This is a genomic window from Aliivibrio sifiae (genome assembly GCF_002954715.1).
Taxonomy (GTDB): Bacteria; Pseudomonadota; Gammaproteobacteria; order Enterobacterales; family Vibrionaceae; genus Aliivibrio; species Aliivibrio sifiae.
The window spans coordinates 80,966-128,022 of sequence record NZ_MSCP01000001.1 but is presented as its reverse complement, the minus strand read 5'-3'; the positions used below and the strand labels follow the sequence as shown (position 1 = coordinate 128,022).

Here is a 47,057-nt window from a genome sequence, read left to right as displayed (position 1 = left end):
TTTTTTGGTTGCTCTGGCTTTTCCGTAAAGAGAAGCAGAAACAAAACCGGCTCAATGATTAATACTGATTGTTACATAAAAGTAATTTTGTGTAGTCACTCAGTTCATTGATTATTTTGTTTGTCTTACTTCGAGAAGTAAAAGCAAACTAGTGATTATCAACTCACAAGTGCCCACACAGATTAATAGGTTTCAAATTTTTAAAGAGCAAACTAACAAGGCAAACTGTGATTTGAATCACTCGCTCCGTGTCAGTGGATGCGCAGTATAGGCAATTCAGATTTTCGTGCAAGGCTTTTTATTAAAAAAAATATCGTTCGAATGATAATTAAACAATACGGGGGAATATCAAACTAAAAATACCTTTTTATACGTGATTAACCTAATTACTCTTAGCTCCTCACTCTTTAATAGCTATGTTACAATCATTTTCTATTCAAACTTTTATCGAGATACACACATGAAAATCGGCATTATCGGTGCAATGGAACAAGAAGTTGCCATCCTTAAAGAACAAATTGAAGGATTAACAACAACTATAAAGGCAGGTTGTACGTTTCATACTGGTACACTTTCAGGAACTGATGTTGTTCTATTGCAATCAGGCATTGGTAAAGTTGCAGCAGCAGTAGGTACTACCTTGTTAATTTCTGATCATAATGTAGATCTTGTATTTAATACTGGTTCTGCGGGTGGTTTCGACTCATCATTAAGCTTAGGTGACGTAGTTATCTCAACAGAAGTTCGTCACCATGATGCAGACGTTACTGCTTTTGGTTACGAAATGGGACAAATGGCACAGCAACCAGCGGCTTTTATTGCAGATGAAAAACTAATGTCTGTGGCAGAGCAAGCATTAACACAAATGGAAAATAAACACGCTGTTCGTGGTTTGATTTGTACTGGTGATGCTTTTGTATGCACTCCTGAACGCCAAGCGTTTATTCGTTCTCATTTCCCTTCTGTTATTGCTGTGGAAATGGAAGCGTCTGCAATTGCTCAAACTTGTCATCAATTTGAAGTACCATTTGTCGTTGTTCGTGCAATTTCTGATGTAGCAGATAAAGAATCACCAATGAGTTTTGAAGAATTTTTACCTCTTGCTGCACAAAGTTCATCAGAAATGGTGATTAAGATGGTTGCATTGTTAAAATAATTGCCCCCTTTATCGAACTAGCTAAGATTAGTTAGTTCGATATTTTTCCTTTTGACTATAGTTATATACATTCATGCTTGATAAATTCTCTTTATTGATTGCAGATTACTCCCTATTAGTTTTATGGGGGGCTTTATTATTTCATTTACTCTTACCTATTCCAGCTCACGCTCACCCAATGACTATTTGGCGTAAATTCGCAGAGTTACTCTCCACAAAGGTAAATACTGCTCGATCTTATCAACAACGTTTAATTTCTGGCTCGCTTGCTTGGGCGTTAATGATTACCCCTACCATTATTGTTTATATTGCTGCATTACCTCTCATCTGGAACCTGCCATTATTTAATCTAGGATTACTTTTAATTTCCTTGGAATGGCGAGGTGTCGAAAAACTTTGTAAAAATACGATACAAGCAATAAACCAAGAAGATAAAAAAGAAGCAAAAACGATTTTAATGCCTTGGTTAAATAGAGATGTTGAACCACTTTCCCTTTTAGGCTTAGGTAAAGCAAGTGCAGAGACAATGGTTTTAGGTTATGCACGAACCGTAATTGGCGTGCTGTTCTGGTATGGTATTGCTGGAGGGATCGGGGCTTTTATTTATCGCTTATCTTTAGAATTAGCTCGTGCTTGGTCACCGTCAAGAGATACATTTAGGCCATTTGGTATTCCTGCATTAACCATTCAAACTATTCTAGATTTTATTCCTTTAAAGATTTTTAGCCTTTTATGCCTTTTAGGGAAACATTTTCAAATTGCTCTTCATGCACTTAAACAACAGAAAAAAAGCTGGTCAAATAAAAATAATGCATGGCTACTTATCATTATCGGCAAAAAATTTGAGCTTTCTATGGGCGGTCCTGTTATTTATCAGGGCAAGAAAATCAGTAGGCCAAAACTTGGAGGAAAAATCGCACCTTCTGCGATTCATTTAGCACAAATACATCGTTTTTTAAGTTGGAGAATAGCTATCTGGCTAATCCTTCAAAGCACTCTGATGGTTATAATCAAACATGGTTTATAACTGTACTCTCAACAACATCATGCAGTAAGTCATAGAGGACAAGATGTTAATCTATATAATTGATATGTTCGGCACCGCCATCTTTGCTATTTCAGGAGTGTTATTAGCAGGACGGTTAAAAATGGACCCTTTTGGCGTCACAGTACTTGCGAGTGTTACCGCTATCGGTGGTGGTACGATTCGAGATATGGCACTTGGTGCTACCCCTGTTTTCTGGATTAATGATACAAACTATTTATTAGTCATTTTTGTTACCTGCATTTTAACCATGTTAATCATCAGAAAACCTAAACGCCTTCCTTGGTATGTTTTACCAGTATCCGATGCTATTGGATTAGCCGTTTTTGTCGGGATCGGTGTTGAAAAAGCACTAAAATACAATGCAGATCCTATGGTGGCTGTAATTATGGGGGTTATTACCGGTTGTGGCGGTGGAATAATTCGAGATGTACTTGCTCGTGAAGTTCCTATGGTATTAAGAAGTGAAGTTTATGCTACTGCTTGTATTTTAGGTGGTATTGTTCACACCTCTGCTCTCGAATTTAATGTTCAGAGTTCAACCGCTATGCTTATGGGGGTTGCGACTACACTAGTCATTCGATTAGCTGCAATTCGCTGGCATCTTTCTTTACCTACATTTGCATTGAATAAATAACAGCGAAACAGGCAGGGGAGCAACTGCCTGTTCACCCACGTTCTTTGAGCTTGTCGATTTATTGAACTTTTATTAGAAAAAAGGTGACCAAGCTTTAACTATAACCTCGTTTCATAGTAGTTAACCGTAAAACAGGCTACACTTCTATGTTGTTATTTGTATTCAATATTTACTACCTAATCGAATGATATTATCTAAATTAACTCGCATTCCTGTAATTCATCGCATTCTTATTGGTATTTGTAGTGCTGGTATAGCGGCAACAATCGCTACAATACCCGATACTGTCGCACCCGACTCTGGGTTTTACAAACTATCAATTGGTCAAAGCTACCCTATAGAGATCCGTCAAGAATCTCTTATTTCGCATGAAACAACCGAAAAGAACAAGCAGCTTTCTTGGGAAACCTACACCGTAAAACCTGGGGAAAGTGCATCAGTCTTATTCAGTCGAGTTGGCTTAACCGCTCGCCAACTTTACGATTTAACAAGCAGTGATAAAGAGATTGAACAACAGCTAACTCGTCTCCGTCCTGGTGATAAATTAAAGTTTGGCTTTAATCAAGAGCAAGAGATCGTTCAGCTTATCCGTCCTATCAGTAAATTTGAGACCTACCGCATTAGTAAGATAGGCGATAGTTATTTTGGCTTATTTGAAAAACAAGAAATAGAAACTCAACTGAATTATACCAAAGCAATCATTACCTCTAACTTTTGGAATGCTTCTATTGGTGCAGGCTTAAACGCAAACCAAATAATGGAGCTAGCGGGCATTTTTGGTTGGGATATCGACTTTGCATTAGATATCCGAGAAGGTGATAACTTTAAAGTTCTTTATGAAGAAAAGTACGTCGAAGGCGAATATGCTGGAAAAGGGAATATCATTGCTGCATCATTTACTAATCGCGGAGATACTTTTACTGCTATTCGTAATGATAAAAACGGCAATTTCTATGAGCCAAATGGTCGTGCAATGAAAAAAGCTTTTTTACGTTCACCAATCAATTTCCGTTATGTAAGCTCTAACTTTAATCCTCGTCGCTTACACCCTGTAACAGGTCAAAGAAAAGCACATAGAGGAACGGATTATGTTGCTCCTGTTGGTACTCCTATTTGGGCTGCTGGTGATGGTGTAGTAGATAAAGCTGGCTATAACCAATTTAATGGTAATTACGTTTTTATTCGCCACAGTAATACTTATATTACTAAATACCTACACATGACTAAACGTTATGTCAAAGCAGGTCAGCGAGTGAAACAAGGTGATACTGTTGGTACACTTGGTGGAACAGGCCGAGTAACAGGTCCACATTTACATTATGAATTTTTAGTAAACGGTGTTCATAAAGATGCACGAACCGTCTCTTTACCTCAATCGAAATCATTAACTGGTAACGATAAAAAAGAGTTTGAAGTTATTGCTAAAGAACGCTTAAAACAATTAGAACAATACAGCGAATTTATTGTAGGAAATCATCCTGTAATTACTCACTAAACAATAAATCATCATAATGCCCTAATGATTACAATATTCATTGGGGCATATCTTTTAGTGGCTTCTTTTTATATATTTATCTCTTCCAAGCATTAATAGACATGGCGTTAATACCAAAGTTAATACAGTAGCAAATGCTAATCCTCCGGCAACAGCTGTTGCTAATTGAGACCACCACTGTGTACTTGGTGCTCCAAACTCAACTTTTTGATTAACTAAATCAATATTCATTTCAAGCACCATAGGCATTAAACCTAATATCGTCGTTACTGTTGTAAGTAATACTGGTCTTAAACGTTGAATCCCTGTACGTAATATGGCATCTACCTTTTCGAGCCCTTCTTTACGTAAAGTATTGTAGGTATCAATAAGTACGATATTATTATTAACAACGATCCCCGCTAAGGATATAACCCCTATCCCTGACATAATTATGCCAAAAGGACGTTGAAATATAAGTAAACCCGCAAACACTCCAACTGTAGAAAATAGAACAGCGCTTAAAATCAAAAACGCTTGATAAAAACTATTGAATTGAGTGACTAGAATTATCGCCATTACCGCTAATGCGACGATAAAAGCATTCTGAAGAAACGCTGCTGAATTATTTTGCTCTTCATTCTGTCCTCTTAATTTAAACTCAACACCTTCAGGTAAACCTAAAGCAGCAAGTGCTGATTCAATTTTAGGTAACTCAATACTTAGGTTATAACCTTCACTCATATCAGCTTTAACCGTTAAAATTCGATGCCCATCAATACGATGAATTGTATCTTGCTTATGAGTAGGAATAACTCTAGCAAAATTAGTAATAGGCACTAAGCCCAATGCTGTTTTTACTCTTAACTCGTCAAAACGGCCAATATCTCGATGTTCTTCAGGAAAACGAACTAAAATATCAACTTGTTCATCATTATCATCTGGCAAGTAGTCACCAATCTTCAGACCATTAGTAACAAATTGAACCGTATTACCTACAAGAGTTGCATCTGCCCCAAAACGAGCGGCATCATCTCTGCGAATATCAATTTTCCAATCAATGCCTTGCTTGTTTGAGGTATCACTGACATTAGTAAAACCTGCGTCACCATCAACCCAAGACCTTACCTGTTTAACTGCTTGGTTCAAATCATTCCCGTTACGAGCACTAAGCTCTATCACTAAATCATGCTCATTTGGGGGGCCAGCATTCGGTGTGCTAAACTCTAATTCGATTCCCGCAATATCCTTTGTCTGTATCCTTAAATCTTCGATAATATCTTTTACTGGTCGACGGTATTGCCAATCTACAGGGGTGATCTGTATTTGCCCAATCTCATCATCTCCGCCCGTTCGAGTATAAACACTATCTAACTCATTCATTCCTAAAATATGATCCTGAACTTCAACCATTAACTTATCTTTTTCATTAATAGAAAGATCACCATGAGATCGAACTTTTATGGTTAAAAAAGGGGGATCAACATCTGGGAAAAAAACCACACCTAAGCCAGCTTTAGCATAAGTAAATCCAATACCAATTGAGAATATAATAGCAAGGGATAAGATCTTAAATGGGTGCTTTAATGCAATAGAGAGAGTATGAAAATAAAGCTTAGTAATCCCTTCTGCCTTACTATAATCGCCTTGGCTCAAGGCATATAGCTTCTCTTTTTTCTTAGGTAGTACTTGCTGAGGTTTACCAAACAAACTTCCTAATACAGGAACAAATAATAGTGCCATAAATAAAGAAGCACTTAATGTCGCTATCAACGTAAGTGGTAGGTATTTCATGAATTCGCCAGTGATATCTGGCCAAAATAATAAAGGAGCAAAAGCAGCTAATGTTGTTGCTGTAGATGCGGTGATTGGCCACGCCATTCGTTGAGCAGCTTCTCGATAGGCTTCTACCCTATGCACGCCTTCTTGCATTCTTCTATCTGCATATTCGGTAACAACAATAGCACCATCAACCAACATTCCAACGGCCATAATAAGAGAAAACAATACGACAATATTGATAGTTAATCCAAACAACGCCAGTACTAATAATCCAGTTAAAAAAGAACCTGGGATAGATATTCCAACAAGCAGGGCAGTTCTTGCTCCCAAAATAGCAATAATAACAATCACGACTAATAAGATGGCAGATAGAATGTTATTTTGCAGATCATTAAGCATTATCTTAACGTCTTTTGATTCGTCCCATGTGTACTTAACTAACAGATTGTTTGGCCAATAATCTAATTCTTGAGCTTCTGCTAAAACGGCTTTTACTATCTCGACCGTCTCTATAATATTCTCACCAGAGCGTTTTTTAATATCGAGAACAATCGCTTTTTCGCCATTTAAACGCGCATAGCTATTTGGGTCTCGAAAAGCTTTACGAACGATCGCAATATCCCCAAATGTGACAACTTGCTTGCCATCAACTTTAATTGGTAACTCTAAGACGTCTTTCAGTGAATCAAAAACTGAAGGAACTTTTACAGAAAATCTGCCATAACCGGTATCAACAAATCCAGCGGCAACTACTCGGTTATTTAATGCAATAAGATTATAAATTGCAGCTTGATCTAATCCATAACTTTCAAGCAAGAGAGGATCAACAATAATTTCAACAACATCTTCTCGGTCACCAGCAATATTCACTTCTAAAATCTGTTTATAACTTTCTAATTTATCTCGTAACTGACGAGCAATTTGAACCGTTGTTCGCTCTGGTACCGTGCCATACAACACCACAGAAAGCACAGCTTGCTCAGCCGCTAAAGTGACTTCATTTACCGTTGGCTCATCACTTTCTTCAGGTAAATCGGGTTTAACCAAATCAACCGCATCCCTTACATCAGTTAATGCCTTATCTAAATCCGTTCCAACATTAAATTCCAGAGTTACCGAACCGTGTCCCTCACCAGCGACTGAAGTCATTTCCTTAATACCTTCAATAGAGCGTAATTCTTGCTCCATAGGACGAACGAGCAAACGTTCTGAATCTTCAGGTGAAATCCCCTGATGACTCATAGAGACGTAAATAATAGGTATAGTAATGTCGGGATTCGATTCTTTTGGGATGACAATATACATCGAGATACCAGCAATAAGCAGTAATACCAGTAGTAGTAGCATGGTTCGAGAACGACTCAATACTGCATTAATAATAGCTAACATATGACTTCCCTATTTTTGTTGAGCGTGAATAAAATCACCATCACGGACAAATCCTTGTCCAACCGTAATGATATCAACATCATCACCAAGGCCTGTTAACCAAATACCATCATCCTCTGCTTTGACTAACTGAATAGGAACAAACTTAACACGTAGATCGCTCTTTGAATTACCTTCACTTTGAATCACCGTTTTTACACCTAAATCTCCACCTTCATTTAACGCAAGCATTGCAGGTGAAACCTTTATTGCAGGTTGAAGTGCAAGATTAATAACGACTTCAGCACTCATTCCAGCAAAAATTTGAGCACCTAGATTAGGAATTTCTATTTCGACAGCGAATGTATTTGTTGATGAAGAAGAAACCCTTGATATATATCGAACATATCCCTCTATAGACGTATCATTAATAAAAATCACTTCTGCTTTTTGATCTTTCACTAATTGCTCAATATGTCTTTCGCTGACATTGACTTCAATAACAAGAGGATCTAGAACGACAACTTTTGCAACAGGATCGCCACGACTAACAAAATCACCAACCTCAACAAAAAGATGCTCAACAACACCATCAAATGGTGCCGTAATCGTGGTGTTCTTTAGAATGAGTTCCGCATTTCTAACTCTCGCTTTAGCTTCAGCTAAAGATGCTTGAGCTTTACTAAAAGCGACATCTCCTTGCAAACCTTTACGACGAAGTTGTTTCGCTGCATTAAATTCTTTTAAACGAACCGAATAAATCGCTTTTACTTGGCTTAGTTGTAAGTCTAGATCTGCCATATCTAGGTGGGCAATAGGTTGATGTTTTTTTACTCGTTCCCCCTTTTTTACTAGAAATGTTTCAATTTGAGCCGCGACTTGAGCACCTAAGGTCGTTTTACGATCAGGAGCGGTTCTACCATAAAGAGAAATGGTTTTATAAGTGGGTATTGACTGAAAGTGCTCAACAATGACTTTAGCCAAAGGAACATTAAGTGTTGGACTCGGTTGTTTTATTTCTGAATCTTCAGCATGAGAAGGGCCGCTCATTATCCATAAAAATAAGCTTAGAAATAAAAAAAATGAAATTATCCATGGTCGATGAATAAGATAGGAAAAAAAAGCAGGTGTGTATTTACCCATAGCAACAATCCTTAGTGCTTTAGAGGTAGATAAACAGTAATACATCCTAATTTACTGTGGAACTAATAAACCTTTATACATAAATTAAATAAAAAAAGGGAAGTGGGAAACTGTCCACTTGCCCTTTAATATCAGCAGTTAAACACTGAATGACGCCCCACAACCACACGTAGTTGTTGCGTTAGGATTATTGATAAAGAAACGAGAGCCTTCCAAGCCTTCCGTATAATCAACAACACCGCCAATTAGATATTGTAAACTCATAGGGTCAACTACCAATGTTACGCCATCATTTACAAGCGTCATATCGCCTTCATTTACGTCTTCATCAAAAGTAAATCCGTATTGGAAACCGCTACAACCACCACCTGTAATATAAACACGTAGTTTTAGATTTGGATTTTCTTCTTCTGCTATTAACGTTTTTACTTTTGCTGCTGCAACATCAGAAAACGTTAACGGCACAGATACATCACTCATTTAAACCTCTCAAGATTGGTTTCCAATTCTATTTTAATTCTGATTATCTAATACCTGACTGTTTCATTCAAGTATTCAATACTTCCATCGTACTAAACAACGCCAGTCATCTCTCATTCAACACGATTATTTACTTATTAGATGGGGATTAATACGATCAACTCAAGCATTCTGATTCAATTTAGGTACAATAACCACCAACTGGTCCAATTGATTACTATGAGGATATAAGTAATGACCAAATCAGCAGAACTATTTGCAAAGGCGCAAGAAAAAATTCCTGGTGGCGTTAATTCACCTGTTCGTGCTTTTGCTGGCGTTGGTGGTTCACCAATTTTTGTTGAGCGTGCCGATGGCCCATTAATTTTTGATGCCGATGGTAAAGCTTATATTGATTATGTTGGCTCTTGGGGTCCAATGATCCTTGGTCATAACCATGCTGCTATTCGTGAAGCAGTTATCTCTGCAGCACAGCGTGGTTTAAGTTTCGGTGCTCCAACAGAGACTGAAATTGACATGGCTGAACTTGTTTCTGAGTTAGTTCCATCAATGGAACAAGTGCGTATGGTAAGTTCTGGCACAGAAGCAACCATGAGCGCCATTCGTCTTGCTCGTGGTTATACTGGCCGTGACAAGATCATGAAATTTGAAGGTTGTTACCACGGCCATGCAGACAGCTTATTAGTAAAAGCTGGCTCTGGTGCACTAACTCTTGGTCAACCAAGCTCACCTGGCGTGCCTGCCGACTTTGCTAAATACACACTAACTGCAACGTTCAATAACTTGGACTCTGTGCGTGAAATGTTTGCCGCTAACAAAGGTGAAATTGCTTGTATTATTGTTGAACCAGTCGCTGGTAACATGAATTGCATTCCACCAGTTGAAGGATTCCATGAAGGTCTTCGTGAAATCTGTGACGCTGAAGGCGCTCTATTAATTTTTGATGAAGTAATGACTGGCTTCCGTGTTGCTGAGAATTGTGCTCAAGGCTATTACAATATTAAGCCGGATCTAACTTGTTTAGGTAAAGTTATCGGTGGCGGTATGCCAGTTGGTGCTTTTGGTGGCCGTAAAGATGTAATGCAATACATCGCACCTACTGGTCCGGTATACCAAGCTGGGACACTTTCAGGAAACCCAGTCGCGATGGCGGCAGGTTTTGCTTGTTTGAAAGTACTTACAGAAGAAGGCAATGAAAAACGCCTTGCAAGTGCAACTAAACAATTAGCACTAGGCTTGAAAGAACTAGCAAATAAACACGGTATCCCAATGGTAGTAAATTACGTTGGCGGCATGTTTGGTTTCTTCTTTACTGATCAAGAAACAGTAACCACTTACGAAGACGTAACTAAATGCGATATCGAACAATTCAAACGTTTCTTCAATCTAATGCTGACGCACGGTGTTTACCTTGCTCCTTCAGCCTTTGAAGCAGGCTTTACCTCTTTAGCTCACGGGCCAAAAGAAATAGAAGCAACGTTAGAAGCAGCAGATCGCAGCTTTGCAAAAATGGCTTCTGAAGCTAAATAAATACAAAGTAATTGACTAAATAATGGCTTCTCTATCTCTTAGAGAGGCCATTTTTATTGCCAAAAATACATCACTAATATCCCCAACCCCACAACAATTATAGACATAATTGGTAATTTTCTTTTTTTATTACTACACGTCTCTTTATCACAACAGCCCATTTTTACTCTCCATTATTCTTGCTAAGCTACCCAAGTACCTATATAACTTAACTTACCATCATTATTTATAAATAGCTTACCGCATCATAAGGGAAGAATGTGTCTCATTTCAATAAACTAAATTCTAGCCATTGGGTTTTAATTGCAGCTTTACTTGCTGCTGGTTATGCGTGTTTTCTATTAATTCAGCCCTATTTAAACCCGATTATTCTCGCCTTTATTATGTCTCTCTTATTTGCACCTTTACATAATAAACTCAGTGAGAAATTACCAAACAGCCCAAACAGTGCTGCCATTTTATCTTGTACAGCACTTACCTTTATTATTGCAATCCCCCTATTTTTTGTCTTTGTTGCAATAGTCCAGCAAGGCGCTACTTTTTCTAAAGACGCTTATCATTGGGTAACAGAAGGTGGCGTTCAAACTCTATTTGAACATCCTGTTGTTTCCCAAATTCTCGCATTCATTAATAAGCACTTACCTTTTGATGCGATTGACCCAAATGAAATAACTCAAAAAGTCGCTCAATTAGCATCTCAGGTCGGCACGAAAGTCGTTGGTGTTAGTGCTCAAATTCTTGGTGACGTAACGAATGTCTTAATGAATTTCTTCTTAATGCTGTTTGTTCTTTTCTTTTTATTACGCGATCAAGATAAAATTATTTCAGCTTTTCGCCATGTTCTTCCTCTGTCAAGAAGTCAAGAAGATCGCTTACTGGACGAAATTGAAGAAGTATCAAAATCCGCTATTCTTGGTTCCTTTTTAACAGCTATTGCGCAAGGCTTAGCTGGTGGTTTTGCGATGTGGTTAGCCGGTTTTCCAGGCTTATTTTGGGGAACCATGATGGGATTTGCTTCCTTTATCCCAGTTGTTGGTACTGCTCTTATTTGGGTTCCTGCAACAATTTATCTATTATTAACGAACCAGTGGGAGTGGGCCATTTTCTTAACCGCTTGGGGAGTATTAGTCGTTGGTTCAATTGATAACATCGTTCGACCGTTATTAATGCAAGGCAACTCTGGTATGAATACGTTACTTATTTTCTTCTCTTTATTAGGTGGTATTCACCTATATGGTTTAATTGGCTTAATTTATGGCCCAATTATCTTTGCATTAACTTTAGTTCTTTTTAATATGTATGAGACTGAATTTAAATCATTTTTAGACCAACAAGATAAGAATTAAAGCTTTAAATTCTATTAAGTAGAGGCTGTATTTATTTACTCATATAAACAGCCTCTTACTTTTCTTTTCCTTCCTCTTCCTTTGTGGGACAATCTCGCCAGTTTTTGTATTCTTTCGAGGCCATTATGTCTTACTCTGCTCCAAGTCAAATCACTCAACGTCAACTTGCCTATTTTGAAGGTAAACATGTTCTCATTGCTGGTGAACTTATCGATGACTTTCCTCTTGAGCTAGATAAGCATTGTGCTTCTACATCTATCTTTACTACCAACTATGCTTACTATCAGCAATTTTCAGAACATCATTCTATCAAATGCTATTTCGGCGCAGAGTTAGTAGAAGAAACCAATGCTGATATGATTTTACTTTATTGGCCCAAAGCAAAAGCTGAGGCTGAGTACTTACTAACAATGCTGCTGGCAAAGCTAGGTAAAGATACTGAGATTGTTGTCGTGGGTGAGAATAGAAGTGGTGTTAAAAGCATTGAAAAAATGTTTGCCGATTTAGGGCCAATGAATAAATTTGATTCAGCTCGCCGATGCAGCTTTTATTGGGGACAATGTACAGAAAATGTTCCTACTTTTACCCTGCAAGATTGGTTTAAAGAATATCAAGTTCAGTTTGAAAACCACACAATAGAAGTAAGAAGCTTACCAGGTGTATTTAGCCATGGTGAATTTGATAAAGGATCTGAATTATTACTGCAAACATTACCTAACTTACGCGGTCATGTTCTAGATTTTGGCTGTGGCGCTGGGGTTTTAGGTTCAGTAATGAAAACACTCAACCCTAAAATCCATTTAGATATGGTTGATATCAGTGCTCTTGCCATTGCTTCCTCTATTGAGACATTAAAAGCAAATGACTTAGAAGGTCATGTATTTGCTAGCGATGTATATTCAAATACAAAAGAAAACTATCAATTTATCGTAAGTAATCCACCGTTTCATGCCGGATTAAAAACACATTATTCTTCAACCGAGGAGTTACTTGAGAAAGCACCACAAAACTTAACCCATCAAGGTCAGTTAATTTTAGTCGCAAATAGCTTTTTACAATACCCCCCAATTATTGAAAAAGCGTTTGGGCATTGTGAAACATTAGCTAAGAATAATAAATTCAAAATCTATTCAGCTCAAAAATAATTATTGCCTACCGCCGCACTTTGGGGCTCTGTTGCTTGATTTTTAACGTAATTTACGTATAAGAGGCAACAGAGTTTCTCGTTAAAATCCACCAACATACGTTTACTGACACGTTAATTGTGTCAATTTCGCTGAATGGATAACAGTGCAGATTAGGCCTTAAAATGGAAAAAAAACAACACTTTAAACGTCTTCAAAATACGTTAATGCTTGCATTCCTCGTGTTAAGTATTACGCCACTTTCAATCATCGCTATTTTCTTTCTACAATCTCATAGCCAAGATCTAGCGACACAAAGTACCGCTCACCTTGTTTCATTGCGAGATAATAAAGAACAACAAGTTAGCAATTACTTTAAGGCCAGAGAGTCTGAAGTATTAGGTTTTGCACGCTCAGAATTAGCTAATGCAAGTGGTGGACGATTCTACGGTTTAATTAGTGCATTCCCTAGTTTGGGAACCTCGATAGAAAACGCAAGAAAAAATGCTCAATTACGATATATAGAAGGTTCGGGAGATAAAATTCGTACCAGTATTTTGCCTGAATCAGACTCATACATTGGTAGTGAACGCTATCGCCTCCTGCATAAACGTTATCATTGGGCCTATCAAGAATTACTCAAACGTTCTGATTTTACAGACATATTACTCGTTGATATTAATGGCAATGTTGTCTATTCAACAAAAAAAGAAGATAACTACGGAACTAATTTACTTACTGGTAAATATAAAGGAACCACATTAGAGAAAACCTACAGCCAGGTACGAACCATGGTTGAAGACTCTAAAAACAAAGACAATATACCCGTAATATTTTCAGACTTCTCTTATGTTAATGGTGAGAGTATTTCATGGTTTGCAGCCCCCATTGTCCAGCAAGGCTATTTACATAGTTTCGTGCTATTCAAATTACCAAATACTGGGCTTACTCACCTTTTAGATAACACGAAAGAAAATACATCAACTAAAACCTATTTTGTTGGTGAAGACTCTTATTCGCGTATTAGTAGTAGCGATACCAATAAAAACTTATCTAAAAATATGGCTGCCGCATTATCCGGAAAAACCGATGTTGGCAGTTTTATGGATAAAAACGGGCAAAAAGTACTGGCCGCTTTTACTGCAATTAATATAGATGGCCATACGTGGGGCTTATCTATAGAGCTACCAGAAAAAGAAGCTTTCGCTCGCATACAGCAATTAGAACAGATTTTTATTATTGCTATGATCATTGCGATTGTAAGTGTTGTTATAGCCTCTCATTTCTTATCAAACTCCATAACTGCTCCCTTATTAAGGTTAACTTGGGCAGCAGAACGAGTATCTGCCGGAGATCTTGATCAAGATATGATCAGTACCGATAGAAAAGATGAAATTGGTCGCCTTGCGGTAAGCTTTGCTCGTATGCAGCGCTCTATTAGAGAGAAAATTCAACTCATTAAAGCTCAAAATGAAGAGCTTGAAGTAAACTTAACGGTTATCCAAAACAAAAATAGCGAATTAGAAGCCGCAGATAAGTTAAAAGATGAATTTCTAGCGACCACATCCCATGAATTAAGAACGCCTTTACATGGTATGGTAGGCATTGCAGAAGCACTTTATACTGGTGCTAATGGGCCGATATCTGCATCTCATAAACACCAATTAGAGATCATTATTAATAGTGGTCAACGATTAACAAACCTTGTTAATGATTTATTGGATTACCATAAGATGCGCCATGGTAATTTAGATATTAATCGTCATGTTGCCGACCTTTCTTCTGCAACAAGCTTAGTTCTTGAATTATCACAGCATTTACTCGGTCATAAATCGATTCGTATTATCAACCAAGTCGATAAATCATTACCTTTCGTTTACGCAGATGAACAACGACTTGAACAGGTATTATATAACTTAATTGGTAATGCGATTAAGTACACTTCAGAAGGTAAGATTGTTATATCAGCAAGCGTTGTTGATCAATTTTTACGTGTTCAAGTCGTAGATACTGGTCATGGGATCCCAGCGGATGAATTAGAACATATATTTGAGCCCTTAATACAAGCAGGCCATGATTCTAACCGTTACCGTCAGGGGTCAGGACTTGGCTTATCTATTAGTCGTCAGTTAATTGAATTGATGGGAGGCTCTTTATATGTAAGCAGCCAACCTATGGTTGGAGCGACATTTAGCTTCACGATCCCTTTAGCTACAAAAGAACAAATCCAACAACACAAGCAATTCTCTAAAGACGATATTGCTCATTATCAAACACCTGAAATATTAGAATATAATTTAGACGAATTAGCAGAAAAATCACCGGAGAATCCTAATGGTCCTTTATTACTTGTTGCTGATGATGAACCGGTGAACCTTCAAGTATTAAGCAGCTTTTTAAGATTAGAAGGGTATCGCATTAAAACAGCAAATGACGGGCCTGAAACCTTACAAGTATTACAAGAAGAGAAACCCGAATTACTTCTTCTTGACGTCATGATGCCAGGAATGAGCGGTTATGAAGTATGTCAGTCATTAAGACAGCAATATGACCATTCACAACTCCCAATCATAATGCTCACCGCACTAAACCAAACTCAAGACCGTATTAGAGGATTTGAGTCAGGAGCAAATGATTATTTAAGTAAACCGTTTAATAAACAAGAATTAGCAGCCCGAATTAAAGCACACCTTCAAGCAAGTCAGGCCGAGGTATTCCTTAACGAAAATGGGCGCTTACAACAAGAGATACGCCACAGAGAGAAAATTGAAGCCAGTTTATTAGAAACTCAAGGTCATATTCTCGAACAGCTTAATCATGCTCATGAAGCGATTATCTGTGCTAAAAATGATGGCTATATCCAATATGTAAATCAATCTGCTGCTAAGTTATTCCAACGAACCGAAGAGCAACTGTCTCGCTATACGATAGATGAACTTATTGCGAAAAGAAGCTTAATTGAAAACAAACAGAATTATAGAGGCAACATCGATGTATACATTGATGGAAGTATTGAGCAAATAAATGCAGATCTTCTGCATTTGCCTGCTGAATCAGGTCTTTCATTAATGCTTATCGTAAGTCATACACATGAAGCCAGCGAGCAACGTATTCATGACTTAGAAAATGCAGTAGAAGCGCTCTCAGCGTTTGCATTTGAAGGCGATAAACAAAAGCTAGATTCTTTATCATTAGTTGGAGGTGACATCGCTCAGCTTGCTAATAAGGCAAATGAAAATAAAGAAGATAAAGGCATAATAATGAGAGAGCTTATTGTTGATGGCATGATATCAGGATTAACATATTGGGAAGAAGGTACTGGGCAAACAAAATATACTCTTGCTGAAGAAAGTGGATTATGGCGAGTTTACTTAGATAGAAGTACCTTACAAACACGTACCCTTGATAAGTATCTACGAGTTGAAACTCTACCAAAGACACCAAGATGGCGCACAGTAATTAGTACTCTGGAGTATATCCTTGATCATTGTGACTCACATAACCCCCAACGAGATAAGTTAATTCGCATAAAAGATAAGCTAAAAATACTTATCTCATCGAATTAATCTTCCATATTTTAACCCCAAAAAAAGCTTACATTTATTGTAGGCTTTTTCTTTTCTCTGCAATTTTACTAATCAAAATAAGATTAAAACAGCGGTCAAAAAAATCATTATTTTCCCTAAAAAACCATCGAATAAGGCCATCTTAATACTTTTGTCATCATAATGAGAAGCCACTCACAACAAATCTAAAGTGATAATTTTAGCAAAAAAATTAACGATACAGATCACAAGTGATCACTATCACTATTCACGAGTAAAATAGAAAAGACATTATATTAAAAGAATATGGGTGTAAGTAATTACTAACACAGAGGTATACAGTTCATCATTCATGGGAGCGGTGTCACACAGACTTTACAGAGCAAAAAACAATCAACAATATCAATAATGACGTTTTTAACGTTAAAAAAAGGGATTTTGCCGTTTTTAACGGGAATCGAAATTGACGTTTTAGTGATAAAACGGTTTCCTATACATGCCCAAGGCCTACAGACCACTCAACAACTGTTTAAGATGTTCTGGAAAAAACTGAATTTGAGGTAGGCCTCAATGTGTATTTATCAAATTGTTAAATACGTATATATAGTGAAACATAAAGCAAAGAGTAAGGAACAGCTATGCTTGCCAATATTAAAAAAACTACACTAGCTGCTGCAGTACTTGCAGCAACAACGGGTTTTGCAGCTACGGATGCAGCAGCACGAAGTGAGCTAACAGTAGTACCTGATTTCTACCCTACAATGATTCAAAACTTTAACCCATACCTTGCAACTAACCTTCGTACAACAACAGATTTTGTTTACGAGCCATTAGTTATCTTTAATGAAATGCATGGTAATGAGCCAGTAATGCGTCTTGCAGAAGACTTCCGCATGTCTGATGACCTGATGAGTGTTACTTTTGACATTCGTAAAGGCGTTAAATGGTCTGACGGCGAAAAATTTACTGCTGACGATGTTATCTATTCTTATCAGTTACTGAAAGACAAGCCAGAGCTTGATCAACGTGGTATCAATAAGTGGGTTACAAAAGTTGAACGTCTAAATGAATACCAAGTAAAATTCAGCCTATCAGAAGCGAATTCAAACGTACCTTATGAAATTTCTCTAGTGCCAATCGTCGCAGAACACGTTTGGTCTAAAGTAGAAAACCCAACAACGTTCACCAATGAAAATCCAGTTGGTACAGGTCCGTTCACTGAAATTGATACATTTACACCACAACTTTACATTCAGTGTCGTAACCCTAACTACTGGGATAATGATAACCTAGATGTTGACTGTCTACGTGTTCCTCAAATTGCGAACAATGACCAACTACTTGGTAAAATCGTAAACTCTGAGTTGGATTGGACTTCATCTTTCATTCCTGACATCGATCGTACTTACGCATCAGCAAGCCCTAGCCACCAATACTGGTACCCGCCATCAGGTACACAAGCATTAATGGTTAACTTCAAAAACCCAGATGCTGCTAAAAATGAAGCGTTAACAAACGTTGAATTCCGTCGTGCTATGGGTATGGCTCTTGACCGTCAAACCATCATTGATATCGCATTCTACGGCGGCGGTACTGTAAATGATTTCGCATCAGGTCTTGGCTATGCATTTGAAGCATGGTCTGATGAAGCGATTCATAATAAGTATAAGAAATTTAATACTTACAATGTTGAAGGCGCTAAGAAACAACTAGCTAAAGCTGGCTTTAAAGATGTGAATGGCGATGGCTATGTTGATACTCCATCAGGTAAATCATTTGAACTTCTAATTCAATCTCCAAATGGTTGGACTGACTTTAACAACACAGTACAACTTGCTGTTGAGCAGTTAGATGAAGTTGGCATTAAAGCAAAAGCTCGTACACCTGAATTCGCAGTTTATAACCAAGCGATGTTAGAAGGCACATACGACCTAGCTTACACTAACTACTTCCACGGAGCGGATCCACACCTATACTGGAACAGTGCATACAACTCAGCACTACAAGAAGGTGACGGTATGCCTCGTTTCGCAATGCATTACTTCAAAGATGCGAAACTAGATGCACTACTTGATAGCTTCTACAAAACAGCTGACAAAGAAGAGCAAATTGAAATAGCTCATGGTATTCAGAAAATCATTGCTGAAAACCAAGTAACACTTCCTATTATGTCAGGTGCTTACATGTACCAATATAATACAAAACGCTTCACTGGTTGGTGGAATGAGAAGAATCCTAAGGGCCGTCCAAACATCTGGGCTGGTATTCCTGAGCGTCTTCTACACGTTCTTGACCTAAAACCTGTTAAGTAATATGTAAGCCTTTGCGGTGCATATCTTGTGCACCGCCTATTCTCCCCTTCCCTACTAGCTAAAGGATTGGCGCTTGTCGTCAGGGGATTTTACGTCCTGATTTCCAGGTCAGGCAAATAATATCTGGATGAGTAAGGTGTGAGTTATGGGATTTTTTCTAAGACGTTTATCGTTCTATTTTATTGCGTTGGTCGTTGCTGCAACGATTAACTTTATCATTCCGCGAGCAATGCCTGGTGACCCTGTTGTCATGATGTTTGCGAATGCCACCACTCAGGTAACTCCTGAGCGTATCGAAGCTATGAAACAACTACTTGGTTTTGTTGATGGTCCTCTTTATCAACAATACTTTATCTACATCAAAAACATTCTAACTTGGGAATTAGGTACATCTATCAAATTCTACCCTCTAAGTGTAAATACACTATTAGGCGGCGCATTTGGTTGGTCTCTTTTCTTAGCTGGTACTGCAGTTATTATCTCTTTCTCTTTAGGTTCAATCTTAGGCATTTTTGCAGCTTGGAAACGCGGCAGTGCATACGACACATTTATCTCTCCAGGGATGCTAGTTATTCAAGCGGTACCACAAGTTGTTATCGCGATGCTTGCCATGTTTACTTTTGCTGTCGGATTAAAATGGTTCCCAACAGGGTATGCGTATACTCCTGGAGTTATTCCTGACTGGACTAGCTGGGTATTCATAAAAGATGTTGCTTACCATGCAATTCTTCCACTGATCTGTGCTTCAATCGTCCAAATTGGTGGTTTCTTAATCAACATGCGTAACAACATGATTAACCTTTTAGGTGAAGATTACATCACCATGGCTAAAGGTAAGGGATTAAGCGAAAACCGAGTTGTATTTAACTACGCAGCACGTAACGCAATGCTTCCAAGTGTTACCGCTCTGTCTATGTCTCTTGGTATGGCTATTGGTGGTCAACTTATCGTTGAAATTATCTTTAACTACCCAGGTCTAGGCTCAGTATTATTTAATGCAATTACGTCTCGTGACTACCAAGTTCTTCAAGGTCAGCTACTTATCATGACTCTGTTCATGCTGTTCTTTAACCTTCTTGCTGACATGTTATACGTTGTTCTAGACCCTCGCCTACGCAAGGGAGGAAAATAATAATGAAAGGCTTAATTAAACTTCTTTCTGGTAACCCTAAATCACTGTTTGGTTTAGGTATCCTATTCATGTTTATCTTTGTTGCTGTGTTCGCACCATTCCTTAGCGACCATGCTCCAGATAAACGCACAGGTAAACCACATGAATACCCAAGTTTTGTAGTAAATGCTGCTGAAAACAATCCTGATGGTTGGGTTTCTGAAAACTTAGCGACCGACCGTCGTACATTATTGATGTCTAAAAAAGCAGACCACGTAATGGGAACAACACGTATGGGTCGTGACGTTTGGTCTCAACTTGCTCATGGCGCTCGTGTATCACTAGCAGTTGGTTTTAGTGCTGGTTTAGTTGTGTGTTTCTTAGCAACGGTTATCGGGATCTCTGCTGGTTACTTCGGAGGCAAAGTTGATGACATATTAACGGCTGCGATGAACATCATGCTGGTTATTCCTCAGTATCCATTACTGTTCGTTCTTGCCGCCTTTATTGGTGAAGCTGGTCCTATGACCATAGCCCTCATAATAGGGTGTACATCCTGGGCTTGGGGCGCACGTGTAATTCGCTCTCAAACCTTAGCATTACGTGAAAAAGAATTTGTAAGAGCTGCTGAGGTATTAGGTGAATCATCATGGCGCATCATCTTTGTTGAGATTCTTCCAAACCTTATCTCAATTGTAGGTGCAAGTTTCATCGGTTCAGTAATGTACGCAATCATGATGGAAGCAACAATTTCATTCTTAGGTCTAGGTGACCCAAGTACGATTAGCTGGGGCATCATGCTGTACAACGTACAAACGTCTTCATCTATCTTAATTGGCGCATGGTGGGAATTAATAGCTCCTTGTATGGCACTGACTATTCTAGCTGTAGGTCTTGCAATGCTTAACTTTGCAGTAGATGAAATCGCTAACCCACAACTTCGTTCTCACAAAGGAATGAAACGCTGGAAAAAATTAGCAACCCAAGATACGAATGAACGTAAACCAGATTTAGCTAAACCAGTATTAAATTGGAACAGGGAAGATTGATATGACTGACCCACAAATTTCTATCCGCAATCTGTGTGTGGATTACATTACTGAATCAGGTGATGTGCGTGCTGTAAACAATGTGAGTTTTGACATCGGTAAAGGTGAAGTCTTTGGTCTAGCTGGTGAATCAGGTTGTGGTAAATCAACAATTGCATTCTCTTTAATGCGCCTGCATAAGCCGCCAGCATTCATCACAGGTGGTGAGGTTATATTTGATGGCCAAGACATCTTAAAATATAGCGATCCACAAATGCAGGCTTTCCGTTGGAGTGAGATGTCAATGGTATTCCAAAGTGCCATGAACGCATTAAACCCTGTACTTCCGATGGAAGAACAGTTTTGTGATGTGATCATGCGCCATACCACCATGACTCGTGAACAAGCGATTACTCGTGCTCAAGGCCTATTAGAGATAGTAGATATTCACCCAAGTCGTTTAAGTGATTACCCTCACCAATTCTCTGGTGGTATGCGTCAACGTTTGGTTATTGCTATTGCATTAGCGCTTAACCCTAAAATGATCATTATGGATGAACCAACAACGGCACTTGATGTTGTTGTTCAACGTGAAATTTTACAGAAAATTTATGCGCTTAAAGAAGAATTTGGTTTCTCAATATTATTCATTACGCACGATTTATCACTAATGGTTGAGTTCTCAGATCGCATTGGGATCATGTACTCAGGTGAGTTGATCGAGGTTGCTTCTTCAAAAGAGATCTTAACCTCTCCTTACCATCCATATACAAAAGGGTTGGGCAGTTCATTCCCACCATTAACGGGACCAAAAACAAAATTAACAGGTATCCCAGGGAACCCTCTTAATTTATTAGAAATACCGCAAGGTTGTCGCTTCCAGTCTCGTTGTGATCGTGTACATGAAGCATGTCGTACGATTCCTACACAGCTTCGTCAGATTGAGCCTGGTCACTTGTCAAATTGCCACCTATACGGTGAAACAATTGCACAAGCAAAAGCATAAAACGGATTTTCTGGAGTAAATTATGAGCAAAGCATTCGGCGAACTACTGATTGAAGGTAAAAATCTAGTTAAAGATTTCCCTGTAAGTAGCAACGCACTTAAAAACCCAATGATGCGAGCGATCAACGACGTATCATTCAAAATGTACAAAAGTCGTGGTCTTTCTGTTGTTGGTGAATCCGGTTCAGGTAAATCCACCACAGCAAAAATGATCGCAAAAATGTACGCACCTACAGACGGCGTAATCGAATATAGAGGCCGTGATATTCAAGATATCGTTAAGAAAAATGATCTCATGAAATATCGTGAAGGCGTGCAAATGGTATGGCAAGACCCGTTTGGTTCTTTAAACCCAACCCATAATATTTTTCATCACATTGCTCGACCACTTCTTATTCATAAAAAAGTGACTTCTGGTAACCAAAAAGAATTAGAAGATCGCGTTTATGATCTTCTAGAGCAAGTGGGCTTGATCCCACCAAAAGAAACGGCGGCTAAATTCCCGCACCAACTTTCTGGTGGTCAACGTCAACGTGTAAACCTTGCTCGAAACATTGCAGTAGGCGCAGAAGTAGTTCTTGCTGATGAACCAACATCAATGCTTGATGTTTCGATCCGTGCTGGTGTTCTTAACCTAATGGAAGAGATGAAGTTTGAGAAAGAAATGTCTCTACTTTACATCACTCATGATATTGCAACGGCTCGCTATATCGCAGAAGACCTGGCGGTAATGTATGTAGGACATATGGTTGAATGGGGTGACACTGATGAGATCATTCACGATCCTCAACACCCATATACTCAACTATTAGTATCAGCAGTACCCGATCCAAGCAAATCGATTCATACCAAACTGAAAGGTAATAAGGGCGAGATCCCTCTTTGGACACCAGAATCAGCAGGTTGCCCATTTGCAGGTCGTTGTACTCACGTAACTGAAAAATGTAAAGAACGTATGCCTGGCGTAACAAAACTGTCAGACAACCATTTTGTTCGTTGTTACCTGTACGAAAATTAATTTCATACAAGTTAACCTCAAACAGCAGTAATTGGTATTTTGGAGAAATAGATGCAACTGTTAACAAACCACATTGGTTACGAATTTAATGGCCCTAAGTCAGCCGTATTATTAACTGACACGCCTCTTAATAAAGAGCTATTAGGAAAAATTGTTTGTATTCAAACGCAACAGGTAAAACATCAGTTTTCTATTTCTTCATCACTCCAAGTGGCAAACTGGCATCAAGGGTATTTTTCAGAAATCGATTTTTCTGACTTTACACAACAAGGTGAATTTACTTTAGTCATTGACGAGACAGTTTCTCATCCTTTCACTATCGGTACTGATTTATTAATGACAAACACCTTTTCTGATGTTTTACATTATTTTAAATCTCAACGCTGCAGTGGCATTTTTGACAAGCAAGATAAAAATGCGTCTGTATTAAACAGTGATGAAACCGTCGATGTTCATGGTGGTTGGTACGATGCCTCTGGTGATGTGAGTAAATATTTTAGTCACCTTTCTTACGCTAATTACCTAAACCCTCAGCAAATTCCGATGGTCGTTTGGAATATGCTAAAAGGACTTGAATTAACTCACAACCTATCGGATTTTGCAGCATTCTCACGCACACGCCTTAAGGAAGAGGCATTGTTTGGTGCTGACTTTTTAGTTCGAATGCAAAATCCGGCAGGTTTCTTTTACATGACCGTATTTGATAAGTGGAGTAAAGATATTAATCAACGTGATATCTGCGCTTACGCTACTCAAGAGGGTCTTAAATCTGATGATTACCAAGCGGGCTTCCGCCAAGGTGGAGGCATTGCAATTGCAGCTCTTGCTTCCGCTTCTCGTTTAGATATTGATGGTGAGTTCACTCGTGAAAACTATTTAAATACAGCAACAAAAGGCTATTGGCACTTAAAAGAGCATAACCTTACTTATTTAAATAATGGCGAAGAAAATATTATTGATGAATATTGTGCTCTTCTTGCTGTTATCGAACTATTTAAAGCGACTCAAGATAATGCATTTTTACTTGAAGCTCGTTCATGGGCTGAAAGATTATCAGCTCGTCAGCAAAGTGATGAACAACAAAGCAATTTCTGGTCAGCGACTCAAAATGGCGAACGCCCTTATTTTCACGCAGCAGAGGCAGGGCTTCCAGCCATCGCGCTTTCGCAGTATTTAGAAATCGAATCAGATAATAGTCGCCGTGCGCATGCATTAACAGTTATTACTCAAGCTGTTGAATTTGAATTAACTATCTCTTCAGAAACATTCAATCCATTTGGTTACCCAAGACAGTACGTTAAGCCTGTTAATGACGAAAAACGCAGTGCCTTTTTTGTTGCCCATGACAATGAGTCTGGTTATTGGTGGCAAGGAGAGAATGCTCGCCTAGGTTCTTTGGCAAGTATGAGCTATTTAGTCTTACCTCATATTATTTGTGCTGATATTAAACAGAAATTAGAGATCTTTGCTCAGAACAATTTGAACTGGGTATTAGGATTAAATCCTTATGATATGTGCATGCTAGATGGCCATGGTCATAACAATCCTGATTACCTTCCTCAGCTTGGTTTTTTTAATGCTAAAGGTGGTGTTTGTAATGGCATCACAGGTGGTTTTGACGATGAAGAAGATATCGCTTTCAATCCTGCGCCACACGGTGAGGATATGCTACAAAACTGGCGTTGGGGGGAACAATGGATCCCTCACGGCGCATGGTATTTATTAGCAATTATGACTCAATCATCTTATCAAGCGACACAAGGATAATAATCATGACCTATTTATATGTTGGAATTGATGGTGGTGGTACTTCTTGTCGCGCTCGTATTCGTAATTCACAAGGTGACTTATTAGGAGAAGCGAAAAGCGGCAGTGCAAATATCTTATTAGGTATTGAAGTTGCAATGGATTCAATCATTACTGCGATTACCCAAGCGGCAGCACAAAGTAAATTATCAGAAAATGATTTTGCCACAATGCACGTTGGTCTTGCCCTTGCTGGTGCAGAGCAAAAATCAGCTTGGCATGAGTTTATGCAATTGAAACACCCTTTTGCCTCAATGACATTAAACACAGATGCTTACGGCGCATGTTTAGGTGCTCATAAAGGCAAAAATGGAGCAATCATGATTGCAGGAACTGGCTCTTGTGGTATCTACATCCAAGATGCTCAGCAACATGTTGTTGGTGGTCGAGAATTCCCAATATCTGATCAAGGTGGCGGAGCAATTATGGGCCTCCATTTAATTCAAAATACGCTTTTGGCTTCTGATGGTATAAAACCTATGACAGCTCTAACCGAACATGTATTGGCGCACTTTAATCATGATATCGATAGCATTGTTGATTGGTCTAAAACGGCTCGCCCATGTGATTATGGACAGTTTTCTCCAACTATCTTCGCTCTTGCATTAAAAGGAGATGATCTTGCTATTGAGTTGTTACAACAAACAGCTAGCGATATCGAAATGTTCTTAACTGCTTTAAATAAAAAAGGCGCAACACAAATTGCGTTAATGGGAAGTATTGGCGAACGCATTATTGAATGGTTATCCCCTTCTATTCGCCAGTATTTAGTTCAACCACAATGTGATGCTATTGAAGGTGGCATCATGATGGCAGGAAAAGCAGAACATAACCTGTTCTAGCATTTTATAAGGAAAAGATGATGGATTATCGTGTAGATCTTGTTGTTCTGTCAGAAAAAGACAATCTAAGCCGCTTTGGCTTAACGTTACACAATTTAAGCGATGTGGATCTTCATCATTGGCAATTTCATTTTACGATTGATCGCTTCATAGCTCCGCACAGTAATACACAAGGGACTTTGGAACAAATCGGTAGCTTCTGTAAGCTCATTCCAAATGCTAACCAAATACTAAAAGCCAATAACCATTATTACGTAGAATTCAGTATTGGAACCGCCCCTTTTCGTTTTATTTCTGATGGTCTTGATGATGCTGCTATATTCATTGCCGATAGCGAAAAACCTCAATTTTTGGAGGTTTCAATATCTCCAATAGTATTAGCGTCACCACATACAGCACGAACTCAAATACCAAGAGTCGCTCCTGCTGAATTATCATTAATTCCAAAACCAGAATCAGTTCAACGTCTTGATGGTTTGTTTGATTTAAATGATATTTCACTCGAAATCCAAACTCATCTAGCAGATGGGGCTGCAACTTGGTTAAGTGAAGAGCTTCAATCGATCACATCAAAAAAACATCCTATTAATGCTGATGGCCAAATTATATTTATTGCCAACCCAACGTTAGATAAAGGAGCCTATCAACTTACCGTAGCTGAAAAAGTAATTAAAATTAAGGCAGGGTCAAATGAAGGTTTTACCCACGCTTGTGCCACATTATTGCAGCTAATAAATGAACATACTTTGCAAATCCCATGCACCAAGATTAAAGACCAACCTCGATTTCATTATCGCGGCATGATGCTTGATTGTGCTCGCCATTTTCATCCTCTTGAGCGAGTGAAAAGACTAATAAATCAATTAGCTCAATATAAATTTAATGTTTTCCATTGGCATCTAACTGATGACGAAGGCTGGCGTGTTGAAATTAAAGCGTTTCCAGAATTAACTGACATCGGAGCTTGGCGTGGGCCAGAGGAAATAATTGAACCTCAATATACTCACGTAGCAAAAAAACACGGTGGTTTTTATTCTCAGAAAGAAATAAAAGAAGTCATCGCTTATGCAGAAATGCGCGGTATTACTATTATTCCTGAAATCGATATCCCTGGACACTGCCGTTCAGCAATTAAAGCATTACCTCATTTATTAGTTGATAAAGACGATTACTCAAACTACCGCAGTATTCAACATTACACCGATAATGTTTTATCTCCGGCAATTGAAGGAACATACACCTTTATTGATACTGTATTAGAAGAAATTGCTGATCTATTCCCTGCTCCCTTTATTCATATTGGCGCAGATGAAGTACCAAAAGGCGTTTGGACAGACAGCCCAAAATGCCAAGCATTAATGCAAGAACAAGGCTATACAGACCCAGTAGAGCTACAAGGGCACCTATTACGCCATGCAGAAAATAAATTAAAACAGCTTGGTAAGCAAATGTTGGGCTGGGAAGAAGCACAACATGGAAACAAAGTAAGTAAAGATACCGTTATTTACTCTTGGTTAAGTGAAGAAGCTGCGCTTAATTGTGCAAAACAAGGCTTTGATGTCGTTCTTCAACCAGGACAAACAACGTATTTAGATATGGCTCAAGATTACTCCCCAGAAGAACCTGGTGTTGATTGGGCTAGCGTTCTTCCTCTTGAAGGCGCTTATAATTATGAACCATTAGCAGAACTTGCTGATAACGACCCTATTCGAAAACGAATTCTTGGCATTCAATGCGCGCTTTGGTGTGAAATCATCAATAACCAAGAGCGTATGGACTACATGATTTTCCCACGCCTTTTAGCGATGTCTGAAGGCATGTGGACACAAAAACAACACAGAAACTGGACAGACTTTTTATCAAGGTTAAATGGACGATTACCAACCCTAACACGTCAGGGTATTAATTTCCGTCAACCATAAGTCACCCCAATTATTAGTATTTTAGTTAAGGATAAAACAATGAAATACGGCTTTTTTGATAACGATAACCGTGAATATGTAATCACACGCCCTGACGTACCAGCACCATGGACTAACTATTTGGGTACAGAGAAATTCTGTACGGTTATTTCTCACAATGCTGGCGGTTACTCTTTTTATAACTCTCCTGAGTATAATCGTGTTACTAAATTCCGTCCAAACGGCACATTTGATCGCCCTGGACACTATGTTTACCTTCGTGATGATGAAACAGGCGATTACTGGTCTATCTCATGGCAGCCTGTTGCAAAAAGCTTAGATGAAGCAAGCTATGAAGTTCGTCACGGCCTGTCTTACTCTAAATTCAAATGTGATTACAACGGCATTGAAGCAACTAAAACCTTATTTGTACCAAAAGGTGAAGATGCTGAAGTGTGGGATGTGGTTATTAAGAATACTAGCGATAAGCCTCGTGTTATCTCTGCATTCTCTTTTGTTGAATTCTCATTCAGCCATATCCAATCAGATAACCAAAACCACCAAATGTCATTGTACTCAGCTGGTACGTCTTACAATGAAGGCGTGATCGAATACGATCTTTACTACAACACCAATGATTTTGAAGGTTTCTACTACTTAGCATCTACGTTTAATCCTGACTCATACGACGGTCAACGTGACAGCTTCTTAGGCGCATACCGTGATGAAGCAAATCCAATTGCAGTTGAAAAAGGTCAATGCTCTAACTCAGCACAAACCTGTTACAACCACTGTGGTTCACTTCATAAGCAATTCACCATCCAACCGGGTGAAGAAGTTCGTTTTGCTTACGTACTTGGTCTAGGTAAAGGCAATGGTGAGCGTCTACGTCAAAAATACCAAGATGTAGCTAATGTTGATGCCGCTTTCCAAGAGATTAAAGATCACTGGAGTGAGCGTTGCGATAAATTCCAAGTAAAATCACCAAACGAAGGTTTGGATACAATGATCAACACTTGGACACTGTATCAAGCTGAAACTTGTGTAGTTTGGTCTCGTTTTGCTTCATTCATCGAAGTGGGTGGACGTACAGGTCTTGGTTACCGTGATACGGCTCAAGATGCGATCTCTGTACCTCACGCTAACCCAAAAATGACACGTAAACGTATCGTTGACTTATTACGTGGCCAAGTTAAAGCGGGTTACGGTCTACACCTATTTGATCCAGACTGGTTCGATCCTGAAAAAGCAGATGTTGTTCCGTCAAAATCACCAACAGTGGTCCCTACTCCATCGGATGACGATAAGATCCATGGGATTGAAGATACGTGTTCTGATGACCATTTATGGATCGTTCCAACGATCATTAAATATGTAATGGAAACGGGTGAGCACTCTTTCTTCGACGAAGTGATCCCATACGCTGATGGCGGTGACGCAACAGTTTATGAGCACATGAAAGCGGCGTTAGATTTCTCTGCTGAATACGTTGGCCGTACTGGTATTTGTAAAGGTTTACGTGCTGACTGGAATGACTGTCTAAACCTAGGCGGTGGCGAATCATCAATGGTTTCATTCTTACACTTCTGGGCACTAGAAGAGTTCCTAGATTTAGCAAAATTCCGCAACAATGATACTGATGTAACTAAGTATTCTGAAATGGCAGCTAACGTGCGCGAAGCATGTGAAACTCACCTTTGGGATGAAGAAGGCGGTTGGTATATCCGTGGTCTAACTAAAGATGGCGAAAAAATTGGTACCGCTCAACAAACTGAAGGTAGAGTGCATCTTGAATCAAACACGCTAGCTGTTTTATCCGGCGCGGTATCTCAAGAACGTGGCGAAAAAGCAATGGACGCGGTTGATGAGAACTTATTCTCTGAATACGGCTTACACCTAAACTCACCTTCATTCTCAACACCAAATGATGACATCGGTTTTGTGACTCGTGTTTACCAAGGCGTAAAAGAGAATGGCGCAATCTTCTCTCATCCAAACCCATGGGCTTGGGTAGCTGAAGCAAAATTAGGTCGTGGTGACCGTGCAATGAAATTCTACGATGCACTAAACCCATACAACCAAAATGAGATAATTGAAAAACGCGTAGCTGAACCATACTCATACGTTCAATTCATTATGGGTAAAGACCACCAAGATCACGGCAGAGCAAACCACCCTTGGTTAACTGGTACTTCTGGTTGGGCTTATTTTGCGGTAACTAACTTTATTCTTGGTGTACGCGCTGGTTTTGAAGGCTTAACAATTGACCCTTGTATCCCAACAAATTGGCCAGAGTTCTCAGTGACACGTCAATGGCGTGGAGCGTCTTACAACATTCAAGTTAAGAATCCGAATTCAGTAAGTAAAGGCGTTCAATCCATCACGATTAATGGCGAAGAAGTTAATGGCGCAGTCCCTGTTCAAGCAGAAGGCAGTGTGAACGACGTTATCGTAATCATGGGTTAAGTACGTTTAATTAACGCTTAATTTAAATGATAAAAGTAAGGAGCTTATAGCAAGCTCCTTACTCTAAAAGGAATTTACAATGATTCAATTTGGTACTGGCGGATGGCGCGCTTTTATTGGTGAAGAATTCACTAAAGATAATGTACGCCTTGTCGCTCAAGCGTTATCTAATATTATGATCAATGAGCAAGCACAAGAAAAAGGCTTTGTCATTGGCTATGACCGTCGCTTCCTTTCAGATAAGGCGGGTAAATGGTTTGCGGAAGTCGTCGCGGCAAACGGTATTAAAGTCAGCTTTATTGACCGATTCGTTCCAACACCTATCGTTATGTTCCAAGCAAAAGAGATGGGATGTATTTATTCAGCTTGTATTACCGCCTCTCACAACCCTGCGGATTACAATGGCGTTAAAGTCTTTATTGAAGGCGGACGCGATGCTGATGAAATCATAACTCAAAAAATTGAACAACAAGTTGCTCACCTAACACAGCAAGATGTTAGCAGTGTCGATTTTGAAGAAGCATTAAACGACGGTTGCATTGAAATTATCAATCCAATGAACGCATTCGTTGATTCCATCGTTAACTTTATCGATATGGAAGCCATTAAAAAAGCGAATTTACGTGTACTGATCGATCCTATGTTTGGCGTGGCAAAAAATGCTCTACAAACCGTATTAATCAGTGCTCGTTGTGATGTTGATGTTATCAATGACGGTGAAAACCCTTCGTTTGGTGGTCTAATGCCATCGCCTAACGCAGCAACATTATATCGCTTAAAGCACTTAGTTGCTCATGATGGCTATGATATTGGTATCGGCACTGATGGTGATGCTGACCGTTTAGGTATCATTGATGAGAAAGGCAACTTTATTCATCCAAATGAAGTGCTATTGCTACTTTACTATTACCTACTTGAGTACAAAGGCTGGAAAGGCTCTGTTGTGCGCAATATCGCAACCACTCATTTATTAGATAAAGTTGCCGCGGATCACGGTGAAAAAAGCTTTGAGGTTCCAGTAGGCTTTAAGCACATCAGCTCACAAATGGAAGCGGATGATTCTTTACTTGGTGGCGAAAGCTCGGGTGGCTTAACTATTCGTGGCCACATTAAAGGTAAAGATGGTGTATTTGCTTCAAGTTTGCTTGTTGAAATGATCAGTGTGACAGGTAAAAAACTCTCTGAAATGCTTGATGAAATTTATGCTAAATATGGTTATGCCTATACAGCAGAAGGCGACTGTACTTTTAAATCAAGTGAAAAAGAAGCACTGTACAATAAAATTTATATTGAAAAACAACTACCAGAATTTGAATATGAAATAGAAAAAGTAAGCTATGAAGATGGGGCGAAAGTCTATTTCAAAAATGGTGGGTGGGTTATTGCTCGCTTCTCAGGAACAGAGCCATTGCTAAGAATTTTTGCTGAAATGGAAGACCAACTAACAGCAGAAAAAGTACTGAATCAAATGAAAGCTTTCCTTTCTCTTTAGTTTCCTGCGTATTTTGAATAAAAATACGTCTCTAAAGACTTAACCCAGCTAATACTTGAGTCGATTAGCTGGGTTCTTTTTATCTAAAAATCTTAATTGTTTTCTTGAAGAAATACGATTGGACAATGAGGTTTTATATCTACCCTTACTCTCTCACCATTCGATAAAGAATCATTAGATACACCAATCAATTGCGTCCCATCATCTTCAATTACATATCGGCACGTATCACCCATAAATTGTAATTCTTTAACAATAGCACTGCCTGATGAATCTCTATATAAAGTAATATTTTGTGGACGAAGTAAAACATCTGCTTTCTTATTTGCATCTTCAGAACTACGACCGCAAGAGATCAATCCAACGGCGGTTTCAATATTCCCATCTTGGCCAATCATACCTGATACATAAGATCCACCACCTAAGAAATCAGCAACAAAGCGACTGTTTGGTGAATAATACAAATCATTTGCACTGCCAAATTGCTCTATCACACCATGATTCATTACTGCTAACTTATCAGAAAAAGCAAACGCTTCTTCACGACTATGAGTAACAAAAATAGCAGTCACACCTTGAGCTTTAAAAATACGGCGAATTTCTTTAATTAGATCATGACGAACTTGAGTATCAATATTTGAGAAAGGTTCATCTAATAAAAGAAGGTCTGGCTCGCTAGCTAATGCTCTTGCAATCGCAACACGTTGCTGCTGACCGCCCGATAGTTGATGAGGGTAACGATCACCAAAACCACTTAAGTGCACAAGGTGAAGCATAGATTCAACTTTATCTATTGCTCGCTGCTTTTCCCATTTTTTTAAACCAAACCCGATATTTTCACTTACAGTAAGATGTGGAAACAACGCATAATCTTGAAAAATCATACCTATGTTACGCTGCTCTGGTGGCAACCATGTATTACTGTCGGTAATCACTTTACCATTGAGATTCATCTCACCTTCAGAAAGAGGCAAGAGACCTGCAATCGCTTTTAGAAGAGTGGTTTTTCCGCAGCCACTCGCTCCTAGCAAACAAACAATTTCACCCGATTCAACGTTTAAAGAGAGCTGAGATAAAATATCCTGTTCATGATAGCGACAAGTCAAATTAGAGATAGATAGTGCAGAATTCATTAATGCTGTTGCTCCAAAGAACGGTTAACAATGATCAATGGGATCAAGCCAACTAAAACCAATAATACTGCAGGCATTGCTGCAATTTCTAATTGCTCATCAGAAGCAAAATTAAATACATAAGTTGCAAGGGTTTCAAAGTTAAATGGGCGTAATAATAATGCAGCATTTAACTCTTTCATCGTTTCTATAAACACCAATAAACCAGCGATTAAACACCCACGACGAATTAATGGAAAATGCACGCGACGCAACATAGACCATGTTCCACACCCTAAAGTGCGTGATGCCATGTCTAATGAAGGTGGTATTTTATTTAAGTTACTTTCAATCGACCCAATCGCAACGGCTGAAAAGCGAGTTACCGATGCGAAAATTAACGCAAAGATTGAACCCGAGAAAATTAAGCCAACCATTCCAAAACCTAATTGTTTTGAAATATCATTAACGAGATGATCCAAACCAATCATTGGTAGCATTACCCCAATAGCCAGTACAGTTCCTGGAACGGCATAACCAAGAGATGCCAAACGCATTGGCATTACGCTCCATTTATTGTTTGGCTGTAAACGATGTAAAAAATTCACCACCAAAGCAATAATTACAGCGATAATGGCAGCAATAGAAGATACGTATAAGCTATTTACCGCATACTCTTGAAACTCTGCTGTCCAACTCTCTTCAAAGTAATGAAAAGAATAACTAATTAGCTGTAATAATGGAAAAATAAAAGCAATCGAGACTAGTCCCCAGCACCAAATGAATGCTCCCCATTTTTTCCAACCACAAAGGTCATACTGAAACTCTTCGTTGGTATTGAATTTCTCTTGGAACATTTTTTGTTTACGACGGCTATATCGCTCACCACTGATAAGTAAAAGAATTCCCATCAGCATAAATGCAGAGACTTTAGCTGCCGCATTCAAATTCGAATACCCTAACCACGTATCATAAACTGCTGTTGTTAATGTATTTACTGCAAAATAACTAACGGTACCAAAATCGCCTAATGCTTCCATTGCGACAAGAGAAAGTGCGACAGCAATTGAAGGGCGAGCCAAAGGCAAAGAGATACGCTTAAAACTTTCCCAAGGCGTACATTTCAATAGGCGAGCAGATTGCAACAAACTGATGTTTTGTTCCATAAAGGCCGCACGAGCAAGTAAATATACGTAAGGATAGAGCACCAAAGACATCACAAGAATAGCACCGGTTAAGGTACGAATATCAGGGAACCAATAATCCCCGTACGATTGCCACCCGGTAATATCTCGAAGTAATACTTGGATAGGTCCAGCAAAATCTAACCAATCGGTGTAGATATAACCTACAATATAAGCAGGCATTGCTAAAGGAAGCACCAACGCCCACTGCAAAATAGAAGAGGAAGGTACGCGACACATGGCCATAAACCATGCAGAGGGTACACCTAAGATTAAGGAAAAGAACATCGCACCAAATACTAATAGAACCGTATTTAACGTGTAGGTAGGCAAAACGGTATTAAACAGATGAGTAAAAATATCATCGGTATTACCTAGTGCGGTATATAGGATCGCTAAGATCGGCAAAACCAGCAATAGAGATAAACTCCAACTACTGGTTTTCCAGAATAATAATTTTTCTTTCATTGCCTAAACTGCAAGGCTCTTTTTGAAATGGTGAGGTATTGTTACCTCACCAATAATAAATATCAAATTAAAGATCAAACTTAACTTCATCTAGAAGCTTGATTGCTTTAGTATGGTTATCAGCAATTGCATCTAAAGATAAAGTATCGGCTTTAAACTCGCCCCAAGATGCAACTAGTTCTGAGCGTTTAACACCAGGTTTCACTGGGTATTCATAGTTCACTTCCGCATACATACCTTGTGCTACATCACCCGTTAAGAATTCCATTAGTTTTAATGCATTATCTTTATTTGGTGCGTATTTAGCCATTGCCATACCACTGATGTTTACGTGCGTACCATCTGTGTTTTGGTTAGGGAAGTTAATGTATACAGATTCAGCCCATGATACTTGCTTAGGATCATTGACCATCTTACCCAGGTAATAGCTATTACCTAAAGCTACATCACAAAGACCTTCTTTAATTGCTTTAACTTGTGCGCGGTCGTTACCTTGAGGTTTACGTGCTAGGTTTGCTTTTACGCCTTCTAACCATGTTTTTGCTTCTGCTTCACCGTGATGAGCAATCATAGAAGAAACTAGAGATACATTGTAAGGATGCTTACCGCTACGTGTACAAATTTTACCTTTCCATTCAGGATTAGCTAAATCTGCATAATCAAAATCAGCACCTAACCTTCCAACACGATCACGAGATGAATATACGTTACGAGCGCGTAGAGTTAATGCGAACCACTCATCATCCGAATCACGGTATTGAGCAGGAACGTTAGCATCAATTGTTTTACTATCTACTGGCTGAACCAGATTTTTATTTGTTAATTCAGCTAGACGGCTAATATCTGTAGTTAATACTACATCCGCAGGACTTAACTCACCTTCTTGAGCGAGCTTTTCAGCTAAGCCTTTTTTAGCAAATTTCACGTTAACTTTAATACCAGTTTCTTTGGTAAACTCTTTAAACATTGGTTCAACCAAGAAAGGTTGGCGGTAAGAGTAAACGTTAACTTCTTCTGCAGCCATAACACTTGGTGCAAACATACCTGCGATTAGTGCAGAAACTGATAATAGCTTTTTCATGATATTCCTTTAAAATCTCTAGTTACAAATGGTAATAAGAATACTTATCAATATCGCTATTATACAAATCAATTTAAAAATGACAATGATCTCAACCATTTTTTTATAGAGAAAAGCCTCAATACCGAGGCATTAAGGCTTTAAATTTGTAACAAATTATTTACGTGCTATTTTATTTAACACTAACAAACTCTGGATAAGCATCAATACCACAGTCATGCACATCCATTCCTTCTAGTTCTTCATCTTCTGTAACTCGAATACCCATTGTTGCCTTAAGTATTGCCCAAACGACAAGACTTGCACCAAACACCCATGCAAAGATAACGACAGCACCAAACAGCTGAGCACCAAAAGTAGCATCCGCATTATTGATAGGAACTACCATTAAACCGAATAATCCGCATACACCGTGTACTGAAATCGCACCGACAGGATCATCAATTTTAATTTTATCAAAAGCAATAATACTAAAGACAACCAGCCCACCAGCAACGGCACCAATACTTACAGCCGCTAAAGGCGATGGGGATAGAGGATCCGCTGTAATCGCAACAAGTCCAGCCAATGCACCATTAAGAACCATGGTTAAATCAGCTTTTCCCCACGTTGTTTTGCAAACAAATAGAGCAGTAATAGCTCCCGCAGCTGCAGCCGCATTGGTATTCAAAAATATTTGACCTACCGCAGTTGCATTCTCAAAATCTGAAATCATTAATTGAGAACCACCGTTAAATCCGAACCAACCAAACCATAAAATAAAGGTGCCTAATGTTGCTAAAGGCATATTAGAGCCAGGGATTGGGTAAATTTGACCTTTTTTGCCATACTTCCCTTTACGAGCACCAAGTAATAGTACACCTGCTAATGCTGCTGAAGCACCTGCCATATGAACAATACCAGAACCTGCAAAGTCACTGAATCCAGCTTCAGATAAGAAACCACCACCCCATGTCCAATACCCTTCCATTGGGTAAATAAAGGCAGTTAAAATCGCAGAGAATACAAGAAAAGACCAAAGCTTCATTCGTTCAGCAACTGCACCAGATACGACTGACATTGCGGTAGCAACGAAAACGACTTGGAAAAAAAAGTCAGACTCTAATGAATGATCTGCCCCTTCCGATTGCGTTCCTATCAAAGCACCAATAGAAGGAATAAAGCCACCAGCACTATTATCAACGTACATAATGTTATAACCAACCACTAAATAAGTTGTACAAGCAATAGCATACAAACATAAGTTTTTAGTTAAAATCTCAGTGGTATTTTTTGAGCGAACTAAGCCTGCCTCTAACATCGCAAAACCTGCTGCCATCCACATTACCAAGGCACCTGACATTAAGAAAAAAAAGGTATCTAGGGCATAACGAAGTTCTGATACGGTTGTTGAAAGTTCCATAATATTGTCCTCTATCCTTAAAGTGCTTCAGTGTCTGTTTCACCAGTACGAATACGTACCGCTTGCTGAAGGTCATAAACAAAAACCTTACCGTCACCAATTTTTCCGGTATGAGCCGCCTTCGTTATCGCTTCAATAATGTTATCAACATGCTCTGCTTGAACTGCAATTTCTAATTTTACTTTTGGCAGGAAATCGACTTGATACTCTGCGCCTCGATACAATTCGGTATGACCTTTTTGACGACCAAATCCTTTGACTTCCGATACCGTCATTCCATCAACTCCCGCATCCGCGAGCGCTTCACGTACATCATCTAATTTAAATGGTTTTATAATGGCGTTAATTATTTTCATGCTTCAATCCTTGAATTATTTGTAACTTATAATCAACAATCCAATTCGTGTGCCAACTTTTAAAAACAATAACAATCAATAAGTTAACTTATTATTTTTTTCTAAAACAAAAAAGGCTGCACTAAATAAGTGCAGCCTTTCCCGAATAATGAGCAATTATAATACGAATTAAAAACGTCGGATAAATACTTCCCAACTTTGGAGCATAGTTTCAAAATCCTCTAGCCCACATACTGATATGCATTCATCGTCATACATATGGATATCTTCTTCAAATTCTTCTTCTGAATTTTCAAAAAGCGCATTTTCTTGCACGATAACTTCTTGATCGGTCAAGATAAGCGTCATTACCTGACCTGAGCGTTTCCACTCATCTTGTGTGTTTTTTACTGCTGCAATTTGTTCGTATAACTCAGCTAATAATTCAATGTCTTTTGCTACATCTTCTATAAGCCAACGCCCCATTGCTTCATGACCCATAGAGAAGTTTGCATGGTAAGTGCCATCGAGTGTATTTTTTTTAAATTCGTAATCCATCGGATATCCTAACGATTAACTGGTATTAGCTCACACGTTTTTAATCAAAGACAATGTCGAGCTATTTTCCTTAAGTATAATCCCATCGCTACTATTTTTATAGCAAACCACCTAACTCACAGACCGATAAATAGAGACAATATAATGCAGTTAACAACGGTAATCGCGAAACAGATTGTTGAACGCTCAATGAAAATCATTAAACATTCAGTTAATGTGATGGATGAATATGGTGTAATTATTGGCTCTGGCGATCTTTCTCGTCTTAATTGTCGTCATGAAGGTGCAATTTTAGCGATTAATGAAAATAGAATTGTGGAAATAGATCATGCGACAGCCCAACAATTACGAGGTGTAAAAGCAGGGATCAATCTTCCCATTATTTTTCAGAATAACGTAATTGGTGTCGTTGGTATTTCAGGAAAACCAGTTGATATTCAGCAATACGGTGAGTTAGTAAAAATGACTGCAGAGTTGATTATTGAACAAGCAGCTCTAATGACAGAAATACAGTGGAGTAAACGACACAAAGAAGAATTAGTACTGCAACTTATCCAACCCTCAGATCTCAATACTCAGCAATTGTATTCGATTGCAGAACGATTAGAACTCGATCTTAATCAACCTCGAATTGCGACCATCATTAAAGTCGATTCATTTAATGGTGAAAACCTGTCCCTTACCCATCTACAAAAACTGGTTCACTTACTTGAATATCCTGAACGAGATAATCTAGTTGCTATCAGTTCTGTGACTTTAAATGAAGTTGTCGTTTTAAAACCAATCACATTAACAGATACAGGATGGAACCGAAGCCACGAAGAAAAACGTATTCGCCAGCTTTTCCAGAGGATATCTCATGATGAAAAGTTCACGATAAAAATAGCTCTCGGTGATTACTTTCCTAATTTAGAAGGGTTATCTCAGTCTTATATGACAGCAAAAGCGACCATGAATACTGCAAACTCTAAAAGCCGAATTCTGTTTTATCAAGATAACGTACTACCTGTTCTTATTGATGGCTTACGTAGTGATACTTGGCGTTCACAACAATTAGCGCTCCCACTGAAAAAAATATTGTTAGCAGATACAAAGGGCAGCTTACTAAAAACATTACGCACCTTTTTTATTCATAATTGTGATTCAGCTCAAACATGCAAAATACTTCATATTCATCGAAATACTCTTCGTTATCGATTAGAAAGAATAGAAAAAGAAACAGGCTTAAATATCAACAAGATAAATGACATCACTTATTTATATTTAGCTATATTAACCAATAAATAATACGAAAGTATTTGTGCAAATGCACAATATATGAATTATCTAATCAATCAATTTTGTTCATGCGTCTAAAGCTTATTTTCTAGGTTACAGATAGATTACTGCCATCTTAATTATTAAATGGAACATTAATATGATCGAAGTATCTACTTTAGGCGCAATTGCTGCGCTGATCGTGGCAATTACACTCATTTTGAAAAAAGTACCGCCCGCGTATGGCATGATCATAGGTGCTTTAGTTGGTGGTATTGTTGGCGGCGTATCACTAACAGATACCGTTAACTTAATGATCGGCGGCGCTCAAGGTATTGTTACTGCTGTACTCCGTATTCTCGCCGCAGGTGTTCTTGCTGGTGTATTAATCGAATCTGGTGCTGCAACATCGATTGCTGAAACCATTGTAAAAAAAGTCGGAGAAACTCGTGCTTTGCTTGCTTTAGCTGTGGCGACAATGATCTTAACAGCTGTAGGCGTTTTTGTTGATGTTGCTGTTATTACTGTTGCTCCTATTGCTCTCGCAATTGCTCGTCGTGCAGACCTTTCAAAAATGGCAATCCTATTAGCGATGGTTGGAGGCGGTAAAGCTGGTAACGTAATGTCACCAAATCCAAACGCTATTGCAGCTGCTGACGCATTTAATGTTCCCCTAACTTCAGTAATGGCTGCCGGTATTATTCCTGGTTTATTCGGCTTAGTTTTCGCCTACTTCATCGCTAAAAAATTAATTAATAAAGGCAGTAAAGTTCAAGAGCATGAAGTGGTATCAGTTGACCATTCTCGCCTGCCAAGTTTCATAGCTTCAATTATCGCCCCTCTTGTTGCTATCAGCCTTCTTGCTTTACGCCCTATCGCAGGAATTAATGTTGACCCTTTAATTGCCCTTCCGCTTGGTGGCTTACTTGGTGCTGTAGCAATGGGCCGATTTAAAGACACTAACCATTTTGCTGTATCAGGTCTATCTCGAATGGCTCCCGTTGCAGTAATGCTGCTAGGTACGGGTACGCTCGCTGGTATCATTGCAAATTCAGGTCTCAAATCAGGATTGATTGAAGTATTAACCGCATCAGGTCTTCCTTCTTATTTATTAGCGCCAATTTCTGGTGCCATGATGTCATTAGCAACAGCATCAACTACCGCAGGTACTGCCGTCGCTGCAAGTGTGTTTAGCCATACTATTCTAGAGCTTGGCGTGCCTGCTCTTGCTGGTGCCGCAATGATTCATGCTGGTGCAACAGTATTTGATCACATGCCACACGGCAGTTTCTTCCATGCGACAGGGGGTGCTGTTCATATGGATATGAAAGAACGTTTAAAACTAATCCCTTATGAATCAGCTGTCGGTCTAATGATCGCGACCGTCTCTACTCTTATTTTTGGCGTCTTTGGTTTATTTGTTTAATAAGGCTTTATTATGAAAATTGTTATTGCTCCCGATTCATACAAAGAAAGTTTAACCGCAATGGAAGTTGCTACCGCAATTGAAGCTGGATTTAAACAAGTGCTACCGAATGCTAAATACATAAAATTACCAATGGCTGATGGAGGTGAGGGAACGGTTCAATCTTTAATTGATGCTACTGGCGGATCAATTATTGAATGCCAAGTAACGGCACCTCTTGGGAATACTGTCACTGGCTTTTATGGCTTATTAGGAGATGGTAAAACCGCTATTGTTGAAATGGCAGCTGCTTCTGGTCTTCACCTTGTTGCACCTGAGTATCGTAACCCATTACATACGACAACTTATGGTACGGGTGAATTAATTAAAGCCGCTTTAGATAAAGGTGTTAAACACATTATCGTAGGTATTGGCGGTAGTGCGACCAATGATGGTGGCATAGGTATGGCTCAAGCACTTGGTATTAAACTATTAGACCAAGAAGGTAATGATCTTACTTTTGGTGGTGGATCATTAGCAGATTTAGCCACTATCGATATAAGCAATAGAGATCCTAGATTAGATAATACCCTATTAGAGGTTGCTTGTGATGTCGACAACCCACTCTGTGGCCCTAAAGGTGCATCTTATGTATTTGGGCCACAAAAAGGCGCGACTCTAGAAATTGTTAAGCAACTTGATAGCAATCTGAGTCATTACGCTGACGTAATTAAAAAACAATTAAACAAAGACATTAAAGAGATAGCAGGTGCAGGTGCAGCTGGCGGTCTTGGTGCTGCACTGCTTGGGTTATTTGATGCTAATCTTCGCCCTGGTATCGAAATCGTAATGGATGCTGTTAATTTAAGTGATGTGCTATCTAATGCAGATTTAGTGATTACAGGTGAAGGTCGTATCGATAGTCAAACCATTCACGGTAAAACTCCAATTGGAGTAGCAAGAACTGCTAAAAAATATAATTTACCTGTTATTGGTATTGCTGGTTGTTTATCTGACGATTGCGCTGTTGTTCACGATTACGGTATTGACGCGGTATTTAGTGTCGTTCCTCGTTCTGTATCATTAGAGATTGCACTGAAAGAAGCAGCAATAAATGTTGAAAATACAGCAAGAAACGTAGCCGCTATTTACTCTATAAATGTTAAAAAATAATGTAACGCGTTTTTAATAAAAACAATTTAGATACGGTATTAATATCAAATAATACACAACAAAAAAGCAGCCTATTTGGCTGCTTTTTTTAATCATAAACAAAGATTAAGCGGGTTCTTGAAAAATAACAGTATCTGCTTTATCTGTGTATTGCCCCATTTTATGGAAGTTCAAGTAACGGTATGTATCCGCTGCCGTTGCATCAATTTTTTGAGCATATTCTAAGTATTCAGCCTGCGTTGGAATTCGACCTAGAATCGCGCCAACCGCTGAAAGCTCAGCAGAAGCAAGGTAAACATTGGCACCATTACCTAAACGGTTTGGAAAGTTACGAGTTGAGGTCGACATTACTGTCGCTTTATCAGCAACACGAGCTTGGTTCCCCATACATAGTGAACAACCCGGAGTTTCAATACGAACCCCTGCGCGACCGAAGATGCCGTAGTAGCCTTCTTCTGTCAGTTGGTCTTTATCCATCTTCGTTGGTGGAGCAACCCATAAGCGAGTATTTAAAGAGCCATTAAACTCTTCAAGCATCTTACCTGCTGCACGGAAGTGACCGATGTTCGTCATACAAGAACCAATGAATACTTCATTAATTTCTGTACCTTGAACTTCTGAAAGTAAACGAGCATCATCGGGATCATTTGGAGCACAAAGAATTGGTTCTTTAATATCCGCAAGATCTATTTCGATCACATGTGCATATTCCGCGTCTTTATCTGCTTCCATCAATTCAGGATTAGCTAACCACTCTTCCATTGAAGTAACACGACGCTCAAGAGTACGACGATCGCCATAACCTTCAGAAATCATCCACTTCAACATAACAATATTCGAATTTAAATATTCTTCAATTGACTCTTGAGAAAGCTTAACAGTACAACCAGCGGCTGAACGTTCAGCAGATGCGTCTGATAATTCAAATGCTTGTTCTACAGATAAGTGCTCAACACCTTCAATCTCTAGTACACGACCAGAGAATTCATTAACCTTACCCGCTTTAGCTACTGTTAATAGGCCTTGCTGAATACCGTAATAAGGGATGGCATGAACAAGGTCACGTAATGTAATACCCGGTTGCATTTCACCTTTAAAACGAACCAAGATTGATTCAGGCATGTCCAGAGGCATAACACCCGTCGCAGCAGCAAATGCTACAAGGCCAGAACCAGCAGGGAAAGAGATACCAAGAGGGAAACGTGTATGTGAATCACCACCAGTACCAACGGTATCAGGTAGAAGCATACGGTTTAGCCACGAGTGAATTACACCATCACCAGGACGAAGTGAAACACCCGCACGATTCATAATAAAATCAGGCAGTGTATGGTGAGTATTAACATCAACAGGTTTTGGATAAGCCGATGTATGACAGAATGATTGCATAACAAGATCAGCAGAAAAACCTAAACAAGCGAGATCTTTTAGCTCATCACGTGTCATAGGACCAGTGGTATCTTGAGAGCCCACAGTTGTCATCTTAGGTTCACAATACTGACCAGCGCGAACACCTTCAGTTCCACAAGCTTTACCTACCATCTTCTGAGCTAAAGTGTAGCCTTTATCTGAAGCTGATGGGTCAACTGGTTTAGCAAATAAATCGGTATCTTCAAGACCAAGAGAAGTACGAGCACGGCTTGTTAAACCACGGCCAATGATAAGTGGAATACGGCCACCAGCGCGAACTTCATCAAGCAATACTTTACCAAGATCAAAGTTAGAGATCTCTACACCACCTTTACGAACAACACCTTCATAAGGGAAGATATCAATGACATCACCCATATTCATGTCTTGAACATTCAATTCAATCGGCAGTGCACCTGAGTCTTCCATTGTGTTGTAGAAAATTGGAGCTATCTTACCACCTAAACAAACTCCACCAGTACGTTTGTTCGGTACATAAGGAATATCATCGCCCATAAACCAAAGAACTGAATTTGTTGCTGACTTACGTGAAGAGCCCGTACCAACAACATCACCAACATAAGCCAGTGGGATGCCATCTTTTTGCATCTCTTCAATTTGATTAATTGGGCCAACGCTACCTTGCTCATCTGGTGTAATTCCGTCACGTTCCATCTTCAGCATCGCTTTTGCATGAACTGGAATATCTGGGCGTGACCAAGCATCTGGTGCTGGAGATAGGTCGTCGGTGTTTGTTTCACCAGTGACTTTAAATACTTTAACAGTGATTTTTTCCGCTACTTTTTCTTTTGCGGTAAACCATTCAGCATCAGCCCAAGATTGAAGTACTTGCTGTGCTGATTCATTACCTGATTTTACTTTTTCTTCTACATCGTAGAAAGAATCAAACATTAATAATGTATGAGATAGTGCTTTTACTGCGATAGGGGCAAGCTCTTCGTCATCAAGTAAATTGACGAGCGAATCAATATTATAACCACCTTGCATCGTACCTAATAATTGAGCAGCTTTTTCACGACTAACCAGAGGAGACGATACCTCGCCTTTTGTGATTGCAGTTAAGAAACCAGCTTTAACATAAGCGGCTTCGTCAACACCAGGGGGAATGCGATTTTCTAGTAAATCAAGAATAACTTCTTCTTCACCTTGTGGCGGATTTTTTACTAGTTCAACTAATGCTGCTACTTGTTCAGCATTTAATGGTCTTGGGACCACACCTTCAGAAGCACGTTCTGCGACGTGTTTACGATAAGCTTCAAGCACGACTTAATTCCTCACTTTCTGGTCTACTCTTAATGAGTAAACATCCTTGGAAACGATTCAGTTTATATCCTTTAACTTTTTAATTCTGTTATAAATCTCAATAAAACAAGAGAATATGTATCGGTATAGACTAAAAATGTGGCGAGATGATAGCAAATTTAACTTAAAATTAAAATCTCACCACATCAAACAACATACGACTTATGGCGCACTTTTAAACATTATAATGTTGCTCCAATGCTTAAATATACTGATTCATGATTTTGTTCTGTTCTACCATAAGCTAAAATAATAGGCCCTAATGGTGAATCTATCCCTGCAAAAATAGAGCCTGCTGTATACATAGGCGCATCACTAAAGTGCTCATCGTTCCACACACTTCCTTGCTCAAGAGAGGTTCCTAAGTATATAGGTGACTGAAATAGCCCAAAATCATTATCCATTAAGCGATAACGATAAACTAAGCTTGCAAATGCCAGGTTTTCGCCAGATAAACTGTCTTTTGATATCCCTGATAAATGAAGAAAACCACCTAATGATTTAGGCTCCAGAGGGATCCCTCCACTTTTATTTTCGACAACTCCGTACTCTCCATGTACGACTAAAGTATGACGCTTTATCGTATAAGCAAATCTGCCATTAACGGTTAACTCAACAACTGAATCATCAATCATATCACTGCTACTAATTTCCCCTAATGTATCTTCGCTATATAGATACTCAGAAAATAAATAAAAACCTTTAGTCGGGAAAGTAAAGTTATCTAGTGTATCTAAACGATATTGTACAAATATTCCTTGTCTTTCATAATTGCTATTATAATCGGGTAAAATATTTAAAACTAAATCACCAGTTGTATATCTTGCGCCAACTCTAAAATCACTCCACAGCGCCGGTTGTATTCCTAAAGATGCCTCAAATTCAAGCTCACTGTATTCCGTAGGTAGATAATTATCTATATTATCAAGGGTTGGAGTTGGCCTAAATTGAGTTTGAGTAACGCTATAAGTTCCTTTTAGAGAAGAAAACAATAATTGATTACTAAGAAAAGGGGTATATAACTCGGCTTGCATCAACTTATCTGTACCTAGCTCAAAATTCGTTCTTAACTCAGAACTATTTTCAGATAAGCCTATGATATTAATATCTGTAAAGTTAATCGAAAAACCAAGTGAGTATTTACTTTCATTGTAAAAGTCATCCTCTAATGCAAATCGAAAATCTAAATAATTGGGTCCCCAACTTTTTTCATTTACATCGACAACTAATTCCGTCTCTCCATCACTGGTTGTCTGATAAAAATAATCAATTCGTTCAAATCTATCAATCGTATATAACGCTCTGACTTTAGCCTCTAATTGATCTGAAGTATAAATTTCGCCTTCATCTATTTGAAGGTACTCCAATAACATACGTTCACTGTATGAACTATTATTATTCAGTGTTATATGATCTATTTTAAGATTATTACCACGTTTTAGCTTACTGGTTTTTTTCTCTTTTTCATTTAAGTACGCTTGGTATTCGGAGGCTGATAATACTAGCTTATCTAATTTTAGGTGTTGCTCATAAGCAATATCATAGCCTTTCCCGTAAGCAAAAGGCATTTTATCAAATTCTGCAGTGTCCATTTTCCCCACATTTGGTGCAAGAAAAATATCATTATTATTCAATAGAGCTTCTTGCTGTTTAGTACTATTCTTTACTATGTAGTTTGTTAGCTGCCCCATTACAGATAAATAGCTTGATATATCTTCTGCTTCTAAGTAATCAGAACCAATATCTACAGCAATGATGATATCTGCCCCCATGTCCCTAGCTACATCTACAGGCATATTATTTACACTGCCACCATCGACGAGTAAACGACCTTCATATTCAACTGGAGGTAAAGCTCCAGGCACTGACATACTCGCCATCATTGCCTCTGCCAAATTCCCTTTATCTAAGATAACAGGTTCCAACTTTTCAATGTCTGTGGCCACCGCTCTAAAAGGAATAGGAAGATCATCAAAAGATTGTAAATAAGAAACATTACCTGAGGTTGTTCGGAGGATTTTAGCCATATTTTGACCTTGAACAAACCCTTTTGGTGCTTTTAGTTCTGTAAATGAAAAACCAATATCAGTTCCAATTTGATAACGGTCTTCATATTCTTTATCTCTTATTTCTCTTTCACTTCGTTCAACTTTATCAACAAAGCCACTATTCCAATTTACCGTACCAATAAATTCTGCAATTTCATCAGCGCTCATCCCTGAAGCATACAGCCCACCAACATAAGCCCCCATACTAGTACCAGTAATATAATCAATAGGGATATGCATCTCTTCTAATGCCTTTAGTACACCAATATGAGCAGCACCTTTTGCTCCGCCACCAGCAAGCACAAGACCAATTTTGGGACGAGCTTGTTCTGCAAAAACTAAAGGTGAAACAAAAAGACATAAAGCAGGAAGTAAGAGTGATTTAAAACGCATGATGTCATCCTTGAAATAGCAATACTAAAAGAATACAGGATGAAAGAGGGATGAGAAAGCTTAACTAATGTCATTTAACCGTGTTTATACCGTTAAATGTATTTATAACAGATGTAAAAAAGCCCTAATCTTTCAATTAGGGCTTTCTTGGTATAGTGGCTACGTTAACGGGACTTTCTATTAACCTTGAAAGCGACACGTCCCCCGGCGTGACTGGCCGCTAAGCTCTCCAATAAAAAGCCTAACCAACTGAACGACCACTCCGCAGTGTCTATTCTGTATCATTTTACTTTTAG

The 47,057-nt window shown here is 38.8% G+C and carries 32 protein-coding genes; 21 read left to right on the top strand and 11 right to left on the bottom strand.

What is annotated here, in order from left to right; translation table 11 throughout:
* Positions 1-460: 460 nt before the first annotated feature.
* The 4 genes from mtnN to shyC all read left to right on the top strand — a co-directional run bounded on the left by mtnN (position 461) and on the right by shyC (position 4,333).
* The gene (mtnN, locus tag BTO23_RS00525) at positions 461-1,156 is read left to right on the top strand and encodes a 5'-methylthioadenosine/S-adenosylhomocysteine nucleosidase (RefSeq protein WP_105062793.1); all 696 of its coding nucleotides are present in this window, start codon (positions 461-463) and stop codon (positions 1,154-1,156) included.
* Between the two features lie 73 nt (positions 1,157-1,229).
* On the top strand, positions 1,230-2,183 hold the full coding sequence (locus tag BTO23_RS00520; protein WP_105062792.1) for a cobalamin biosynthesis family protein: 954 nt from the start codon (positions 1,230-1,232) through the stop codon (positions 2,181-2,183).
* A gap of 43 nt (positions 2,184-2,226) precedes the next feature.
* Entirely contained in the window at positions 2,227-2,838 is a 612-nt protein-coding gene (locus tag BTO23_RS00515; protein ID WP_061005861.1) for a TRIC cation channel family protein, read from the top strand.
* A 187-nt stretch (positions 2,839-3,025) separates the two neighbouring features.
* Positions 3,026-4,333, top strand: coding sequence for a peptidoglycan DD-endopeptidase ShyC (gene shyC / locus BTO23_RS00510; protein ID WP_211295921.1), 1,308 nt, complete (start codon positions 3,026-3,028; stop codon positions 4,331-4,333).
* A gap of 54 nt (positions 4,334-4,387) precedes the next feature.
* On the opposite strand, the gene BTO23_RS00505 is transcribed toward shyC, so the two are convergent.
* From BTO23_RS00505 to erpA, 3 genes are all read right to left on the bottom strand, one after another.
* The gene (locus BTO23_RS00505) at positions 4,388-7,483 is read right to left on the bottom strand and encodes an efflux RND transporter permease subunit (protein ID WP_105062790.1); all 3,096 of its coding nucleotides are present in this window, start codon (positions 7,481-7,483) and stop codon (positions 4,388-4,390) included.
* 9 nt (positions 7,484-7,492) lie between these two features.
* A complete protein-coding gene (locus tag BTO23_RS00500) occupies positions 7,493-8,605 on the bottom strand; it encodes an efflux RND transporter periplasmic adaptor subunit (RefSeq protein WP_060994140.1) in 1,113 nt (370 codons plus the stop codon).
* A 138-nt stretch (positions 8,606-8,743) separates the two neighbouring features.
* Positions 8,744-9,085, bottom strand: coding sequence for an iron-sulfur cluster insertion protein ErpA (gene erpA, locus BTO23_RS00495; protein WP_045101254.1), 342 nt, complete (start codon positions 9,083-9,085; stop codon positions 8,744-8,746).
* Between the two features lie 234 nt (positions 9,086-9,319).
* On the opposite strand from erpA, the gene hemL reads away from it, so the two are divergent.
* The 14 genes from hemL to BTO23_RS00425 all read left to right on the top strand — a co-directional run bounded on the left by hemL (position 9,320) and on the right by BTO23_RS00425 (position 31,612).
* A complete protein-coding gene (gene hemL / locus BTO23_RS00490) occupies positions 9,320-10,615 on the top strand; it encodes a glutamate-1-semialdehyde 2,1-aminomutase (protein WP_060994141.1) in 1,296 nt (431 codons plus the stop codon).
* A 260-nt stretch (positions 10,616-10,875) separates the two neighbouring features.
* A complete protein-coding gene (locus BTO23_RS00485; protein WP_060994142.1) occupies positions 10,876-11,961 on the top strand; it encodes an AI-2E family transporter in 1,086 nt (361 codons plus the stop codon).
* Positions 11,962-12,086: 125 nt separating this feature from the next.
* Complete coding sequence (rsmC, locus tag BTO23_RS00480) at positions 12,087-13,106, top strand: 16S rRNA (guanine(1207)-N(2))-methyltransferase RsmC (RefSeq protein ID WP_061030648.1); 1,020 nt, start codon at positions 12,087-12,089, stop codon at positions 13,104-13,106.
* Positions 13,107-13,270: 164 nt separating this feature from the next.
* Entirely contained in the window at positions 13,271-16,651 is a 3,381-nt protein-coding gene (locus tag BTO23_RS00475) for a response regulator (protein ID WP_105062789.1), read from the top strand.
* A 617-nt stretch (positions 16,652-17,268) separates the two neighbouring features.
* On the top strand, positions 17,269-18,942 hold the full coding sequence (locus BTO23_RS00470; RefSeq protein ID WP_060994145.1) for an ABC transporter substrate-binding protein: 1,674 nt from the start codon (positions 17,269-17,271) through the stop codon (positions 18,940-18,942).
* A gap of 145 nt (positions 18,943-19,087) precedes the next feature.
* Complete coding sequence (locus BTO23_RS00465; protein WP_061005870.1) at positions 19,088-20,074, top strand: ABC transporter permease; 987 nt, start codon at positions 19,088-19,090, stop codon at positions 20,072-20,074.
* A gap of 2 nt (positions 20,075-20,076) precedes the next feature.
* Complete coding sequence (locus tag BTO23_RS00460) at positions 20,077-21,102, top strand: ABC transporter permease (RefSeq protein WP_060994147.1); 1,026 nt, start codon at positions 20,077-20,079, stop codon at positions 21,100-21,102.
* Between the two features lies 1 nt (position 21,103).
* The gene (locus BTO23_RS00455) at positions 21,104-22,087 is read left to right on the top strand and encodes an ABC transporter ATP-binding protein (protein ID WP_060994148.1); all 984 of its coding nucleotides are present in this window, start codon (positions 21,104-21,106) and stop codon (positions 22,085-22,087) included.
* Positions 22,088-22,109: 22 nt separating this feature from the next.
* Positions 22,110-23,105: an ABC transporter ATP-binding protein gene (locus tag BTO23_RS00450; protein ID WP_060994149.1), complete on the top strand. Its 996-nt coding sequence runs from the start codon at positions 22,110-22,112 to the stop codon at positions 23,103-23,105.
* A 51-nt stretch (positions 23,106-23,156) separates the two neighbouring features.
* The gene (locus BTO23_RS00445) at positions 23,157-24,872 is read left to right on the top strand and encodes a glycoside hydrolase family 9 protein (RefSeq protein ID WP_061030650.1); all 1,716 of its coding nucleotides are present in this window, start codon (positions 23,157-23,159) and stop codon (positions 24,870-24,872) included.
* A gap of 5 nt (positions 24,873-24,877) precedes the next feature.
* Positions 24,878-25,753 carry a glucosamine kinase nucleotide-binding domain-containing protein gene (locus BTO23_RS00440; protein ID WP_060994151.1) on the top strand — a complete coding sequence of 292 codons (876 nt, stop codon included), beginning with the start codon at positions 24,878-24,880 and terminating at the stop codon, positions 25,751-25,753.
* 20 nt (positions 25,754-25,773) lie between these two features.
* A complete protein-coding gene (locus tag BTO23_RS00435; protein ID WP_060994152.1) occupies positions 25,774-27,675 on the top strand; it encodes a beta-N-acetylhexosaminidase in 1,902 nt (633 codons plus the stop codon).
* A gap of 39 nt (positions 27,676-27,714) precedes the next feature.
* On the top strand, positions 27,715-30,120 hold the full coding sequence (locus tag BTO23_RS00430) for a glycoside hydrolase family 94 protein (protein ID WP_105062787.1): 2,406 nt from the start codon (positions 27,715-27,717) through the stop codon (positions 30,118-30,120).
* Between the two features lie 79 nt (positions 30,121-30,199).
* A complete protein-coding gene (locus BTO23_RS00425; protein WP_061005875.1) occupies positions 30,200-31,612 on the top strand; it encodes a phosphoglucomutase/phosphomannomutase family protein in 1,413 nt (470 codons plus the stop codon).
* 92 nt (positions 31,613-31,704) lie between these two features.
* On the opposite strand, the gene BTO23_RS00420 is transcribed toward BTO23_RS00425, so the two are convergent.
* From BTO23_RS00420 to BTO23_RS00395, 6 genes are all read right to left on the bottom strand, one after another.
* Positions 31,705-32,745: an ABC transporter ATP-binding protein gene (locus BTO23_RS00420; protein WP_105062786.1), complete on the bottom strand. Its 1,041-nt coding sequence runs from the start codon at positions 32,743-32,745 to the stop codon at positions 31,705-31,707.
* Positions 32,745-34,376, bottom strand: a complete 1,632-nt coding sequence (locus tag BTO23_RS00415) for an ABC transporter permease (protein WP_105062785.1) — start codon at positions 34,374-34,376, stop codon at positions 32,745-32,747. Before BTO23_RS00415 ends, BTO23_RS00420 begins: the two co-directional genes overlap by 1 nt.
* A gap of 67 nt (positions 34,377-34,443) precedes the next feature.
* Complete coding sequence (locus BTO23_RS00410) at positions 34,444-35,457, bottom strand: Fe(3+) ABC transporter substrate-binding protein (RefSeq protein ID WP_061037476.1); 1,014 nt, start codon at positions 35,455-35,457, stop codon at positions 34,444-34,446.
* A 172-nt stretch (positions 35,458-35,629) separates the two neighbouring features.
* Positions 35,630-36,859: an ammonium transporter gene (locus BTO23_RS00405; protein WP_060994158.1), complete on the bottom strand. Its 1,230-nt coding sequence runs from the start codon at positions 36,857-36,859 to the stop codon at positions 35,630-35,632.
* 17 nt (positions 36,860-36,876) lie between these two features.
* Entirely contained in the window at positions 36,877-37,215 is a 339-nt protein-coding gene (locus BTO23_RS00400) for a P-II family nitrogen regulator (RefSeq protein ID WP_105062784.1), read from the bottom strand.
* A gap of 168 nt (positions 37,216-37,383) precedes the next feature.
* Complete coding sequence (locus tag BTO23_RS00395; RefSeq protein ID WP_105062783.1) at positions 37,384-37,752, bottom strand: YacL family protein; 369 nt, start codon at positions 37,750-37,752, stop codon at positions 37,384-37,386.
* Between the two features lie 144 nt (positions 37,753-37,896).
* Between BTO23_RS00395 and BTO23_RS00390 the strand changes: the two genes are divergently transcribed.
* The 3 genes from BTO23_RS00390 (at position 37,897) to BTO23_RS00380 (ending at position 41,587) form a co-directional block, all read left to right on the top strand.
* Complete coding sequence (locus BTO23_RS00390) at positions 37,897-39,039, top strand: sugar diacid recognition domain-containing protein (RefSeq protein ID WP_060994161.1); 1,143 nt, start codon at positions 37,897-37,899, stop codon at positions 39,037-39,039.
* Positions 39,040-39,169: 130 nt separating this feature from the next.
* Positions 39,170-40,435 carry a GntP family permease gene (locus tag BTO23_RS00385; protein ID WP_060994162.1) on the top strand — a complete coding sequence of 422 codons (1,266 nt, stop codon included), beginning with the start codon at positions 39,170-39,172 and terminating at the stop codon, positions 40,433-40,435.
* A gap of 12 nt (positions 40,436-40,447) precedes the next feature.
* Positions 40,448-41,587, top strand: a complete 1,140-nt coding sequence (locus BTO23_RS00380; protein ID WP_105062782.1) for a glycerate kinase — start codon at positions 40,448-40,450, stop codon at positions 41,585-41,587.
* Between the two features lie 105 nt (positions 41,588-41,692).
* Here the strand turns inward: BTO23_RS00380 and acnB are convergent, their stop codons facing one another.
* Positions 41,693-44,281 carry a bifunctional aconitate hydratase 2/2-methylisocitrate dehydratase gene (acnB, locus tag BTO23_RS00375; RefSeq protein WP_061014202.1) on the bottom strand — a complete coding sequence of 863 codons (2,589 nt, stop codon included), beginning with the start codon at positions 44,279-44,281 and terminating at the stop codon, positions 41,693-41,695.
* A gap of 221 nt (positions 44,282-44,502) precedes the next feature.
* Positions 44,503-46,761 carry a patatin-like phospholipase family protein gene (locus BTO23_RS00370; RefSeq protein ID WP_105062781.1) on the bottom strand — a complete coding sequence of 753 codons (2,259 nt, stop codon included), beginning with the start codon at positions 46,759-46,761 and terminating at the stop codon, positions 44,503-44,505.
* Positions 46,762-47,057 lie beyond the last annotated feature (296 nt).

Coding starts and splice junctions, on each gene's coding strand:
- BTO23_RS00435 (WP_060994152.1), top strand. CDS start 25,774: ATGGATTATCGTGTAGATCTTGTTGTTCTGTCAGAAAAAGACAATCTA.
- BTO23_RS00405 (WP_060994158.1), bottom strand. CDS start 36,859: ATGGAACTTTCAACAACCGTATCAGAACTTCGTTATGCCCTAGATACC.
- BTO23_RS00370 (WP_105062781.1), bottom strand. CDS start 46,761: ATGCGTTTTAAATCACTCTTACTTCCTGCTTTATGTCTTTTTGTTTCA.
- BTO23_RS00395 (WP_105062783.1), bottom strand. CDS start 37,752: ATGGATTACGAATTTAAAAAAAATACACTCGATGGCACTTACCATGCA.
- BTO23_RS00420 (WP_105062786.1), bottom strand. CDS start 32,745: ATGAATTCTGCACTATCTATCTCTAATTTGACTTGTCGCTATCATGAA.
- BTO23_RS00445 (WP_061030650.1), top strand. CDS start 23,157: ATGCAACTGTTAACAAACCACATTGGTTACGAATTTAATGGCCCTAAG.
- BTO23_RS00380 (WP_105062782.1), top strand. CDS start 40,448: ATGAAAATTGTTATTGCTCCCGATTCATACAAAGAAAGTTTAACCGCA.
- BTO23_RS00390 (WP_060994161.1), top strand. CDS start 37,897: ATGCAGTTAACAACGGTAATCGCGAAACAGATTGTTGAACGCTCAATG.
- erpA (WP_045101254.1), bottom strand. CDS start 9,085: ATGAGTGATGTATCTGTGCCGTTAACGTTTTCTGATGTTGCAGCAGCA.
- BTO23_RS00410 (WP_061037476.1), bottom strand. CDS start 35,457: ATGAAAAAGCTATTATCAGTTTCTGCACTAATCGCAGGTATGTTTGCA.
- BTO23_RS00475 (WP_105062789.1), top strand. CDS start 13,271: ATGGAAAAAAAACAACACTTTAAACGTCTTCAAAATACGTTAATGCTT.
- BTO23_RS00460 (WP_060994147.1), top strand. CDS start 20,077: ATGAAAGGCTTAATTAAACTTCTTTCTGGTAACCCTAAATCACTGTTT.
- BTO23_RS00430 (WP_105062787.1), top strand. CDS start 27,715: ATGAAATACGGCTTTTTTGATAACGATAACCGTGAATATGTAATCACA.
- BTO23_RS00515 (WP_061005861.1), top strand. CDS start 2,227: ATGTTAATCTATATAATTGATATGTTCGGCACCGCCATCTTTGCTATT.
- BTO23_RS00520 (WP_105062792.1), top strand. CDS start 1,230: ATGCTTGATAAATTCTCTTTATTGATTGCAGATTACTCCCTATTAGTT.
- mtnN (WP_105062793.1), top strand. CDS start 461: ATGAAAATCGGCATTATCGGTGCAATGGAACAAGAAGTTGCCATCCTT.
- BTO23_RS00465 (WP_061005870.1), top strand. CDS start 19,088: ATGGGATTTTTTCTAAGACGTTTATCGTTCTATTTTATTGCGTTGGTC.
- BTO23_RS00385 (WP_060994162.1), top strand. CDS start 39,170: ATGATCGAAGTATCTACTTTAGGCGCAATTGCTGCGCTGATCGTGGCA.
- rsmC (WP_061030648.1), top strand. CDS start 12,087: ATGTCTTACTCTGCTCCAAGTCAAATCACTCAACGTCAACTTGCCTAT.
- BTO23_RS00440 (WP_060994151.1), top strand. CDS start 24,878: ATGACCTATTTATATGTTGGAATTGATGGTGGTGGTACTTCTTGTCGC.
- BTO23_RS00500 (WP_060994140.1), bottom strand. CDS start 8,605: ATGGGTAAATACACACCTGCTTTTTTTTCCTATCTTATTCATCGACCA.
- BTO23_RS00400 (WP_105062784.1), bottom strand. CDS start 37,215: ATGAAAATAATTAACGCCATTATAAAACCATTTAAATTAGATGATGTA.
- BTO23_RS00470 (WP_060994145.1), top strand. CDS start 17,269: ATGCTTGCCAATATTAAAAAAACTACACTAGCTGCTGCAGTACTTGCA.
- BTO23_RS00450 (WP_060994149.1), top strand. CDS start 22,110: ATGAGCAAAGCATTCGGCGAACTACTGATTGAAGGTAAAAATCTAGTT.
- BTO23_RS00425 (WP_061005875.1), top strand. CDS start 30,200: ATGATTCAATTTGGTACTGGCGGATGGCGCGCTTTTATTGGTGAAGAA.
- BTO23_RS00415 (WP_105062785.1), bottom strand. CDS start 34,376: ATGAAAGAAAAATTATTATTCTGGAAAACCAGTAGTTGGAGTTTATCT.
- BTO23_RS00505 (WP_105062790.1), bottom strand. CDS start 7,483: ATGTTAGCTATTATTAATGCAGTATTGAGTCGTTCTCGAACCATGCTA.
- hemL (WP_060994141.1), top strand. CDS start 9,320: ATGACCAAATCAGCAGAACTATTTGCAAAGGCGCAAGAAAAAATTCCT.
- BTO23_RS00455 (WP_060994148.1), top strand. CDS start 21,104: ATGACTGACCCACAAATTTCTATCCGCAATCTGTGTGTGGATTACATT.